Genomic DNA, 56440 nt, shown 5'->3' with positions numbered 1-56440 from the left:
GCTCCAGGTGGCGAGTGGCCAGCCGCGCAGCGCCGCCTCGACGCGTTCCATCGGCAGATTTGCACCCTTGACCACGCGCACCTTGATGGGAGCGCCGCCGCGGGCACGCCGAGCGGCAGCCCATTTTTCGAGCCGGATCAACGCGGCGAGCGCATCGGGAAGATAAGCCTGGACGACGATGCCGGCCTCGAGGTGCAGGAACTCGGGCAGGTCCAGCAGTCTCGTGAACACCGCGATGGTCGGTTCGAGGTCGCGGTATTCCTCCATGTCGAGATTGACGAACTTCGGTGTGTCCGACTGTGCGGCGAGCCGATACAACGGCGTGAGCCTCTCCACGATGTCGGTGACGGCCTCGTCGAAGGCCCACGCGGCGTGCGGGGCGATGGTGGCGGAGACCTTGATCGACACGTAGTCCACATCGTCGCGCGCAAGCAGCGTCCGTGTGCCCTCGAAGCGGCGGACCGCTTCCTTGTTGCCGAGCACCGCTTCCCCGAGCAAATTGAGGTTCAACCGCACGTGACGGCGCCGGATCGCGGCGAGGGCACGGCCGAGCCGCCGATCGGTCGCATCGACGAGCAGGTGCCCGACCATTGCCCGCAGCGCACGACGCGCGACGGGTACGACGAGGTGGGGGAACTCGGGACCGAGAGTGCCACCGGCACGCAACGCCAGTCGCAGGTGGGCAGGAAGGAAGGAAGGTACGTCGCGGGAGAGTTCGGCCAGGTTGTGCGCTGCGACCAGCGGGTCCTCCGGACGGATCACTCCGTCGACGAAACGGACGGTGAAATCGAGGCCGTGCGGATCCTTCAGTACCCCGGCCAGTTGGCGGCCTGCCCGGTCGGGAGTCGCTGCGGCGGACTCTTCGAGCCAACGGCGGGCGAGCTCGACTGCGTCTTCGGCGATCGCCCGAGGTGGATACGGGGCGTGCGTGCTTTCCGTCATGGCTGCACTCCGATCATCGACCGTCCTCACCGATGACACGGGGCGGTCTGGCTCCGGGCGGCTAGCGCTTGCGGAGCCCGTCGAGCATCAGGGTCAATCCGCCGCCCAGCATCCAGACGTCCTTGGCGAGCGCAAGGCCGTCCTGGGTGGGGCGCGGGTCCCCTTCCTCGTGCATGCCGGGGATTTTCCAGTACATGGTGATCATGCCGCCCCCGAAGGCCGTCAACGCAGCGCCCGCCAGGAAGGACGGAACAATGGGGGCCAGTAGCGCTGCACCGATCCCGATTTCGGCGGTCGACAACGCGGTTCCGAAGGTTGTCGGGCGCCACTGCTTTACGAAGGGGAACGCCTGCGCAGCCATACCTTGCAGTGCCTCCGCGTTCTCCGCGGGAAGATTCCGTTTTCCCAGACCCGAGTTGAGGATGAATGCGCCGGTGGCAACTCGGAGAGGGATATGAGCAATTCGCACGACGAACCTCCGTGGTCGGCTTCGATGCTGCTCGCCAATCTACCGACTGCGCGCGGAATGCGTTTGATCTCCGAATGCTTCGGGCATACCGGACAGGACAACGAGCGAGGTTGATGAGCATCGGGCGGGCGAGCAGAGCCGGCCGCGCGATGCCGGAGGATGGGTGGACAAGTGACGCGGCAAATTTCGACGTCGAGTGGATCGTCGGTAACGGGGCGACTCTCGCGGAATCATTGGTTCGAGCGGCTCGCCCGTGCGGGTTACGTCGGCAGCGGGCTGGTACACCTGCTGGTGGGCTACCTCGCGATCCGCGTTGCCCTCGGTAGCAACGAGGAGGCATCACAGTCGGGTGCTCTGGCCGAAATCGCGGCCAAGCCCGGAGGCAAGTTCCTGCTGTCCGTCCTCTGCGTCGTGCTCTTCGTGTTGGCCCTGTGGCGTCTTGCTGAAGGGGTGCTCGGCACGGCGGCACACTCGTCGTCGGGTGGCCAGGACAAAAAGGACGAGACGTTCGACCGGGTCAAGGCCGTCGGTGTCGCTCTGGTGTACTTCGGTCTGGCCTTCACGGCTTTCGGGTATGCGCGCGGTAGCGGCAAGTCGAGCGGTGAACAGAGCGCCGGGATCACCGCGCGTCTCCTCGAGTCCGGAGGCGGAAAGTTCCTGCTCGTCGTTGCTGCTCTCGTGATCATCGGTGTCGGCCTCTACCACATCTACAAGGGCGCAACGAAGAAGTTCGTCGAAGACCTGAAGGGCAACACGAGTTCGTTCGTCCGCGGCCTCGGGATGGCCGGTTACATCGCCAAGGGTGTCGCTGTCACGCTGATCGGTGGTCTCGTGATCGCCGCGGTCTTCCAGGCCGATCCGGAGAAGGCTTCCGGTCTCGACGCCGCGTTGAAGACGCTGGGTGCGCAGCCGTTCGGCGTGTTCCTGCTCATCGCGGTGGGCCTGGGGCTCATCATGTACGGCGTCTACAGCTTCGTCCGGGCACGCGACGCGAAGATGTGATGCGTGCGGCGACCGTAGCCGCCACGAACAAGAACGCTCGACCGGGTCGGCCCCGGTCGAGCGTTCTTTTTATGCACGCGCCCGGATCGAAGGGCCGCGGATCCGCAGGTGTACTGGGGTCAGAGGTCGAATTCTGCCGGGTTGATGCCGACCGCATGTGCGGCGCCCCGGACCGCGGCCTTCTCGTGATCGTCGAAGAATCCGTCGGCACCGCCGATGATGATTCCGATCTGGATCACAGCACGCGCTTGATCTTGCTTTGCCTTGAGCTTCGCGATGGTGGCCGTGGCCTCCACCTTCCCGAAGTCGAAGTCGGACTCGAGCTTGCTGCAGTACCAGTCGAACTTCTCCCGGAGTTCGGCCGGCGGGAAGACCGACAGGACGTCGTTGCTCATGATGAGCGCGGCGGTCTTCTGCCGCTCGCTCGGATCGATGCTGCCGTCGGCAGCCGCGATCAGCGCGCACATGGCCATGCTCGCGTTCGCGAATTCCTTGTTCCGGAACTGATCGCTTTTGGTCTTGAGCTGACTGCTCAGTTCGGTGGTCTTGGCTTTGAGTTGATCCCAGAACGCCATCGTTGCCTTTCATAGATGAAACCTTCGAAGTCCACTCTGCCATCACGGCGAACGTCACTGCTTCAGCGAGCGGATGTCTACGGTGGAAAGGAGCCGGGCGTACAGCTTCGGCTCGATCCAACGGAAGGGTGCAGTAATGAGGGCGTGGCAGTTCGAAGGATCCGGTAAACCGATCGCATTGAACGAGGTGCCGGAGCCGACGCCGGGTCCCGGAGAGGTCGTCATCGACGTCAAGGCTGCGGGCTTGTGCCATAGCGACATCATGTACATGGAAATCGGGGAAGGGACGATGCCGTTCCTGCCGATGACCCAGGGGCACGAGAATGCCGGGGTCATCAGCGCCGTCGGTGACGGGGTCGAGGGCTGGAAGGCCGGTGACGTCGTGGGCGTCTGTTCGTCCGGAGTGCGCCCGCCGCTCGGAATGTTCACGCCCGGTGGATTCGCCGACAAGCTCGTCGCCGATGCCCGTGATCTTGCTCGTGTGCCGGAGGGACTCGACCTGTCGCTGGCGGCCCTTGCGACCGATGCGGGGATGACGTCCTATCACGCGATGATCAAGGTCGGCCATGCCACTACCGGGATGAAGGTCGGTGTCATCGGGTACGGGGGACTGGGCCAGATCGGTACTCGCGCTGCGGTACTCGCGGGTGCCGAGGTGCATGTCGCCGAAACGAAGGAATCCGTGTGGGATCTGGCCCGGGCGGCAGGCGTCGTCGATGTCGTGCGCGACGCATCCGAATGGGCCGGCCAGGGTTTCGATCTCGTGGTCGACTACGCGGGCTTCGACACTACGCAGAAAGCTGTCGACGCTGTCAAGCGAGGGACCGGAACGGTCGTTCAGGTCGGTCTGGGGCTCCCGACCTTCACCATCCAGTCCTCGTCGATTCTCGGCAAGACCCTCGTCGGTTCGCTGGGAGGCACGGTTCAGGACATCGAAGAGGTGTTCGGCCTGCTGCTCGATCGTGAAATCGAACCGGCCTACACGGACATCGCGTTCGAGGAGATCGGGGCGGGCCTGGAACGGCTGCGTCGGAACGAGGTTTCCGGACGCCTGGTCGCACGTTTCGGCGATTGATCTGAGCGCCTTCGTTTCCGGAGCGCCGGCGCGGGCCGTCGATCAACGTCCCTCGGGACCGAGTTCGACGATCCGACCGGCGATCCGGGCCACCGGCGTGTTGGACTCCTGCGACAAGGCGACCATCATTTCGAACGCGCGCTCGGCGTCGACGGAATAACGCTCCATGATCATGCCTTTGGCCTGGCCGATCAGATCCCTCGACGCGACCGCGGATTGCAGTTGTAGTTGCCTTCGTGCCGCCACGAGCGCGATGGCAGCATGCGCAGCCAGTACTTCTCCCAGGTGCAACGATTCGGCATCGAAGACGTGTGGCTGTCCTGCAAAGAGATTCAACGCCCCAACCTGATCGTCACCGGTGTAGAGCTGGAACGACAGCACGCTCAGTACTCCGGCCTCGACTGCCAGGGGAGAGAACTTCGGCCACCGCGACTCCGTCGATAGATCGTTGCTGCGGGTGACGATTACGTCTTCCGCCGCGTCGATGCACGGTCCCTCCCCGAGTCTCGCCTGGAGCGAATCGATCCGAGAAGGGGTGTGTGAGGTTGCCGCATGCGATTCGAATTTGTTGCGGCCGGTGACGGTGAGGATGTCGGCGCATTCAGCACCAGGGATCAGACCCACCGCGGCTGTGGTGATGTGCCTCAGCGTGCTGTCCAGGTCGGCACCCTGGGCGTCGAGCGTACGGGCGAACTGAGCCATGGCGCGGCCGAGGCTGTCGTGATCGAACTGGTCCATCTGATGCCCCTGCCCGGTCGACGGCTCGGTGTGCCGTGAGGTGCGCATCGAGACGCCGGTTGCGCCCCCGCGCAGTGCGCGTCGTCAGGTCCACACTAACCCCGCCGTTCGGCTGCGACCCTCGAGTTCCTGTATCCCTCTCTGCCGCAACATATGAACCTGCTGGGGCGTCCGGAAAAAGAGCGTGCCGAACCATTGCACCTACAACCATATGGTTGTACGTTTAGAGTCGTGAACGGAGACGACGAGGACCGGGCCGACGCCCTGTTCCACGCGCTCGCAGACCGCACCCGCCGCGACATCATGCGCCGGGTGTTGGCAGGAGAGCGCTCGGTCTCCGCACTCGCGGCGCAGTACGACATGAGTTTCGCCGCGGTCCAGAAGCACGTCGCCGTGCTGGAAAGAGCCGGTCTGCTGACCAAGCGTCGCAGCGGCCGGGAGCAGCTTGCCCGAGGCGACGTGGAAGCGGTGCGGTCGGTGGCGTCGATGCTCACCGAGCTGGAACAGATCTGGCGTGGCCGTATCGCGCGCATCGACGAACTGATCGCGTCCGACTCGACCCAGGAGGAATGAGTCATGCCTGTGACAGACATTCGCAAGGATACCGAGAACCTGAGCCTCACGATCACCGCAGACTTCGCCGCGCCGGTGGAGCGCGTCTGGCAGATCTACGCAGATCCGCGCCAGCTGGAAAAGGTCTGGGGGCCTCCGGAATACCCCGCGACATTCGTGGACCACGACCTTTCGGCCGGGCGACACATCACCTACTTCATGTCCGGTCCGGAAGGGGAGAAGTACCCCGGATACTGGGAGGTCACCGCGGTTGACGAACCGAGGAGTTTCTCCTTTTCCGACGGTTTCGCCGACCAGGATTTCAATCCCGATCCCAACCTGCCGGTGTCGGTGAACGTATACACCTTCACCGCGCACGACGGAGGTACCCGGGCGACATACGTGAGCACTTACGAGTCGGCGGAAGCACTCGAGAAGGTTGTGGACATGGGAATCGTCGAAGGCTCCTCGTCGGCGATCGGCCAGATCGACGATCTGATCGCTGCCTGAACCACCGAGAGACCGTGTGCCCCCGCCCGAACCGGATCCGGTTCGAGCGGGCCGCTGTCGGTCCTGAGCGCCCACGACCCCCGGCGTCGCGCCGAATACGCCGTGTCGGCTCCGTCGAGCGCTCGCTCTTCATCCGAAACCGCGGAGTGGGGGATTCATCGGGCATACGGTCGTAGGGGCGCCCGATGTTGCGACGAATCGAGAGACACTCATGACGACCCTGCAATCCGCCGCTTCCTCTGCGGCACCCGGCGTGCAGCGTGTGGGACTCCGTCTGTACCTGCTTGCGATGATCCTGGTCGAGATCTCGGCGTATCGGACGGGTAGGGGCACAGTTCTGATCATCGCCCTCGCTGCGGCGATCGCGTTCGTCGCACGCGGGGTCTGGCTGCGCCGACCCGTGACCCGTATGCACGCGGCAGCGGCCTTGCTGTGTCTGCTGGTGGCCGGTCTCGCCTATGCCTGGGGGCAAAGTCATGTCGCGTTCGTCGCTATCGCGGTGTCGGGGCCCGTGCTGGTGCTCCCCGTAGCGAGCAGGCCGGAACCGGAGGAGGAGGGCCGGATCGCCTCGCTCGTGCGGGAGTCCAGCGGCGACCCTTTGGCGCCGTTCGCGCTGAATTCGACCAAGTCGTACTTCTACAATTCCGGTCGCACCGCCGCGATCGGGTATCGCACCCGCGCCGGAATCGCGGTGGTGTCGGGAGACCCGGTGGGCCACTCGCCGGCGTTCGACGACCTGCTGTCGGATTTCTCGCGCTTCGCTGCCGACCGAGGGTGGCGGGTGGCTGTTCTCGGAGCCAGTGAGAACACCACTCGGTTGTGGCGGTCGGGCGGTCGGGGTCGCCCACGCTTGAGGTCGGTGTGTATCGGGTGCGACGTCGTCGTCGATGTCGGGGACTTCTCTCTCGTCGGCCGACGTTTCCGCAATTTGCGCCAGGCGGTACACCGCAGCCAGAACGCGGGAGTCACCACCGAGATCGTCGCGGAGAGAGACCTCTCCCCGGAAGTGCGCAGTCAACTGCTCGAGATCGTGTCCCACGCTCGCTCCGGCCACCAGCGCCGGGGCTTTTCCATGATCCTCGACCATCTTCTCGACGGGACGTACCCGGACATGATGATCGTCATCGCACGCGACCGGGACATGATTCCCGTCGGGTTCCAGCGATACGGTCTTGCGCATCACGGTGAGGAATGGAGCCTGGATGTACCGTGGCGCAGCCCCCGGGCACCGAACGGCACAGACGAGCGGATGGCCGTCGAGGTCATCAACCACGTCCGCAGCGCCGGCGGAACGTCGGTGTCGCTGGCATTTGCCCCGTTCCCGGATCTGCTCGGCCCGAACGGCACGGGCCGGTGGCGGGCCGCAGTGCGCATGGTGCTCCGCCTCGGAGACTCGGTCATCGCACTCGAGTCGCTGTATCGGTATCTGGACAAGTTCCACGCCGGAGCGGACCGGCGGTTCGTCCTGTTCAAACTGCGGTACCTCCTGCCGGCAGCATTCGCGATGCTGACCTTCGAATTCGTTCCTCACCGCGAATACAGCGCCCCCGCGACACCCGGCCGTAGTCCCGGCCTACCGCGCTAGCAGACACGCACGGGCGCACGGGCTCACGCTGTGCCGGACACCCGTGCGAGGAAAACGTAACGCCGCGTTTCTCCGATCGGCACCATGCCGGACACACACTGCCGACACGCTGGCCCGGCACTGTCCGACCAGGAGGTTGATGTGTCCTACGTTCCCCCCGCCGAACTCGCTCGCTCGATGGTCGACGCCGGCCAGAGCAAGGTCCTCATGTCCACTCGGGACACGCTCATCCGTTCCTACATGGGCGGTGCGATTCTCGCGCTCGCGGCCGCCTTCGCTGTCACGGTCACCGTGCAGACCGGCAACGCACTGCTCGGCGCGGTTCTCTTCCCGGTCGGCTTCTGCATGCTGTATCTGCTCGGATTCGACCTGCTCACCGGGGTATTCACGCTTGCTCCGGTCGCCTACATCGACAAGCGTCCCGGCGTGACGGTAGGTGCGGTCCTCCGCAACTGGGGTCTCGTATTCCTCGGTAACTTCGCGGGCGCGCTCACGGTCGCCGTGATGATCACCTACATCCTGACCTACGGGTATTCCATTCCACCGAACGACGTGGCCCAGCAACTCATGCATATCGGCGAAGCGCGCACCGTCGGTTACGCCGAGCACGGCGCCGCAGGCATGGTGACCCTGTTCCTGCGCGGCGTGCTGTGCAACTGGATGGTGTCCACCGCTGTCGTTGCCGCGCTGATGTCCAAGAGTGTTCCCGGCAAGGTCCTGGTCATGTGGATGCCGATCATGCTGTTCTTCTACATGGGCTTCGAGCACTCGGTGGTCAACATGTTCCTGTTCCCGTCCGGATTGCTGCTCGGCGGCGAATTCTCGTTGGGCGATTACCTCCTGTGGAACGAAATTCCCACGGTGATCGGAAATCTGGTCGGAGGAATCGTTTTCGTCGGCGCCGTGATCTACGTGACTCATATGCGCACCGCACCGAAGCGAGGAGCGGGAACCGACGCGGAGACGACGGAATCGGAACTCACGCCGGCGTGAGCAGGCGTCCGTCCCCACGCAGCGAACGAGTGTTCGCTGCCCGACAACGACATCGACAGGGATTATCCATGAACCCCATTCTTCCGAAGGCCGACGCCGCCGCAATTGTCGACGCGGCCAGAATCCGCCGGGGACTCACGTGGGCGGACCTCGCCGACCATCTCGGCACCCCGCTGGTGTGGACGACTGCCGCCCTCCTCGGACAGCACCCGCTCAGTGCAGACCAGGCGAACAGCGTATGTGAGCGACTCGGACTGGGCGAGGAGGTCGCTGAAAGCCTTGCACTGCAACCTCACCGCGGTTCTTCACCCGAGGTCATGCGCGACCCGACGATCTACCGTTTCTCCGAAGCGCTCTCGGTGTACGGCCCGGCGCTCAAAGCGCTCATCCACGAAGAGTTCGGTGACGGCATCATGAGCGCGATCAACTTCACCGTCGATATCACCCGGCGACCGGATCCGGACGGGGACCGGGTGGTTGTCACCTTCGACGGAAAGTTCCTGGACTACCGCTGGTAGCTGCGAACCGTGGCCTGCCTGCCCGTGGGTCGGTTCCTGGCGGGTGGGCCGCGACAGGTGCGTCGAGAGAGTTCTTTGATGACGCGCGCATATTGCATGGAATGCGAATGTGCTTGAGCTATTTGCCGGTTCGGTCCGGTTCGGCATCTCAGAATCGTCGCTTTCATGATTCCTGCTTTCGGACTGCGATACGCTTTGCGTGCCGCAGTAAAGCGCCGGGCGACAGTGTTGTTGCACCGATACCTAGTGAATAAGGAACGGGTATGGCTGCTCCGAAGGCTCCGCCGAAGACACTGACCCTCTTCGGGTTCTTTGCGATCACTGCTTCGATGGTCATGACCGTCTACGAGTATCCGACGTTCGCGACTTCCGGTCTGAGCCTGGTCTTCTTCCTTGTTCTCGGCGGCTTCTGCTGGTTCATCCCGGTGGCTCTGTGTGCTGCCGAAATGGCAACGGTCAAGGGATGGGAAGAGGGCGGCATCTTCAAATGGGTCGGGTCGACTCTGGGCGAACGATTCGGGTTCGCGGCCATCTTCTTCCAATGGCTGCAGATAACCGTCGGATTCGTCACGATGATCTATTTCATCCTCGGTGCCCTGGGCTACGTCTTCAACTGGGATCAACTCGACGAGGTTCCGTGGATGAAGTTCGCCGGGGTGCTGGTGATCTTCTGGCTACTCACGTTCAGTCAACTCGGTGGCACCAAATACACCGCCCGTATTGCGAAAACAGGTTTTGTGGGCGGCGTGATCATCCCCGGAATAGTCCTGATCGTCTTGGCGATCGCGTATCTCGCCACCGGTGGACAGTCGAATGTCGAGATCAGTGCCGCCGCGCTGGTGCCCGACTTCAGTGAACTCTCCACGTTGGTCGTGTTCGTGTCGTTCATCCTGGCGTACATGGGTGTCGAGGCCAGCGCCAGTCATGCCAACGAAATGGTGAATCCCAAACGGGATTACCCGTTGGCCATGCTGATGCTCGTGATCGCGGCAGTAGTCCTCAACACCGTGGGCGGCCTGTCGGTGGCGGCAGTCGTCCCGGAGAGTGAACTCTCGCTCAGCGCCGGCGTGGTCCAGACGTTCGCCGGGCTACTCGAGCATTTCAGTCATAGTCTTGTCTGGCTGGCGAAGGTGCTTGCGGTGATGCTCGCGGTCGGCGTCATGGCCGAAGTGAGCGCCTGGGTCGTCGGCCCGGCCCGGGGTATGTATGTGACTGCCCAGAAAGGGATCCTGCCCAGGTCCATGCGCAAAGTGAACCGTGCAGACGTCCCGGTCAATTTCATCGTCGTGCAGGGTGTGATCGTCACGGGTTGGGCCGCTCTGCTCACCTTCGGCGGCGGTGCAGGCAACGTCAGCTTCTTCACCGCCATCGCCCTGACCACGGTGATCTATCTCGTCGGCTATCTCCTGTTCTTCATCGCGTACATGGTCCTGGTGTTGAGGAAGAAGAATCTGGAACGCGCGTACGAGATTCCGGGCGGAACTGTGGTCAAACTGTTCGTCGCAGTGGTCGGGTTCATCGTGTCGGGATTTGCGCTGGCGATCAGCTTTGTGACGCCCTCGACCTTGGCGAAGAGATACGATACGGAATACACGGGAATCTTGGTCTGCGCATTCATCGTCGCGGTCCTCATTCCGTTCATCATCTACGCGCTCCACGACAAGAGGTCCCACCCGCGCCTTGTCGAACCGATTCGGCAACGGTACGGCGAGGTGAACAAGTTCGTCCCGCCGATTGCACGCGGCGAGCACGTAATGCTCACCGCAGGTGAAGATGTGGCTGATCAGACGGACTACACCAAGGAGGGCCCGGACGGTCCTCGCCCCACCGGCTCGGGGACCGGCAATGCGAGCAGATCATGACGCATACGTCGAATCCGCCGTCTACACACGACTATGGTCCGATTCGCTTTCCGAGGGAGAATAATGTCTGAACCGATCGATCCCACCGAGTTCCGTGGACGCGGTGTCGGCACCAGCGACTCGCTTTCGCTCAATCCGGTCTTCGAGCGACCGGGGGAGGCCACCGACCTCCCGAAAAACCGGATGCCGCAGTCGGAGTCGTACCCCGAGACCGCCTACCAGATTGTGCACGACGAGGCGATGCTGGACGGCAACGCGCGGCTGAATCTGGCCACATTCGTCGGCACGTGGATGGACGACTTTGCCGTTCGTCTCTATACCGAGTCCGCCGACAAGAACATGATCGACAAGGACGAGTATCCGCAAACCGCGGCTATCGAAACACGTTGCTGGACAATGCTTGCCGATTTGTGGAACGCCAACGATCCCGACAACGCCATCGGAACGTCCACGATCGGTTCCTCCGAGGCGTGCATGCTCGGCGGATTGGCACTCAAACGAAGGTGGCAGAAGCGCCGGCGCTCCGAAGGAAAGTCCACCGAGGCGCCGAACCTCGTGCTTTCGAGCGCTGTTCAGGTGTGCTGGGAGAAGTTCTGCAACTATTTCGAAGTCGAAGCACGGTATGTACCCATCACCTTGGAGCACAGAACCCTCGACGGGCACGAACTCGACAAGTATGTGGACGAGAACACCATCGGTGTCGTTGCGATCATGGGCGTGACGTATACCGGAGCGTACGAACCTGTTGCCGAGATCAGTGCGGCCCTGGACCGCATCGCCGCCGACACCGGCGTCGATGTCCCGATTCATATCGACGGCGCGTCCGGAGCGATGATCGCGCCGTTCTGTCAGCCGGACCTGGTGTGGGACTTCCGGCTCGACCGGGTGGCGTCGATCAGCACGTCGGGCCACAAGTACGGTCTCGTCTATCCGGGCGTGGGCTGGGTCGTCTGGCGGGACAAAGCGGCGCTACCGGACGAACTCGTCTTCTACGTCAGTTACCTCGGCGGCAGCATGCCGACCTTTGCGCTGAACTTCTCACGGCCGGGCGCGCAGGTGCTGTTGCAGTACTACATGTTCCTACGCCTGGGGTCCGACGGTTACAAGCGAGTCCAACAGGAGTCGCTGGAAGTCGCGCAGTATCTTGCGCGGGAAATAGCAAAGCTCCCTGCATTCGAACTGTGGAACGACGGCTCCGACATTCCGGTGTTCGCGTGGATGCTGAAAAAGGGCTACACCGACAAGTGGACCCTCTACGACCTGTCGGACAGGTTGCGGATGAAGGGATGGCTCGTACCCGCGTATCCCATGCCCGACGACCTGGCCGACGTCACGGTGCAGCGGATCGTCGTGCGCAACGGTTTGAGCCACGACCTCGCCACCGCGCTTCTGGCCGAAATCAAGACGGAGGTCGACTTCCTCGATCGGCTCGAGACTCCGATTCCGCGCGAAGGTCAGCCGGTGCTGTTCCACCACTAGTCGGCCGGCACATGGCTATGGGGATGATGCATACCGATCCGTGACCGAGAACCCTGATATCCCGGCACCTCGTGGTCGAGGATGGGGACACGACGCCGGGAGAAGGATGGACGCTCTGCGGATTCGGGGAGCATGGGGCTCTCGGTGTCGAACGGCTCGTGGACGTGCGGGCCCGCCCACAACAGGAGAATCACGATGAAAGCAGCAGTCGTCACCGACTTCACAGCACCACTCGAGATCCAAGACCTGCCCGTGCCCGACCCCGGTCCCACCGACGTGCTGGTGAAGATGGAGGTCAGCGGTCTCTGCCACACCGATATCCACGCCGCACACGGTGATTGGCCGGTCAAGCCGTCGCCGCCGTTCGTGCCGGGTCACGAGGGCATCGGTCGTATCGAGGCGGTCGGGTCGGAGGTGACCGATCGCGCGGTGGGGGACCGGGTTGCCATCGCTTGGCTGGGATATGCGTGCGGCGCCTGCCGATACTGCATCTCGGGCTGGGAGACGCTCTGCGAGAACCAGCGTAATTCCGGGTACTCCGTCAACGGCAGTTTTGGTGAGTACGCCGTTCTCCCTTCTGCATTCGCAACGCCTGTTCCCGAAGGCGTTTCCTCGGTGGACGCCGGTCCGCTGACGTGCGCCGGTGTGACGACCTACAAAGCGGTGCAGGTGGCGCAGGTGCGTCCCGCGCAGACCGTCGCGGTCTTCGGCATCGGCGGACTCGGGCATCTGGCAGTGCAGTACGCCCGAATCGCCGGTGGCTTCGTGATCGCTGTGGACGTCTCCGACGACAAGCTCGAGATGGCGCGGCGTCTCGGCGCAGACCACGTTGTGAACGCCAAGGCCGAGGACCCGGTGGAGGCGATCGCCCGACTCGGTGGAGCGGATGTTGCTCTTGCGCTGGTGGCCTCGGCCGCGTCCTTCCAGCAGGCATACGCCTCGCTGCGTCGTGGCGGGCGCCTCGTCTGCGTCGCGTTGCCGGCCGGTGATGCGTCACTGCCGGTACCGATCTTCGACACGGTGCTCGGCGGAAAGTCCGTCATCGGTTCGATTGTGGGCACGCGCAACGACCTGGCCGACGTCTTCGCGCTGCACGCTGCCGGGCGCACTCAGGTCATCTCCGAAACGCGTCCCCTGGAATCGGTGAACGAGTCGATCAGCGATGTGCTGAGCGGAACCGTGCCCGCACGTGTGGTGTTCGAGTTCTGATCCATCTTCGGGGCACTCCGAGTCGGCGACGACTGAATCCGGGAGCGAAAAGGACGAAGAGATCCAGGGGGCTAGAGATGTCGGGGCCTGGAGGTCTCCGAAAGTGCACCCAATTTGCCGTGGCTGCCCTGAACACCGCGCCGGCGGTGCAGTTACGGTTAGTCGTCTCCCGTTAGTCATGGACGCAGACCTAGATCGGATCTACTCCATAAGCTTGAGCGCGTCACCCACAAGCAAGTTGGCGCGAGATTCGATAAACAGGTCGAAGTCGTCGTTAAAGAGCGTCTTCGGGATCAGCTGTGAACTCAAGATGTCATCGACCTTGTCACCCATGAGGTTCTTGTAGTTCGAGGGCGCCTTATCTGAAATCTCTCGATTCTCCGAACGATTCAGGAACGCAAAATTTGCAATAGCTCCTACCTTGTTTTTGGGATCTTTGCGAGACTTTGCAATAAACGCCTTCGGGAAGCAGTGGTGGTATTCGCGACGATTAGGCTCCGCGAGTACATCCTCAAGCTGGATTGTGCCGCCTCCGATGAAGGATCTGGGCGAGTGTGATGCCAACTGGAGGATGAACGTCTTGGTAGCGACGGTTCGGTTATTGAAAGAGTTTTGGGTGTAGAATTCCGGACTAATTTCGTTGGGGATGTCATCTAGGTCAGAAGGCCTGCCCTCGCGCAAGGCGATCGCCTTGCGGACATCTTGTTTGATTCTGATCGATGGGTTTCCGCTGTAGCGGTGCGTGAATGCTGTTCGCCAGAACCATCGTAAGAGAATGGCCTTGTGGTCTCGGCTGACTCCGGTCGACTGGTTCCTTGAGAAGTATGCACAAAGCGGGATCAAGAGTCCCGGAAAGGGAAGGAATTTGAGGTGGCGCACTTGAAGCTCAGTCCGAAGGAAATCGACCGTGCGTTCGAGGGACTTCACGATGACTTCGAACTTGTCGCGCACTTCGGCGCCATTTATGTCGATAAGGGCGGTCGGAGAGGGATCTTCGCGGAGGACAGTAGAAGCGCACCTGAGCATCAAATCATTGTCGGTGCCGATTTCATCAAATCCAAATGCTTCGAAACGTTCCGAAAGGTCAGCGAACTTCTGCTGCAGGTCAAAATCCTCGCTCCAAGTCCAGGCAGTAAGGAGTTGGAAGGTGTCGAGTTGGACGCCTAGCCGATTCACCCGTTCGAAGACGATTGCGACGCTGGTCCTGTCCTCTTCCGTGAAAGTCTCGACTGGGATTAGAGTTCCGGCGAACTTGGACTGCACGACGACAATTTCACGCAGTCGATCATTGGTGAGACCGTGTTCGCGTTGCTTGTTGGCAAATTCCACAGGATCGAAAAAAGCTGAGAGCGGAAAGTGGCGAGAAGGGTCAACATTCTCATGTGACAGTGCCTGGAACTGTGAATCCTGAGCGTCCGACTTGGCTTCGAAGTCGTAATAGATCGGCAGCCACACCTCAGGATCTTCGGGCTCACTTGTTAGTGTTGTCTGAAAGGTTGAGAAAATTGAGGTGATCCGCTGCTGGCCGTCTAGCACGTAATCGATTGGGTAATCCACCTCCGGCTCGGGAAGTTGGAAACTGCCCAGGTTCTTCTCGGTCTTTAGTTGGGTCCGAGTTCGCCAGAGAAGGATGGATCCGAATGGGTAGCCTTTGTAGATGCTGTCCATCAGTAGTGCAGCCCTATTCGGTTCCCATACGAAGGCACGCTGAAATCCGGGCACTCGTATCTCGCCGCGAAGAACCCGATCGATCAGCCTTGTGATCTGCATTGGCTCGCTCACTCCCAGAGACTCCAATCTCGCTGTTCGTGAGACTCTGTCATACGGAGTCAACGGTGGCCAGGTTCGGTGTGCTTGTTGGGTGCGGTGACTGGTCGCTTAGGACGCCAAGGTACGCATCGTCGCGAGGTCTGCCCGCCGCGTAATCGCGGTGTCTTTGGAATGAGCAAATGCGCTCCGTGGATGGGAACGCCCTTCTGCTTCGATGCTGGAGCCGATGACGGGAATCGAACCCGCGTATTCAGCTTGGGAAGCTGATGTTCTACCATTGAACTACATCGGCACGCTGGGCTTTTGCCGGTTTCACCGGCTCCGCTCGAGCTAGGAGCAAACTTTAGCAGACTCCCCGATCGGTCGCTGCACCCCTACACGAGGGTCTGTCCCTTCCGGATCCGCCGGCGCATATCGGCGAGAAGGACGCGGTACGGCAGTTCGCGCAGCGCCACCGGCAGTCGCTTGTTCACCGCGCCGAGCGCCTTCATGAGCCGGTCGAAGCGCCGTTGATCACGGGGCGTCCACGCCATGAGCATCTCGTCACGGAACCGCTGCGGCAGGTAGCCCGCGGTGAAGAACAGGTTCAGCCGTCCGAACAGGAACGGGATCGGCTGCGGCAGGAATTCGATCCGCGCGATCGACAGCAGGTGCTCCCGCACGACGGGATCGATGCGGACGTTCTCGAGACCCTCCTTCCAGTACTGCTCGAAGGCGTCGCGGTCCTTGGGCCACTTCGACGGGGGGACCTGCAGCGTGGTCCCGAAGGCGGCGCCGCGCTGGTAGAAGTAGTCGACGGCGTCCTCGGGGATCGGCCCGTAGAGGGAACGGTGGACATCTTCGAATCCGCGGTAGATGCACGCGGCGACCCACAGTTGCAGTTCGTGGTCGAAGGCGTTGTATTGCACGGGGCTGGCGGCGGTCGACCGGACCTGTGCGTGGGCCTTGTTCACGCCGTCGCGGAAGAGTCGTTTCTCGTCGTCGGTGCCTCGTGCCGCGACCGCAAGGTAGGTGAGGGTGGTGCGCGTGCGCTTGATGGGGTGGTCGAACAACCGCCCGGATTCGACGCGGCTTTCGAAGACGCCGTAACCCACCTGGGGCCAGGAGAGTTGCATGATGATGTTCGCTGCCCCCGCGGCGAGCCCGAGGCCGTCCATGGTGTCGTCCAGACCTGCGGGTTTCTCGAGGATCGTCATCGTGCTCCTTGTCGGCCGGTTCAACTGAACACGAATGTACTCAGATATGCGCGTGGCGTAAAGAGGTCTGAGAAGATAGGCGCATGGCAACAGGACGGCTCTACGGCGGACGCGCGGGTGAGGAACGGCAGGCCGATCGCAGGGCTCAGCTCATCGAAGCCGGGCTCGACATCCTCGGTGGCGCCGACGGCGAGCCCGCTCTGTCGGTCCGCGGCGTCTGCAAGCGCGCAGCCTTGGCATCGCGGTACTTCTACGAGAATTTCGCGGACCGCGACGAGCTCACCGGCGCCGTGTACGACTACGCGGTGCAACGGATCGCGGAAAGCACCCTTGCGGCGGTCGTCGGTGCGCAGCCCGGCGACGACCGCACGATCGTCCGCGCCTGCGTCGAGAACATCGTCCGCGAGATCGGCGACGACCCGCGGCTCGGGCGGATGCTGTTCTCCGTGAGCCAAGGAAATCCCCAGCTCGCGAAGCGCCGCCTGGATTCGACGCGAATGTTCGCCGGACTCGTCACTGCCCAGGCCGAGAACATCTACTCGATCACTCACACACCCCGCCTCGACCTGGCCGCGCACTACGTCGTCGGTGGGCTCGCGCAGGCGATGACCGCGTGGCTCGACGGCACGGTTCCGCTGGACGCAGACGAAGTGGTCGAGCAATGCACCGAACTGCTGCTCACGATGTCTGCCCAACTGCGACAGGACGCGGAGAGCTGACGACGTGTTCATCGCCGAACTTCGGTGGTTGTTAACCTTTACCCCGTGCTCCTCTCCGATCGTGACATCCGCGCCCAGGTCGCATCCGGGCATCTCGGTATCGACCCCTACGATCCGGAGCTCGTGCAGCCGTCGAGCGTGGACGTCAAACTCGACAGCTTGTTCCGCGTCTTCAACAACACCCGCTACACCCACATCGACCCCGCCAAGCAGCAGGACGAGCTGACGACGCTCGTGCAGGTGCCGCAGGGAGAGTCGTTCGTGCTGCACCCCGGCGAGTTCGTGCTCGGGTCCACCATGGAACGCTGCACCCTGCCCGACGACCTCGCGGGCCGCCTCGAGGGCAAATCGTCACTCGGACGTCTCGGGTTGCTCACCCACTCCACGGCCGGTTTCATCGACCCCGGATTCGACGGTCACATCACCCTCGAACTGTCGAACGTCGCCAACCTGCCGATCACGCTCTGGCCCGGGATGAAGATCGGCCAGCTGTGCCTCTTCCGTTTGACGAGCCCCGCCGAGAATCCCTACGGCAGCGCAAAGGTCGGATCCAAGTATCAGGGGCAGCGTGGCCCGACGCCGTCGAAGGCGTATCTGAACTTCGTTCACGAACATCCCGACGCCCGTCCCAGCTGACCGCGGCGCAGAATCACCACGCCGGCGCTTCCCTATGGACGACAGAAATGCGATCCGCGAGGTGGGCTCCGCGGTCGTCTGTCGCTGCACCATGTCACGGCTGTAACGGGCAACCTCCCGATTTCGATGGCTCGATCGGGAGGGAACGGACGAAACGGAAGGTCGTGAGTGCGTGGGAGCACCGCTGAAAGCGCTGTTCGTAAACGAGAACATCGGTGGCCATGCAACTGTGCATCACTCCCTGCGCCGTGCGTTCGCCGAGCGCGACGATATCGAGGTCGAATTCCTCGACGCGGGCGGGCCGGGTCTGCTCGGCCGGATCATGCGCGCGCCGATTCCCGGCCTCGGACGGCTCGATCTCGACCTGCAGGCGTTGCGGGGACAACTCGTGCATTCGCGCGGACTGCGCCGGCGGCTACGAGAACGCCTCGCGGACGGCGAATTCGATGTACTGCACGTCTACACACAAAACTGCATGCTCGGCTCTGCCGACGTGGTGCGTGGACTCCCCACGGTGGTCACGACCGACAGCACGAACGAACTCAATGCCTACCTCCTGCCCTACCGCGCAGCGACGCGGTTCACCCGTCTCGCCGTTCGGGCGGCGGTGCGCTTCGAGCAACCCGTGCTCGACGCAGCGCTGACCGTTGTCGCGAACGGCCGTCGCACCGCGGCGTCGCTCACCGGGGCGACGTACGGCCTGTCGGACGACAAGGTGACGACGATGGCCCCGGGAATCTGGTCGCCGTTTCTCACAGGGGAGAGAGCGCTCCCCGATCGCACGGGGCGAGCGCGACCGACCATCGTCTTCATCGGCACCAGCATGGAACGTAAGGGTGGCAACAGCGTGCTGCGCCTGCACCAGAAGTACCTCGCCGACACGTGCGATCTGGTGCTCGTCACCAAGGATGCTGTGCCGGCCGGTCGCGCCGTGACCGTGATCGACGATCTCACCAGCGGTGACGACCGGTTGTGGGACATCCTCGCCGCCGCCGACCTCATGTGTTTCCCGTCGGGAATGGATCAGGCCCCCAACGTGATTCTCGAGGCGGGTGCTGCGGGGCTGCCCGTGATCGCATCGACGGTGGGGTCGATTCCGGAGATGGTCGTCGACGGCGAAACCGGTCTGCTCGTCGACCACGACGACGAGGACGCGCTCCTCGCGGCCCTGCGTCTGCTGCTGGCCGATGGAATCCGCCGTCGTGAGATGGGCGCTTCGGCCCATGCGCGCATCGCCGAGCACTTCGATATCCGGACCACGGCCCGCCGCCTGACCGAACTCTTGTACGAGGCACACGGTTCGGTCGCTGCCCGGTGACCGACCCGCTGCTTTTCGTCGCACACACCGGGCAGCGATCGGGCGCGGAGAAGGTCATGCTCGCGCTGGTCGACCACGCGCTAAGCGAAGGACGACGCGTGATCGTCGCATGTCCCGACGGGCCTCTCGCAGACGCTCTGCCCGGCGAGGTGTCACGTCTGGTGGTGCCGCCGCTCGGGATGCAGGGACAGGAAGGTGTCCGTCGCCTGCTCGGCCTGGCATCTCTTCCCGTGCGGTGGGCGAGGGCCGCAGCCCGGATCCGCCGTGCGAAATCGTCGGAAAATCCTCGAATCGTGTGTAATTCGTTGTTCGCGCTGCCGGCGGTCTCCCTGGCCGTCGCCGGAACCCGGCGCGCCGGACGCGTGGCCTGGCTCGTGCACGACACCCTGTCGTCACGACGTCAGATCCTCGTCGCCCGACTCGGCCGACCCGGCGTGGGCACCGCTGTCGCCGTGTCGTGTGCGACGGCAGGACCCGTCCGGGCACTGGGATTTCACACGGTCGTCGCTCGTAACGGTGTGCCCGTCGGTGAGCGTCTTCGCTACCCGGCGGGGTCAGGCGCATCGCGCGTGGGCATCCTCGCCTCGGTCACCGAGTGGAAGGGGCACCGGATTCTTCTGGAAGCGGTCTCACGCATTCCTGATGTCTGCCTGGATATCGCGGGAATGCCGTTTCCCGGCGACGAGGCATTCCTCGACGAGTTGCGTACCCGTGCTGCGATGCCCGATCTGTGTGGACGCGTCTCCTTCCTCGGCCATGTCGCTCCGGCGCAGGTGCTCGACACGTGGGACGTCCTGGTCTCGGCGAGCACGTCACCGGAAGCAGGGCCTCTCGGAGTGCTGGAGGCCATGGCGCACGGCGTGCCGGTCGTCGGTACCGATCACGGCGGCACGGCGGAATACCTCGCAGACGGCGCCGGTGTGCTGGTGCCGCCCGGTGATCCGGACGCTCTCGCGCAGGCGCTGGCTCGGCTCCTCGACGACCCGGTAGCGCGGCGTGACATGTCCGATATCGCCCGGCGACGGGTCCTGTCACTGCACGATATCGACCGAACGTTGCCGGAAATGGCGTCCGCTTTGTGGGCATGAGTGTGCGTCGACGCTCCGAGCGGGGAAACTCGCGCGCGGGAGTGCGCTTGCGCAGCGTGTCCTAAACGATGCAATTTCGTTGTTCGTACGGTTTTCTTCTCCCGCACACTGTTCACATGTGGATCTGGGTCATCGCCGCCCTCGCGGCATGGACGGCACTTGCGGCAGTGACCGCGGTGTTCGTGGCCCGGATCCTCGCTGTCGCGGATTTCGAGGAACAGTGGGCCGAATTGTTGCGCGACGAGCGAGACGCCGGCCATCCACCGCTGGTGCCGTGACACCCTGTTCCTGTCCTTTCCGGTGTACTCGCGAGTAGCAATCGCATCGGGTTAAAGTCTCCTCCGTCGTCCTCACATCCCCCTGCGAGGACGACTGCGCAGGCCGGTAACCCCCATCGCCGGTCTACGCAGAAGCCCCGGCCGACTCCACCAGACGGCGCCGGGGCTTCATCTATTCTTGCCGACATTTCCGGCATACCGAACGGTGAAACGAGTTCTGCCAGAACTGTTGTCACGACAGCATCGGGTCTGCTGCCGCGACAGCACGGCGCGGGCACGGTACCGTTTTCGATGTACGTGGCCGATGTGACCGTCCGGGAGAGGCGGGTCCGAGGCAGTAGCCGTTTTCGGCCCCCGGAATCGAACCACCAAAGGGGAGAAACTTCCGATGAACTCTGTCGTAAAAAGGGCTGCCGTTGCGGCAGCGGGAATCACCGCGTTGGGCCTGTCCATTCCCGGTACCGCGTCCGCTGCGGGCCCGAGCGTCTCGGCCGGAGCGGAATCCGGTGCGATCGTTGTGGACTTCGATCTGAGCGCAGCAGAGGTCGACCGCGGGGTCAGTTGCGTGACCTACGTACTCGAACCCGGAAACATCGACACCGCCGAGCCATCCGGCCGTATAGACAATCAGCCTGCCGGATCCAGTTTTTCGGTGCGAAACACCAGTACGTCCAGCGGTGTGTATGTCAAGGAGGGCGCACCCGATTTCAAGGCGGCGCGGGCAGTCACCGACGGCACGTACAAGGTGTTCTGGGGCTGCCAGGATGCGTCGGGCGCCCGATGGGAAAACATCTACGCGGCAGACGGACGGCCGTTCACCGGCGGAATCACGGTGACGGTCGGCGACAATCCTTCCTGACATCCCACCTTCTTGCCCATCGGCGGCACCCTTCAGGGGTGTCGCCGATGCGCTTGCGGGGTAGTGGACAATACCTTCATCTCGTACCGGTCGAACTCGGATGCGCCGAGAAGCAGGAGGATCACGAGTGACACCCGGCTCCATCGCAGGTACCACCGTGACGCTCGACGTCCTGCGCCGCGCCTACGGACGCAGTATGCGGCCGCTCACCTCTGCGGGGTCGTACCTGGACGGTGACGGATGGTGGGCCGGGATCACCGGAGCGCCGGATCCCGACTACAACCTCGCGCTCGTCCACAACGGCGACGTCACCGCGCACGCGCAGCATGTGTACGACGTCGTGACCGCAAGCCGCTGCCCGGCGATCGTGTTGCTGGCCGGACGCGGCCTCGCCGCCGCACAGGTTCTCGCCGACCGCGGTTGGGTGTGTGCGGGCGCTCTCGACCTGACGGTGTTCGTTCCGGTCCTCGCGCCCGAAGACGACGCGTTGCGGGTCCTGGGGCGTGAGGACATGTCCGACGCGCGCGACCTCGCTGCGGGTGCGTTCGGGGTGTCGCCCGGGACCGCGGCGATTGCGTACGCCGACACCGTTCCGGGAGAACCCGGCCTGACGGCGACAGGCATCTTCGACAACGCTCGCTTACAGTCCTGCACACTGATTTCCGACGGCGGCGAGATCGAAACCGTGTGGTCGCTGGGAACGAGGAAGGGACGGCAGCGCCGCGGATATGCGCGGCGTTTGGTGGATGCGGCGGCGGCCCGCACGTACGCTCTACGTGGTCCGGTGCCGATGTGCGGTCTCACCAGCCCGCAGGTGACCCCCCTCTATGTCTCGGCTGGTGCGCAAGTGGTCGAGAACTGGCAGATGTGGTCGCGCCCTCGCTGGCTCCTCGGTCTGTAGCCGCGCGCTCCGCAGTGAGGTAACGTTCGGCCGGATTTTCGCGACCTAAAAGCGACATTTCCCCCCCATACGGCAGTTCCGCGAAAGGGTCCGCGACGTGCTTGAAGGAAACATCCGTGACGCCGAGTTGCGCCGTGAACTCGGCGTCCCTCCGGCCGTCGATCTCCTCGGGCACGCTCGTGAACTGGCGCGCGTCGCGCTTCCGGCGGCCGTCGCAGCGGCGGTCGTGGCACTCGCGGTGTTCTTCGTCCGCGACAGTGGGCCGGGCGTCTACGAGTCGACGGTCGTGGTGGAGATTCGCAGCAGCGCCGCGGTGTCGGGTTCCGATGCGTCGCTCGGGCAGCTGATCGCTCCCTACGTCGCGCTGTCCGAGGATTCCCGCGTGGTCGCCGCCATCGCGGCGGAGGTCGGTGAGGATCCGGCTGCGTTGTCCGGCAACATCTGGGTGGACTACGGAACGTCGCCGACACTGCTCACGGTGACGGCACGTGATGGGTCCCAGGAGGAAGCGGACCGGCTCGCGCAGGTGGTCGTTGCTGCGCTCGACCAGACCCAGAGCACCCGGAACCGCACCGCACTCGAATCGCGCATCGCGGATCTCGACGGAATCGTGGCGGGCCTCCGCGCCGAGCTGGCGGCCGGTGCCGACGACAGCGTGGACGGCAGCCCGGACCCGGTGTTGCAGGCCGAACTCGATTCCCGCCTCGACCAGCTCCGTGCAGTGCGCTCCGGTGCCGGTGCCGAACACCTCCAAGTGCTGGCCGCGCCCGCCGGAAGCGGAACGAAGGTCTCCCCGAAACCGAAGGCAGAGGCTGCGGTCGCGTTTCTTCTCACGCTGATCGTGGTCGCGGAGCTGCTGGTCGTCCTCAACGGCCGGTTCGGCAGGACCGTCACGCCGGCATGGGCGCGGCGGACTTCCCGCCGGTATCGCACGGCCCTGCAGGTCGACACCTCCGGCTCTCCTCGCCTGCCGCTCGACACGGTGGTGATGCTGCACCGGCGCGCGTCGCTCGGCGAAGCGATTCTCGTTCTCGACGGTGCCGGGGTGGAGGTCGAGCCGGACGTCTTCGGCGACGCCGCCGCCGAGCGCATCATCCGGTGCGGCTTGACCGAGCAATGGTGGAAGCAACTGGGTCAGGAGAAGGTCGGGCTTGCACTGATCGTCGTCACGACGGGTAGCGAAGACCGAGCCACTGTGGAGAACAGTCTGCGTGCGCTGGCCGAGATCGAGGTGCCCACCCGGCTCGTCGTCTTGTCCGCCGACAAGCCGCCGGCACCCGAGAAGGACGAGCCGGTGGCCGCTCCCACGGCGCCCGAGCAGGGCAGTGTCCCGCTCCCCCCGAAACCTCAACCGAAACCTCAACCGCGCTCGCAAGCGCCCGTGGACCCGCGGCGCCGGCCCCCCGTGCCAACGTCAATGCCAGTGCCAGTGCCAGTGCCAGTGCCCGCCCGTGACCCGTCGTCCGGACCCGTTCCGTTCATCGATCCGGCACCGCCGACCCGGCCCATCGCGGCGCTCTCGAAGTCGCTTTTCGAGCCCCAGGAAAACGGCTCTCATCCCCGCTATCGGAGCGGCGAAGAGCAGCTCGACGTGCCGCAGGGGGGCCCGCCGCCGGCGGAGGACGCCTATGCGCCCGTGAGCGAGTCGGTCAACCGCGAGTACGCCAAGGAGATCGTCCGGAACCGAGATGACCAGGGACCCCGGACGCCGTCGAGCGACTCGGCTCCCGCACCGGACTCCACTCCCCGAGCTTCGGAGTAGGCAGAGTTGTATCCTCGCGTTCTCGCTATATAGTGATGGCGGTCACTTCGGGGGTGTGGGTGGCCTGCGTGCCGAGCATGTCGGCAACTACCGAGAAGGACTGCCTTGACTACCCGCATCGCCGGTACACCGCATCAGCACGTCGCGACACCGGGAAGTACAGAATGGATCAAAGCCCACCTTGCGCGCATGGACGATCTCTCACCTGCCGACACCCGGAGCGGCACCGAACGCAAAGAAGTGGATCATCAGCCTGTGTAGAACGTGGGGGGACGGGCATTCCACCCTTGGTGGCACCTGCCGCCGCGGGTCGGAACCTCCGCACGCTACCGAGAGGAGTGCTGCATGAGGGAAGTGTTCACGGGCGAACTGAACGAGCTGCTCGAACGGCTCGGGGAACTCGGCGCCGTGGCCGCGGAGGGCCTCTCGTCGGCGACCGAGGCGCTGTTCCGGGGTGACCTGCTGGCGGCGCAGAACACACTCGACCTCGACGTCCGTATCGACGAGCTGACCACGGACTGCGCTCATCGGGCCATGAAGATCCTCGCCTTGCAGGGGCCGGTCGCCGCCGATCTCCGACTCGTCTTCTCGGCAGTCAGGATCAGCGGCGATCTGAGCCGGATGGGGCAACTCACGCTCCATATCGCGCGGGTTGCACGACGCCGTTTCCCGGACCTGCTCGTGCGAGGTGCCCTGCACGACGACCTCGCCGTGACGGCCGACCTCGCAGCGCGGATCGCAGCCGTGCTGCGCGACGCCTTCACCCACCTCGACCTCGAGGCGATTCAGAGTGTCCGTACGCTCCAGCGCGAGTTGGATGTGGTGCACTCGCGGATCCTCGCCACCGTCGAAGGCAAGGACTGGGACGGTGACGTTCCGACGGCCGTCGACACCGTGCTCGTCGCGCGCTTCTACGGGCGGTTCGGAGATCAGGCCGCCGACGTGGCCGATCGGCTCATCTTCTTCGTCACCGGCGAAAGACCCGCGGAAGTCGCCTGAGTTCGCCGCGCGGAATCCACGGAACCGTGCCATTCTCAGCTCACTCGAACATGAGGATGAACGGCGGTAGGGCGATGAAAACCGACGAGTACCTCTACTTCGTCGATCGTGCTTTCGACGGGATGCTGTCCGCGTCGACCAAGCTCGGCGACGCCGGCGCGAACACGGCACCGCCGTTGCCCGGTGCCAACTCGGTGTGGGCGATCACCTATCACTGCTGCGCGCTCGTCGAATTCTGGGTGGGCCACATCGTCCTCGGCCGGGAGAGCAACCGCGACCGCGAGTCGGAGTTCGGCGCGTCGGGCACCGTCGCAGAGTTGACGCGGATGGTCGCCGAGCAGCGCAACCGGCTGGCCGAGGATCTCGCTGCGGTGGACCCGGCCGCCCGACTGGCGCATGCTGTACCGGAGAAGTACCGGGGTGACGTGGTGTCGGTCGACGGGGTCCTGCTCCACGTCCTCGAAGAGCTTGCGCAGCATCACGGTCAGATCGAGATCACGTGCGATCTGCTGCTCTCCGCATCCGAGGAGGCTCGATGAGCAGGATTTCTTTCCCAGGATTCGACGACCTGGACATCGCCGAGTTGTCGGCGCGCGCGGGGGCGAAGTGGGCTCGCGCTGTCGACGAAGGGCTGTTGCCCGCATGGGTTGCCGACATGGACTTTCCTGTCGCACCTGTCATCCGCAGCGCGCTACACGAACAGATCGAGACCGACCTCGGCTACCCGAATTGGGTGCACGGCACCCCGCTGCGTGAAGAATTCGCGGCACGGATGCGCGACCGATACGGATGGGAACCGGACCCGGGCTCGGTCCGCGAACAAACGGATTTGATCCAGGCCCTGCAACTGATCCTCCACTTGAGCACGCGGCGCGGTGACTCGGTCGTCGTCCAGACCCCGAACTATCCGCCGTTTCTCGCGTCCATTCGCCGGATGGGCCTGCAACAACTCGATTTCCCGTTCGTCGATCGGGGCGACGGCTGGGTGCTGGACATGGAGGCCTTCGAGCAGCGGGTCGCGCGGCACCGCCCCCGCGTGCTGGTGCTCGTCAACCCGCACAATCCCACCGGCCGTGTTCACACACGCGCCGAGCTCGAGCAGATCGCAGACATCGCCGAACGATTCGACCTGCTGGTGGTCAGCGACGAAATCCACGCCGAACTGGTCTACGAACCCCATGTGCACATTCCGTTCGCGTCGCTCGGCCCGGACGCGGCGAAACGCACCGTCACGATCACATCTGCGGGAAAGTCCTTCAACCTCGCCGGGTTACGGTGCGCGGTCGTGCACTACGGATCGGAACGGCTACTGAGACGGCGTGATGCCGAGCCGTTCGACCTGTACGGCGCGGTGTCCGTGCCCGGAGTGATCGCCACCCTCGCCGCGTGGCGGCACGGTGACGCATGGCAGCGCGACCTCATGCAGGTCCTGGAACGGAATCGCCGGCATGTCGACGCCGTGCTTCGAGAAAGGATTCCCGCTGCACGGCACCACCTTCCGGAGGGAACGTATCTCACCTGGATCGACGCCGGTCCGCTCGGATTCGACGATCCGGTCGAACGGGTGCGGGAGCGCGGCGGGATCCTCGTCGAGGGAGGGTTGCGGTTCGGTAGCGGATGCCGCAACTACGTGCGCATCAACTTCGCGACATCGGCCGAGCTTCTCGACATGATCCTCGAGGGCGTCACCTCGGCGCTCGGCAGCGGAGCCGACGTACCCGCGGCACCGTTTGCGGTGCCCCGAGCCCGGTAGACGCGCCGGCTCCGGCCGAGAGCAGGGAGGTAGCTCGGGTGCGGACGCCGTAACGGTGCGCCGTCCGCCTACGATCGTTCTCGGGGGGCGCGATACCGCGTGTTCCTCGCGGCCCGGCGTCGCGCACTTTCCGGAGAAGGAGCTGAGTACATGCGAGGCCGGCACACGGAGCACCGGCGGTCCGAGGCGGAGCGCGGACGCCGCCCCGGACAATGACCTTCGACATCGTCGAGGGCAGTGCGGTCGATGCCCTCGTTCCGGAATGGTCCGACCTCGCGCGTCACGTGGGCACACGTGTCGCAGCGCGACCGTCGTACGCGCTGAACTGGCACCGGAACCTCGGACGGGGGCAACTCGCAGTGGGTACGGCACGCCGCGGGGGCCGGCTCGTAGCGGTGGCTCCGCTCCACCGACGCAATCGACTCGGCGTACAGACCCTCCGTTTTCCGGGGCACGGGCTCGGCACGATCGGCACGTTCGCCGCGACCGACGGTGATGCTCTCGCCGAGTTGGCGGACGGTATCGCCGCAACCGGGATGTCGCTGCAACTCACCCACGTCGACGTAGCGGATCCCCTGGTGGAGGTGCTGCGCGCGTCGCCGCTGTGGAACGTCGGCGTCGAGGTGGACGATCGATGCCTCACCATCGATCTGCCGCGCGGCGCCGGTGCGACGACGCTGCGCGGCAGTCGCACGCTCAAGACACTGCGTCGCGCGGAACGAGCACTCCAGGGCGCCGGTACACCCGCACGAGTCGAGGTGATCCGCGATCCGGAACACCTCGAGCGACGCTGGCACGACATCGTCGCCGTCGCAGCGGCAGCCGACGAGCACACCGACCGCGACAACTTCTGTGGACCACCGTTCGCGGCGTTCACCAAACCTCTGCTCGAAGCCGAAGCGCGCGCGGGAACTCTGCTCGTGGTGGGCTTGGTCGTCGGAACGCGTTGGTGCGCACACGAAATCATGTTCCGTACCGGCGACGTGGCGGAGATGTGGATGTCCCGCTTCCATCCCGACATGCGCCGGTACCAACCCGGTCAGCTGTTGCAGCGATGGCTCGCCGACCACCACGACGACCTCGGCCTCTCCCGATTCGATTTCATGCTGGGCACCTCGGAATTCAAATCGCGTTGGGCGAACGGCGAATACCGGGTCGGAACCGTCGTTGCCACACCCGTCCGCCGCCGCCACGCCCGATGGATGCTCGAGCTCGCCGAACGCGGCAGCGACTGGGTGCGGCCGGTGCGCCGCGCCGCACGTGACGCGCTCCGGCCCGCAGGTGAACCCGTCTGATCAGATGCATCCGGGTGTCGTTGCCGCCGTCCGCATCACGTGCCAGGCGGGTTTCGGTGCAAGGGCATGGTCGATGACACCGAAGTTTTGTTCGCGATCAGATTCGTCGGTGCCGCGATCGACGAGGCTGTACACGAACAGCTTGTCCACGAAACCGAGCCGCCGCTGCTCGGTAATGCCGTCGCGCAGTATCTCTGCCTGCCGCTCGGCATCCACCGCATCGGTACCGGTTCCGGTAGGGGATCCGAATTCCGTTGCCCATATCGGCTTTCCGTCGTCACCGTGCCCGATCATGATGTCGTGCATGTCGCGCATCCGGTAGAAGGAGTTCCAACTCTTGGTCGAGGCGTCGGAGGGCAGGGCGGGATAGCTGTACGGATGCATGCCCACCACATCGAAGCTTTCCGCCACGCCGAGTTCGTAGAGTTCCGAGAGGAAGGTCGTCGGAGCGATATCCGTCCCGTTGTCCGTCGCCGGGGACAATCCACCGCTCACGATCACCGCGCTGGGCACCGCCGCACGGATACGACTCGAGGCGGACTCCAGTAGGGCCGCATACGCCACCGGGTCCGGCTGCGGCCCGAAGAAGACCGCGAGGTTCGGCTCGTTCCAGATCTCCCAGTGGGAGATCCGGTCCCGGTACCGCTGCGCGACATCCGCACCGAACCGCCCGAACTCGTCCGGATCGGCCGGCCGGCCGTGCGTATCGTCCGCGTCTCCGCCGCGTGCCCACTCCGGGGTATGGGTGAGCAATCCGAGGATCTGCAGTCCGTGCGCCCGCGCCGCATCGACGACCCGGTCGGTTCCGGACCAGTCGAATTCCCCCTGGCGCGGCTCGAGAATCGACCAGTCGAAGTCGAACCGGACCCACGCCGCACCACTGTCGGCCGCGGCGCCGAAGTACCGGCCGAGATCCGCATCGCCGAGAGTGTCGAGCCCCGAACCCGTGGCCACGCCGAGGCTGTCGGCCGACAGATCGGTGCGGCACCCGGCGGGCTCGGTGCTTCCGCACGCGACGGTACCGAGCACGACCAGCACCGCCACCGCGCTCAGCAGGCGTCTCCGTAGCACCGTTCTCCGTATCACTGTTTCTCCGTACTGCTGTGCCCGGCGCTGACTCACCGCGACTTCACGAGCCCGACGAGACCCAGCCCACCGGTGATGGGAAGGAAATGAACACCTGCGAACACACACAGGGGAGCAACGACGGCGGTGATCGGCCACGGCACGTCGAACTGCTCGGCGAGCAGCGACGCCCATACGGTCACTGCTACGCCCAGCATGGCGATGGCCGACGCCTGGGCGAAGGGGAACAGCCGCCCGACGGCAACCGTCCGGGCGACCACGACCCAGATCGCCACCACCATCACCGCCTCGGTGAGAACCGTCGCGAGGGCCGCGCCCTCGAACGACATGCGGGGGATCAGCACCAGGTTCATGGCGACGTTCGCGGCGAGCGCGGCGAGCGCAACCCAGGGGTAGACGCGGTGCCGGCCGGTCGCGATGAGAACCATCAGACCCAGTTCGGTGAGCATCGACAGTGCGCTGCCGGCCACGAGCATTCGGGACGCATCGGCACCTTCGGCAAATCGCTCTCCGTAGAGCAGTGCAAGCACACCGTCCGCGGTCGGCCAGAATGCGGCGGTCGCCGCCGCGCCGAGGACTGCGAGCAACATCGCCGCTTCTCGCGTCCGCTGCCGGAACTGCTCGCTCTGCGCCGGCCACGTTGCGACGAGGAGCGTGGTGACAGGCCCGACGACCGTGGAGGCGACCATCGACAACAGGTCGGCGAATTTGTACCCCACCGTGTAGAGGCCGACGGAGTCGAAGGTGTCCATCCGGCCGAGCATCAGCACGTCGACTTTCGACAGGACGGTGAGCAGCGCGAAACCGATCGTCAGCGGCACCGCCTCGATCAGCATTTCGCGCCAGCGCCACAACTGGGCACGCGCGGCCGGTAGCGGTCCGGCTTTGCCGGCGCGGACGCCACGTATCTTGAGTGCCGCAGCGACAACTTCGTTGATCACCGCGGGTGCGACGACCACCAGCAGGACCGGGTGCCACAGGACGGCCGCGATGGTGCAGACCAATTGCGCGACCTGGCCGAGCGTTTCGGCTGCGGCCACCGACGCCATGCGCAGACGGCTCTGGTACATCACCGACAATGCGTTGCTGGGAGTCGCCACCACCACGACCAGCCCTGCCACGACCGTCGCCCACACCACGTCCGGCGAATAGCCCAGCAGCACCACGTATCCGACTGCGAGGGCGTAGCCGAGGATGCCGAGCACCCCGCGCAGCGCAATGAACGCCGTCGTGACGTACGAGACCTCCCACGGATTGCATTCGACGAGTTTGGCGAGCACGACGCGGCCCACGCCCAGATCCGTCACCACCGACAGCACTCCGAGCAAACCGAACACGAACGAGAACTTGCCGAAGTCGTCGGGGGCGAGCACCCGTGCCAGGATCATCGATCCGGCCCAGCCCATCGACGCGATGGCCAGACGGCTCGCGAGCATCGCCACGGTATTGCGACGCGCTGTGCGTCCGTCCAGTTGCGGCTGTCGCGGTTCGTGCAGGGTGCCGTCGCGGTCCTCGTGGACCTTGGCGACAATCCGTTCCATCAGGACGGTTTCGGCGACGAGGTCGATGTGCAGTTGCCCCGTGTTGGTCATCGAGGGATGCGCGTAGCCCGACAGCGACGGGGAATCCCAGATTTTCGCGTGGCGACCCGAGGGAGCGAGGTCGGGGGGAATGTCGATGCTCTCGTCGTCGTCCACGTCGTCCGGGCGTGAATGCCTACCCACCGGGCGTCACCTTCACAGTCGGAGGCCGGCGGTGCGGTAGGCGCCGACGGTGAGTTCCGCCGTCCGCGTCCACGTGAGGGTCGAGGCGACCTCCGGGGCGCGCCGCCTCAGTGCCTGTGCGGTGTCGAGGTCGAGGAGCGTGGCGCGCAACGCCGCCGTCCATGCCGGCACGGTGTGCTGAGTGACGAGCAGTGCCCCGTCGTCGGCGAAATCCGGCAATGCGCCGACGGCACTCGAGACGACAGCACCGCCGCACGCCATCGCTTCGAGGGGTGGGAGACCGAAGCCCTCGTATCGCGAGGCGTACGCGACGACACTCGCGGCAGCGTAGAGGGCAGGCAGGTCCGCGGTGGCGACATAACCGAGTCCGTGGGTCCCGGACGGTGCGTCGCGTCCGGTCGAACCGGAGCCCGCGAGGACGAACGGCACCTCGAGGTTCCGGCAGGCTTCGGCCACCAGCGCGACGGACTTGCGCGGTTCGACGGTGCCGACCTGCAGTACGAAGCGGTCGGGCAGTCCGTAGCGGGCACGGACCTCGGCAACCTGGTCGGGCGCCGGGGGCGTGGCCCACGGGGCCGGCGCCAGCGGGGTGACCACGGCATCGCGGCCCGACAACGCGTGGATGCGTTCGGCGGTGAACTCGGAGACGGCCACGAGTACATCGGCCCGGCGCAGCGCGTCGCGCAGCAACCGGCGTTCTCCTGCCGCCCGGAAACGGCTGAACGCCCACGGTGCGTCGAAGACGGCCAGATCGTGAAACGTCGACACGGTCAGGCTGCGCTGCCCGAGAGGGAGATCGACGTCGAGGCTGTGGAACAGGTCTGTGGAGGGGAGGGGCACCGCGTTCCACAGGACGCGGCGCACACCGTGTGCCACGGGGCGCCGGGAGGCAGAGACCTGTGGCGGCAACTCTGCCACCGCGTCGCGTTGCACCGTCGCAGACAACTCGGCGCCGGGGAGAAGCGCGGGCAGCGCCCTCAGCAGTTCACGGGCGTAGGTCTGGACTCCGCTGCCGGCAGGCCGGAGCGCCATGGCTCCGAACCCGATTCGGTGTCCGGTCGATGAAGCTGCGAACGATGCTGTGTGAGCGCACATCCCACGATTCCTAAGAGTAACCAGAAGTAGACGTCGAGCGGGAAGATCTCCAGATAGGTCGACACGGTGGACGCGACCGCCACCGCGACCACCGACGCACTCACGCCGAGTGCGAGCGCGGCGTCCTGGCCGCGCATGATCCGTGCGGCGCGAAGGGTCGACACGGCGGCGCAGACCAGAACGAGGACGAACAACCACACTCCGACCGGCCCGAGTTCCACCGCGAGTTTGATGTAGTAGTTGTCGGGTTGGTACGGCATGAATCCGAAGGTCACCGCAGCCTGCAACGACATTTCCGAAAGCATGGGGTTGCTTCCGGAAGCAGCCTTGGCGGCGGCGGAACCGGTTGCGCCCAGTCCCTGACCGAACGGATGCACCCACAGCGAGGCAAGGGTCTCCGACCACCCGTCGCCGCGTTCCCCGAGGCTCGACGACGACAAGAGCGGCGCGAGCAACGAGCCCGGCACGACGAGGAGAGCGATCGGTGCGGCGAGGGCGGCGGCACCGAATCCCAGGAGCAGCGCGCGGTGGCGGTGGACAGCGAGCCACAGCAGTGCGACCGCAAGGCCGATATAGCTGGCACGAACGATCGTCACGCCCATGCCCAGCAGCATGATCGGTGTCGCGCAGAGAAACAACCGGTTGCGGAGCCGGGTGGGATCGGCGAGGGCGATCGCGCCGCCGACGACGAGGCTGATCATCACGAACAACCCGAATGCGAACGGGGTCGTGAAAGTGCTGAAGCTACGGAGGATCCCGCCTGTGGTGCGGAGATGGTCGTCCCAGCGGTATCCGAGCGCCGCGAGGCGCTCACCGCCGATCACCTGCTGCGCCAATCCGACGACCCCGGTGAACACACCCATGCCCATCAGGATCGTGACGAAGGTGTCGCGGTCGCGGGCGTCGAACGGTGCGCGCCACAGGATCACGGGAATGATGAGGTAGAAGAAGGTGATCTTCAGCGGGGTGACGGCTCCGGGCCCTGACACGAGTACCGCCGACACGACGCCCAGGGCCACCCACGCCGCCACTGCCGGCCACCACGGAAACGCCGGCGCGGGAGTGCGTCTGCGATAAGGGCTGACGAAGGTCGCCGCGAGGGTCAGCAGGAGGACCCCCTCTTTCCACGGGGACAGCGCCGAACCGCCGGGCACGATCACGAGCAACCCGTGCAGAGGTGTGAGCGCGGCGATGAGAAGCAGTCCACGCTGCGGCCGCCGGTAAAGAGCAAAACCCAGTGCGGCCGCGCACGGCAGCGCCAGGACCAGCAAGGTCGTCATGACACGCACGGCTCGGCAACGGGTTCGCGTGCCGGGTCGGTCCGGCCGAACGACGAGAGCACGGCCGCGGTGATCTCGGCGCGAAGGAACTCGCGCCCGTCACGCTGGTACGCGCCGTGGTCCCCGGTCGCGCCGGAGCGGATCCGTCCCGTGAATCCTCGCCGCTCGACTCGCCGCAGTCCTTCATCGCCCCGCTGGTAGCGGAACGACTCGTAGTCCTGTGCGGAGAGCACGACGGTGACGTCGACACCCGCGCGGCGCAGGGCTTCGAGGATCACCTCGGGGACCTGGGTGACTCCGAGTCGGCCCAGCAATCGCCATGCGGGGTAAGGCAAATGCTTTTGTGCGAACGGTTTGATGCGCGCGCGCAACGGAACCGAGGCGGGTCCCGGCTCACGATCCGCGCTCCCGGGTGCAGCGGGCACCGGTGGGCGAAGTTGTTCGCGCAGAGACTTACGCCGGTGGGTGGACCACAGGATCATGTTCACCAGGACCACTGCGCGGGTGCGTAACCGGAGAGCGACGTACGAGGAGTACCACGCACCCGAGCACAGTCCCGTCACGATCAGGTCGCCCGGGTCGGTCCCCAGCGCAGTGGCGGCGTCGACCGCGTCGCGGTCGGACACCTCGGAGTAGAGCGACACCGGCTGTCCGGCGTCCACGGTTCCGGTGTCACCGACCCCTGTGCGGTCGAAACGAACGGAGGAGACGCCGTGCGCGGCGAGGCTGCGGGCGAGTTCCACCCAGAGCCGGCTCGGGCCGATGCGGTGCTCGTAGGCGGTCCCGAAGAACAGCACGGTGGGTCGGTGATCGTCGCTGCCCGCCGATTCGACCGCATGGGTCCGCACCGCGAACAGCGCATTCGGTCCGAGCGATTCCACCGATTCGTAGACGGGAGATCCGTCGGTCGTGGTGGCCACCGCCGCGCGATGCCGGAGCGACAGCACCACCTCGTGGGTGTCGGTGGAGGACCCTGCGGCGATCCAGTCGGCGATCTCGCGGATACAGCCGAACGGGATGTCGGCGTACAGAGCTGAGGGGGCGGTGAACGCCTCGTGCTCGACGAGGGTCAGTTCGTCGCACACCAGCGCGTCGGCGAGCGCGGACAGTGCCGGGGTGTCGCGCGCCGCGGGGCGCGTCGCGAGCATGGTCCTGATGCCCGCGAACACACTCGCGTCGATGCGGAGCGTGCCCAGTGCGTGTGCGGCGTCGGGGGAGAGCGCCCCGCCGATGATCGAGATGCGGGGATCTGCCGGATCGTCGGTGCCCTGGGTTACCCGGTACAGGGCGCGTTGTTCGCGGAGGGCACTGCGGCCGGAAAGGATGGGATCCCACAGCACCACCGCGTCGACGGGTCCGCAGTCGGGAAGCGCGGTGGCGGCGAGAAGTGCTCCGGCGCGCAGACCGACCACGGTGATGTGCTGTCCTCCGCACGCGCGCGCGAGTTCGGTCGCCGCAACGACGCTGCGCTGCCAGGCCTGTACCGCGTCGGGGGAATCCTGGTCTCCCGACGAGTCCCCGACCCCGGAATAGTCGAACCGCACCGACGTCAGACCGCGATCCGCGAGCTGCTCGGCAAGTGCTTTCATGCCGCGGTAGGTGTCGAGGTGTTCCTTGCCCAGCGGTGGACAGAGCACCACGGCGCCGCGGGACCGGCCGTCGTCGGGAACGTGGATGTGCGCGAGGAGTGGTGCGTCGGCGGGCCCGAACCACGACGAGTGCTGCACGCCCACGTTCGAACCTCCAGATCATGCGGGTGATCCAAGGCGACGGGCGGCGCACCAGGCGCCACCTCTTGAATCGGGTTGTTGCTACGACACATTCGAATCGGGCGGTCGACACCCGGCGTTACCGGTGCGCAACCTGTGCCATAAACTACCGTGCCCTACTGCTCGGGCGTTCGGAGGGATGGTCATGCCGGGAGTGCTCGTGCACGAGTGGATCGCACGTGACGGCGGTTCGGAGAAGGTGCTCGACGAGTTCGTGCGGTGCTTTCCCGATGCCGACGTCCTCTGTTTGTGGGACGACGCGGAGCGCTACCCGACGCAGACGGTGCGCGAGAGCGGACTCGCGCGCACCCCCCTGCGTCGTCACAAGGCACTCGCGCTCGCTGCGATGCCCTACGTGTGGCGCCGGAGAACCGGAGACTACGACTTTGCGCTGGTCAGTTCCCATTGCTTCGCCCACCACGTGTCGTTCCGCGGTGCTGCCCACGATTTCCGCAAGTTCGTCTACGTGCACACCCCGGCCCGCTACCTGTGGAACCCCGAACTCGACGATCGAGGTGCGTCGGCGGCGGTCAAACTGGCATCGCCGCCGCTCCGGCGTCTCGATCGCCGGCGGGCGGCAGAAGGCGCACAGTTCGCTGCGAACAGCGACTTCGTTCGCCGACGGGTGGAGCGGGCCTGGGGCGTGGAGGCCCGCGTGATCTTTCCTCCGGTCGATACGACACGGATCTCGTCGGTGCCGGATTGGAGCACGGAACTCTCGGAGCCGGAATCGTCGCTCCTCGAAAGCCTTCCGGACAGGTTCGTCCTCGGGGCGTCGAGGTTCGTTCCGTACAAGCGCCTGGACTGGGTCATTCGTGCCGCCGATCTCGCGGGTCTGCCCGTCGTCGTCGCGGGTTCGGGACCGGAGGAAACGCGGCTGCGAAAGCTGGCCGACGAGGCCCGTGTGCCCGTGCGTGTGCTGTCACGTCCGTCGGACGAGATGCTGTACGCGCTGTATCAGCGCGCGCATGTCTACGTCTTTCCGGCGATCGAGGACTTCGGGATCATGCCGGTCGAAGCGCGCGCTGCCGGCGCGCGAGTGATCGTCAACGAACTCGGCGGAGCTTCGGAGACCGTGGTGGAGGGGGTGGACGGCTTGCACTTTCGGGACGATTCCGTGGAGTCGCTCGCGGAGTGCATCGCGGCCGTCGACACGGTGCCCCGACGGGGCCGGGGTTCGGTGGCGGAGTTGTCGTCGGAGAGATTCCGTGCGGACATCCGGAACTGGGTCTCCTCATGAGCCGGAAAGGGTGACGTACGACGGTACCCGCCCTCGTTGATTCGATCTTGTTTCGCTTCCTGCCCTGAGGTAGGTTCCACGCGGGTCGCGGGCCTGTTCGATGGGGACAAGCGGGGGTTCGGCATGCACGGTGGTACGACGGTTGGCCTTCTTGTGGACCCGCTCCGGGTGTTCGCGTCGCCCGAATCCTCTGCGCCCCCCGCACCGGATCGGCTGTAGGCCCGCCGGCGGTTCTCCGGACGGAACCGGGTGTGTCGTGCCGTCACGCAGGCCGAAACACGGTGCACGCGTGCAATTCAACGGATCGCACCCGTCCGGATGGTGTCACCCCGGGGGTCGGACATTCTCGCGCAGACAGGCTCCCGTCCTGGTGTGATCTAGAGCACTGAAACACTTCTCGGCGGGAAAACGGTAATAGCGGCATAGCGGTTATCGCCGTCAAGCAGGGCGAAGCGGTCGGACCGACCGGGCAGTCACACAGTCGGGGGCGGGGGGTAAGCCGAAGCATGGGGCGTATATGAGCATCGAAGCCGGGCGAACGCGAAGGCTGCGCGCCCTACCCGCCCCGAGCTTGGAAACGACGCGGGATTCGACCGAGAGGCACGGCACCCGCAGGCAATGGCAGACGATCCATACCCGGCTGTTGTGCCTGACCGACGCCGCGGTCGTGTGTGCGGTTCTTGCACTCGCACAGTGGGTTCGGTTCGCCTTCGGTGAAGTTCCGGAGGCCGGTGTTCCAGGCTCGATCCTGTTGGTGGTCGTCGTCGCCGGCTGCTGGCTCACTGCGTTGTCGCTGGCCCGCACCCGCAAACCCACGGTGATCGGCAGGGGCGAAGAGGAATACCGTCTCGTCACCAGGGCGACGCTCCAGTGTTTCGGATTCATCGCGATCCTGTCGTTCCTGATCGAATCGTTCGTGATCGACCTCGACGCGGTCCGCATCTACCTCGGAGTCGCGCTGCCCCTCGGGCTCGCCGGCCTTCTCCTCGGACGGCTTTGGTGGCGCCGGGAAATCGGCCGCAGGCGTGAACGCGGCGAGTTCCGCACCTCGGTACTCGTGATCGGCGGCGACCAGGCGGTCAAGGCGATGGTCGAATCCTTCACGCGCGACGCCGATGCCGGTTACCGGGTGGTCGGAGTCTGCACGCCGGGATACACCGGTGAGCAGATCCGGACGCTCACCGCGGGCGGGCTCGACATTCCGGTCCTCGGCGGCGAGAAGGATGTGCTGCACGCCGTCAAACTCACGGGCGCGGACACCGTGGCGGTGGCCACGAATGCGCAGTGGGGCAATTCCGACCTCGCAGACCTCGCGTGGGACCTCGAGCCGTACCGGGTGGACCTCGTGGTCGCACCGGGTGTCACCGACATCGCTTCCCCCCGGTTGTCGATGTATCCGGTGGGCGGTCTTCCCCTCGTCCACGTCGAGGAGCCCCAGTACCGGGGGTCCAACCGGATGGCCAAGACCGTCTTCGATCTCGTGAGCGCGACTCTCGCTCTGCTCGCCTTCGCGCCCGTCATGCTTTGCGTCGCGGCTCTGATCAAAGTTCAGGATCGGGGACCGGTCTTCTATCGCCAGGAACGCGTCGGGCTGAACGGAGCGACCTTCCGCATGTGGAAGTTCCGGTCCATGGTGACGGACGCGGACACGATGATCGATGCGATGCGGCGCGAAACCGACAGCAGTCGCTCGGTGTTCTACAAGTCGTCGTCCGACCCGCGGATCACCCCGGTCGGACGGTTCATTCGCCGAACCAGCATCGACGAACTGCCGCAGTTGTTCAACGTTCTGACGCGGGATATGAGTCTGGTCGGACCGCGCCCCCTCACGGTGGGGGAAGGCCGGGAGATTCCGCGCTTCGTCGACCGCCGAATGCTGGTGCGCCCGGGCATGACCGGGCTGTGGCAGGTGTCGGGACGGTCGAATCTCTCGGAGGCCGACCGTGTACGCCTCGACCTGTTCTATGTGGCGAACTGGTCGATGGTGCAGGACCTGGTGATCGTCGCAAAGACGGTGCGCGCTGTGCTGGCGAGCGACGGCGCCTACTGACCTGCATTTCGGGCTTGTCGGCTCAGGCTCCTCGCGCCGCGTGTGCGAACGCCGTCATCAACTCCGGACTCTTGATGCCGCGACCGGACTCGATGCCGCTCGAGACGTCGACGCCCCAGGCTCCCGACGTGGCGACCGCTTGCGCCACATTGTCCGGGGTCAAGCCGCCCGCGAGGATCCATCGCCCCTGGGGGACAGCGCTGCGATCCTGCCAGTCCCACGTCACCCCGGCACCCGCAACCGCGCCGTCGACGAGCAGCAGATCGGCGCCCAGGTGCTCGGAAACCGACTCGGCGCCGCCGTTGTTCACGGCACGGATGACGGTCAGTCCCGCCTCGTGGAGCACTCGGACATCGTCCGCCGAACGCAAGTCGTGCACCTGTACGTGGTCGATGTCCGCCGCACGGGCCGTCGCGACGATCTCGTCGAGAGGCATCTTCACGTAGACCCCCACCGCGAGTGTTCCGTCGGGTACCCGCGACCGCAGTCGCGTCGCCTCTTCGGCAGACACCCGGCGCGGACTGTCGGCGAAAACGAAACCCACCGCGTCGACACCCAGGCCGACGGCCAGGTCGACCGTCGCCTCGTCTCGAAGCCCGCACATCTTGATGAACGTCATCGCCTGCCTTCCGTCCTCGTTCCCTACGAGGATATGGGTACGGCAGTGACGGTTCGGGACCCGCTATGCGGCGAGGGAGAGGGCGACGCTGGCGCAACCGGGGCACAGTGCGGTGGGGTCCACGAGCCAGCCGTTGGCGCGGGCTGCCAGTGCGGCGACGGTGTAGGTGTGCGCGACAGTCCGGTAGGAGTGGTCACATCGTTCGCATCGGAACGACCAGCGCTGGGTTCCGAAGTGCTCGGTGTCCTGCGTTGCGATTCCCTGCGTTGCGATGCCCTGCGTCGGGGTGACCATCCGAAGATCTGCCTTCTGGCGCACAGGTCTGCACCTTTCTCCTTCTGCGCGTCTCGCGCGGTGCGGACGCAACTTCCCACCGTCAGGTACCCGTTTCGGTGCCGGAAAACGTGAGATCTGCATCACATAGTCGGCGTGTCCTCGGGTGGGGAGAGCATTCCCGCACGTGGGGCGGGGTCGGAAGCTGCGCCCGGAAGATGCTCGTGATTGTCGCCGGACGCTGTGCCCTGACGCGACTGTGCGAGCCAGATCAGGAAGCCGAAGCCGATGATCACGTACGCGCCGCCCACCAGGTGTTGTGGCAACGCCCACTCGAGTTCGCGTCCGTCGCCCGCCGGCAGCAGGTGGTGCGGCCCGATGAGGAAGACCGCACCGATGCCGACAGCCACGGCCACGCGGCGCCGACCGGGCGCACGCAGCACCTCGAGTGTCAGCACCATCAGTGCCGGAGCGACCCACACCCAGTGGTGCGACCACGAGACCGGCGAGGCGAGCAGCACCGCCGTCGCGGTGGCGAGCAGCGCGGTCACGAGGTCTCCGCGGGAAAGGGCGAGGCGGATCGCGACGACCGCGACGACCAGCATGACGGCGACGGCACCGAGCCACAGCGCCGACTCGAGCGGGTCGTGCGGAGCGAACCGCGAGACGACAGCTTTGAACGATTCGTTGGCCGCGTAGTACGCCGAACCGATTCGCCCGGTGTCCGGAAGTGTGTGCAACCAGTACCGCGTGGACGCCTCGGGCAGGAGGACGAACGCCGCCGCAGAGAAACCGAGCGCGGAGACAACGATGCGGGCGCTGGTCCGCCAATCGCGCGCAAGCAGGAACAACAGCAGGAAACCCGCAGGTGTCAGCTTGATGGCGGCGGCAAGACCGATCAGCACACCGCGGGGCCATTTGGGCTTGGGCGCGAGTACGTCGACGGCCACCAAGGCCATGAGCACCAGGTTGATCTGGCCGAAGCTGATGGTTTCGCGGACGGGTTCGAATTGCAGTGCCACGGCGACGGCGACCGCTGTGACGACCCAGGATGCGCGGTTCTCCAGGTCGGGACGTACACGTCCGAGCACCACTCGCAGGGTCACCACGAGTGCTGCGACGGACACCGCGGTGAACACGAACTTGGAGAGTGTGACGGGGATCAGCGCGAGCGGTACGAAGAGGATCGCGGAGAGCGGCGGGTAGGTGAACGGAAGTCCGAAGTCGTCGACGACCGGAGGAATCGCACCGTAGAGGTCTCCGCCGTCGAGCAGCACGTGTGCCCCCATGCGGTAGACCAGCAGGTCGATGTAGTCGTTACCGACGAGAAAGGCGATCGTCGCGACGATCGAGAGGCCGAGGATCACCGCGATCGAGGTGGTGTGTGCGCGGAGGTAGAGGGAGAGTTCGGTCGATGGACGGTCGTCGTCTCGCTTCAGCCATAAATGTCGCACTCGATGACTTTACTGACCTTTCGTCGATCTTCGGGCCACCTCAGCTGTCGATCTGGATTCCGAGGTGCGCGGCGAACATGCCTGCAAGTGCGACGGCCTGATGGCCGCTGATGGTCGCTCCTCTCAATCCGTCCAGATTCCTGATCGCTCCGATCTCCGCGCCGCGCAAATCGACGTGCGCGAGAGTGGCGCGGTTCACATCGAGGTCGCCTATTCGGCTGTCTTCGAACGCCACCCGCGTGAGGCTCGCTTCGGCCAGGTCGAGTTCGTCGATGATGCACCCCCGGAACAGCACGTCGCGCAGGTTCCCTGCACGCAGGTTGATCAGGCTGATCTTCGAGTCGGTCACCACCACCGAACGCAGTCCGGAGTCGTACAGGTCGAGAGCGCCGATCCGGCTGTCGACGATCCGCACGTTGTGCATGGTGCTGCGGGAAGCGGAGAACCTCGGCGCGTGCACCCGCTCGATGCGGGTGTCGACCATTCGTGCGCTCGTGAAGTCCGTGCCGTCGATGGACACCCCGGTGAGCTCACACTCGGACAGCGTCACACCCGCGAGATCGCGTCCGGACAGGTCGACGTCCGAGTACCGCATGCGCTCGACGGTGGTGTGAGCCGACAGGTCGTCGGCGTCCCCATCGTCGAGTTCGACCGGTCGACGTCCGTCGATCTTCGGGGGCTTGGTGGTGGTCCGGGAGGCGCGAGTGGTCATGCGACCAGTGTCGCCCGCACGGGTGGCGCGCAGATCCGGACCCTCTGCGCGACCGCGCGTCGGCGGTCTGATCTTTTGCGCGCCGGAGGGGTCGAGCGGATCACGTATTCGAACATATGATCGAACGGTGAAGCTGTATCGAATCCCGTCCGGCTGGGCCGAACCTGCTCCCGCACGCTGTCCCAACGGGCACCGGCTGGGACCGAACCGGACGCTGGTGGGATCGCAGGTATGCGACTGCGGCGTGATGCACCGGACGCATGCGTGCCGCCTGTGCGACGCCGTGGTCTACAGCCCGCCGCTCGGGGACCGCTGTCGTGCGCGAGCATTCGACGAGCGGTGATCAGTGAATCCTGACACAAGCGTGGACAAACAGATTTATCGTGGGCGCGGGAGGAAGTGAAGAAGGCACTTGTAGCGCGAGGGGTAACCGCAACCGCGGGAGCGGGTGCGGGTGCGGTATTGCTGCCGGTCGCGCCGGACGCCGTCGCTGCGGAGCCCGGCGGGGCGGGACGAGTGCCGTCGGAGTAGCTGTGAGCCCAGAGGTGATGTGAGCCCAGAATTGACGTGAGCAGGAAAGCCCCGCCAGCGAATGAGGGGAGGAGCCGGCGGGGCCTGCGCTGTATCTCCATGTGTGTCGGGGAGGACTTCTGGAGACACGGCCACCTGAAGGTGGCCGTCGGGGAGTTTAGGTCAGGTGCGCGCACCCGGTCCAGCATCGAGACGAAACCGATACCCAAATCGGTTGCGGGGATGTGGATCGCAGGTTCGGCCGCCTCGCCTAGCCCTGATTCCGCAGTCCGCGCGCGGGCACGCTCACGTCGTGCTGCGCGGGCAGGATCCGCTGGGGCATCGCGCGTGTCTCGTCGACGTGGAGGCTGCGGGGCGCCGGACGCGCCCGGCGCGCGCGTCTGCGCCGGTTGCGGGCGGTCGTCCGGAAACCCCAGGCCGAAATGCAGAGTGCCACCGCGGAAAGCAGATCCGCTTCGGTGAGCCCATGGTCGGGAGTGACGGAGTACAGCACCCGTCCTTCCAGCATTCCGTTCATGAGGAACCAGAGTGCAGCGGCTACGGCAGCGGCAAGACTCGAGAGGGTGTGCGGCCTCGCCAGGCACCACGTCGATGCCGCGAACAACGAGCACATGGCGACGAGCGAGTAGAACAGGGCGTGCTGCATGGGCTTCTCTCTCGTTGCCGACGGCGGTGCCCCACTGTACTGGGGAGGGCCGATGGCGCGCGGGGCGCGCCGTGGTCCGTGGGTCCGACCCCGGCGGGGCCCAGCTGTCGCAGCTGCGGGCCTTGCACGACCCTCGGAAACTTGATCATCCTGCTGCGCAAGCTATTTGCCGACACTGAACCGGCCGCCGCTCGGTCGTTGTCGCTATTCCAACGTCTCGACGCGCGACTCGGCGGGCCAATTGGGCCTGATGAAGATGCCCTTCGCTTCGACGCAGATCCCGTGCGGCCCGGCTATGTGTCCGGTGACGAATCCCTTGCGCCCCTCGATCCGGTCGAGTTTTGCTTCCCCGTGCAGATCGCCGAGAGGGGTTGGCCTGAGGTAGCGCAGAGTGAGCGTGCCCGTCATTCCGGGTGAGCCACCCACCCGGGCCGCGTCACCGAGCAGCTGGTCCAGGACGAGCGCGGAGACTCCGCCGTGCGTATGCCCGGCGGGCCCTTCGAAACCGACATGCAGGTGGAAGTCGGCCCACACTCGACCGTCGGGATCCTGGTTGATGCGGGGCAGTGGGGCGATCGCGTTGCGAAGTCCCATGGCGGCGTTGCCCCACACACGGAAGTTGCCGGCGTCGTTGAACCGGGTACCGAAAGGCTGATCCTCCTTCCGGCGCCCGAGCAACTCCCTCGCGGCTGCCAGGTGTTCCCGGGCCTGTCGCACGTCGTCGTCATCGGCTCGGCTCTGCACGGCAAGCGGGATCAGTGCGCGGACATCGTCGGCCAGCGGACCGTACAACGCGGCCTGACGAGCGATTTCGTCGTCGGAAAGCCCGTCGTTGACGAAAAGGCGGGCGGCAGCGTCGAGAGCATTGGTCATCGCGGGGTCTCCGGGTTCGTGTGAGGGGCCATCGGTAGTCGACCGTGTCCGTGCCCGCAGGTCAAACGCCGGTGCCGACGTACGGGACGCAGGTGCCGGCCCGACGTGCCAGGAGAGGCGGGGACCCCGTCGGCGAATTCGAGGGGAGGGGCCGACGGGGCCGGCCGCAGCACCAAAGGGGAGGAGGTGCGTGCAGCGTGTTGCGATAAGCAACTCCGAAACACGCTATACGTCTGTTCGGCCCGCTGTGGGCGAATGCAGGATGAGCCAGGGGGTGAATTGGGGACTCGGCGACGGAAAAACGGCGTTTGCGGCTCTCGACGGTCGGTTGAGTGCCGAAAGAGGACGGCACCCCGTGCCGAGGACGAGCGTCGTCCCCCGAGACAGACCCACCGTCGAGGGTGCAGGATGTACCGATACGCATCCGCCGATCTCTTGGAGTAGGCATGTCGGCGACACCGCCCACCGAGTTCCGCGATCGCAACGGACTGGGAAACACTGCGCTGATCGCCGGCATCGTCGCCGCGCTGACTGCGTTCGTTCCTATCGTCGGCGACTTCGTGTCCATCCCTGCCGGCCTTCTTGCGGTGGTGTGCGGTTGGATCGGACTCCTGAGGATCGAGAAGGGACTCGCGACGAACTACGTCGAGACCGTCGTGGGCACGGTGCTCGGAACGGGTGCGCTGTTCGTGGTGTTCATCGTCTTCGCGGCCACTCACAGTTCGGGCTGACCCGACTCGGCCCTCGTCGGCGGACGCTGCAGGGTCACCGTGGTCAGGGCGAGCAGTTGGTCGTCTGCGCCGGCATCGACGAGACGGATGCTGATCACCGAATGGTCGTCCCCGTCGCGGACAACCGTGCCGTACGACCGTGCCGGACCGACGCGCACCTGGGACAAGAAGTGCATCTGAATGTCGGTCGCCACCAGATCGGGCCGCATCGCGTGTGCTGCCGACTCTGCGAGGAGCGCTTGAGCACCGCCCTGAATGGTGCCGATCATGTTGGCCACGAAGGGCGTTCGGTCGAGTTCGAGAACCCCTTCGTCCGGGTCGACGATGCGCATGCCGAGTCGGGAGTAGATGGTCCCGTCGACCGGCACGACGGGGTACTCGCGGTCGACACCGACCCATTCGCCGGGCGTATATTCGTCCGCCCTCGGCGCGGCGACGCGCGGCAAGCGCGCGAACGTGACCAGCGCGCGGGCCGCGAGCACCGGACCGTCCTCGCCGCCCGCGTCGAGTGCGGTGATGAGTTCGTCGAGATCGGTGGTGCCGCGTGCGTCGTACACGTCTGCCGACACGTGGATCATCTTCTTGCCGATGCGCACGAGCCGTGCGTCGATGACGACGGGACCTTCTGTCAGCGGGCCGGTCGCATGGAGGGTGAGGTCTTGGGTGGCGACCCAGTCCTGCCCACAGGCGGCGAGGGCCGGACTCGAGGTGACGATGTCGACGAGCGTCGTCAGCACCCCGAGCGACGCCGAGCCCGCATCGGAGCGCAGTTTGTCGGTCAGCACCGAACGCATCACCGCACGTTCTTTCGTGACTAGCCGTGAGAGCAGGCCGAAGTCGGACGAGAAGGTGTGCTGACTCATCACCAGCAGCGACGAACCGTCACTAGAAATTCCATTCTCATTCATGAGAATCATATTGCCATCATCTGCCGGTCGAGCGCTATTGCGTCGTCCGTGGACGGGCGTACTCTGCAATTCTGCATCCCCGCGCGAGAGACATGACGGGAGCCGGAGTGGCCGGAAGCCTGCGTGCTCGGCCGAGCCGTTCGGGAGGAACACCCGAACGACCGGCGTTCACATTGGTCGGTACCGTGCGCGTACCCCACGTCTTCGTGAGCCCGACGTGGGAGATCGCGCGCCGGATCGCCTACGCGATCGTGGTGCTGACGGTGGCGGTCGTGGTGGTGTACATCGGGCGGAGCGGTTTTCGTGATACTCAGGGCAATCCCCTGTCGTTGATGGACTGCATCTACTACGCGAGTGTGTCGCTGTCGACCACCGGTTACGGCGACATCTCGCCTGTCACCCCCGGTGCGCGCGCGCTCAACGCACTGGTGATCACACCCTTGCGCATCCTCTTCCTCATCATCCTGGTCGGCACCACGCTGGCGGCCCTGACGGAGAACTCCCGTCAAGTCCTTCGCATCCAGCGGTGGCGACGCCGCGTGCGCAACCACTACGTCGTGATCGGCTACGGGACCAAGGGGCGCACGGCCGTCGACGCGATGATCAGCGACGGCATCGCGTTGTCGGAAATCGTGGTGGTGGACGTCGCCCGCTCCGAGATCGATGCTGCCGGCCGGCGGGGCCTGGTGACGGTTCAGGGCACGGCGAGTCGCTCGGATGTGCTGCGTCTGGCCGGAGTCCAGCGAGCCTCGGCGGTGGTCATCGCGACCGACCGCGACGACACCGCCGTCCTGATCACCCTCACAGCCCGGCAACTGTCCGGCACCGCGCGGATCGTCGTGGCGGCCCGAGAGGTGGAGAACACCCACCTTCTGCGGCAGTCGGGTGCCGATACCGTGGTCGTCTCGGCCGAAACCGCCGGGCGGTTGCTCGGCGTCGCGCGAACCACCCCCAACGTGGTGGAAATGATCGACGATCTGCTCACACCCGAAGAGGGATTCGCCATGGCCGAACGGAACATCACGCCCGAGGAAGCAGGAGTGTCGCCTCGCAGCCTGAGCGACCTCGTCGTCGGCATCGAACGCGACGGGCGGCTGCTGCGGGTCGGCACGGCCGACGTCGACGTCCTTCGGGGCGGCGACCGTCTGTTGTATCTGCGCCATGTCTCCGGCTGACCACGCGCGGAGCGTCGCGGGCCTCCACGCCGCGCCCTCCGGCACCGCGAAGCGGGTGCTCCTGGGCCGGCCGTTGCGCAGCGACACCCTCGGTCACACGTTGCTGCCCAAACGTATTGCGTTGCCGGTCTTCGCCTCCGACGCGTTGTCCTCGGTGGCGTACGCGCCGGAGGAGATCTTCCTCGTCCTGTCCATCGCCGGGTTGTCGGCCTACGCGTTCTCGTCGTGGATCGGCATCGCGGTTGCGGTCGTGATGGCCGTGGTGGTCACCAGTTACCGGCAGAACGTGCACGCCTATCCGTCCGGGGGCGGCGACTACGAGGTTGCCACGAAGAACCTGGGGGTCGGGGCGGGTCTGACGGTGGGAAGCGCGCTGATCGTCGACTACGTGCTCACCGTTGCGGTGTCGATCTCGTCCGCCGCACAGAACATCGGTTCGGCCGTTCCCTTCATCGACCACCACAAGGTGCTGTTCGCGACGGCCGCCATCGTGATCCTCACCGCCGTCAACCTGCGAGGACTGCGGGAAGCCGGTGTGGCGTTCGCGATTCCTGCCTACGCGTTCATCGTGTGTCTCGGCGCGATGGTGCTGTGGGGCCTGATCCGTATCTTCGTCCTCCACACCGACCTGCGCGCGCCGTCGTCGAACTTCGAATTGCATGCGGAACAGTCGCACCTCACCGGTCTCGCCTTCGTGTTCCTGATCGCGCGGGCGTTCTCGTCCGGGTGTGCCGCACTGACGGGTGTGGAGGCGATCAGCAACGGGGTCCCCGCGTTCCGGAAACCGAAGTCCCGCAACGCCGCGACGACATTGCTGTTGCTGGGCGCGATCGCGATCACGCTGTTCATGGGCATCATCGTGCTCGCGGAGCGGCTGGGCGTGGTGATCGCGGAGGACCCCGCGACCCAGCTCACCGGAGCACCGGAAGGCTACCGGCAGAAGACGATGGTCGCCCAGATCGCCGAGACAGTATTCGCGGGGTTCCCGATCGGTTTCTACCTCGTCACCGGGGTGACGGCACTGATTCTGGTGCTCGCCGCCAACACCGCGTTCAACGGGTTCCCCGTGCTGGCGTCGGTGCTCGCGCAGGACCGCCACCTTCCGAGTCAGCTGCGCACCCGCGGGGACCGGCTCGCGTTCAGTAACGGCATCGTCCTGCTCGCCGCCGCGGCCATAGCCTTGGTGTGGGCCTTCGACGCCGAGGTCACCAAGCTCGTCCAGCTCTACATCGTCGGAGTATTCGTCTCGTTCACGCTCAGTCAGATGGGCATGATCAAGCACTGGACCCGGCATCTGGCCACCGAGACCGATCCGCAGGAACGACGCCACATGCACCGTTCCAGGATCGTGAACTCGGTGGGTCTCGCGATGACCGCGACCGTGCTCGTCATCGTGTTGGTCACCAAGTTCGTGGCCGGCGCATGGATCGCCATCGTCGCGATGGTGGCCGTGTTCGTGGTGATGCGTGCGATCCACCGCCACTACGCGCGGGTCGCGGTGGAACTCGAGCGCAGTCAGTGGGACGGCGTGCTTCCCAGCCGGACCCATTCGATCGTGCTGGTGTCGAAACTTCATCGGCCCACCCTCCGCGCGCTCGCCTACGCCCGCGCGACGAACCCCGACACGCTCGAAGCGGTCACCGTCAACGTCGACGACGAGGAAACCCGCCGGCTCGTCCGCGCCTGGGAGGAGAGCGACATCGATGTGCCGCTGAAGGTCATCGACTCCCCGTACCGGGAGATCACCCGGCCCGTACTCGACTACGTCAAGCGACGGAGAGGCGATTCGCCGCGGGAAGTGGTCACCGTCTTCGTTCCCGAGTATGTCATGGGGTACTGGTGGGAACAGTTGCTGCACAACCAGAGTGCGCTGCGGCTCAAGAGCCGGTTGCTGTTCCAGCCCGGTGTCATGGTCACCAGCGTGCCGTGGCAGTTGCGGTCGTCGTCCCGCCTCTCCGACGACCACAACTGACGGATGCGCTACACCCGAGCAGGTTGCAGTACTTCTCTCAGCACGGCGGCGAAACCCTCGGGTTCACCGGGCATTCCGTACTCGTCGCCGAGGAACCCACCGTGGTTTCCGGGGAACCACGTCACATCCGTTCCGAGTCGTGCCGCGAGGGCTGCCCCACCCCGCCCCGCCATCTCCTCCGCGGATTCGCGCCCGGCTGCGGGGACGATCCGGGTGGATGCGCCGGAAAGGACATCGAAATCCGGTTCGTAGCCCGTGCACGACAGGATGTTCTGACCTACCAGCGGGTGGTCACGCGTGCCGTCGTCCTCGGTGGGGAGACCGAAGGCGGACGGATCGGGTGCGGGTGCGTCGAAGTAGGCGTCGGACAGTTCGCCTTTCCACCCGACCAGGGTGATGAACTTCGCCATCGCCGGGCCCATCCCGCTGCGCAGGTAGGTGTCGTGGATGTCGGCGCATGCCGCCAGCATTCGGTCGCGGTCGGGAAGAATGCCCGCAATGGGGGGTTCGTGTGCCACGAGGGTGCGCACGAGGTCGGGATTGCCCGAGACCAGTTCCAGCGCGTTCACCGCGCCGCCGCTGGTTGCGAACAGGTCGACCGGTCCGGTTCCCAGCGCGTCGATCAGCGCAACCAGATCGTCGGCGTGCAGTCGCGGCGTCGATTCGATGGTGGTGTCGGTGCGCACTCCACGCCCGGTGCCGCGCGGATCGTAGGTCACCACCGTCCGGTCGGTGAAGTACGAGGCCAGGGTGCCGAACGCACCGGCATCCATCGGCGATGCGGCGAGGATCAGGGTGGGATACCGCTGCTCGCCGGACGCGGGTCGCACGTCGTAGACGAGCGATGCTCCGGGAACGCCGAGCGTGCGGGTGTCGGGCTGGGTCATGGGCGCTCCTTCGATCCGGATGTACCCGTATCGACCCGGTGACGCCCGGAAACTCATCGACGCGCCCGGTTTCTCTGTCCTGCGTGCTCGCCTGCTGGGGAAGTCGCTGCTGCGGCGAGGACATGCGCGAGATCGCCGGGGCGGCTCCACATGGGCCAATGCCCGGTCGGGAGGTCGACGAAGTCGACATGGTCGAGTTTCGACACCTCGGCGAACATGGGATGACCCGCGTCGGCCAATTCCATTATCTGCGCGCTCGGGATCGAACAGCACACCAGAGTGGTCGGGACCGCCCGACGCGCATCGTTGGTGAGCGTCACTTGCCCGCGTAACACGGGTCCGGGCTCCGGAACGGCCCTGGCTCGAAAGCGTTCGAGAGCCTCGGCGCTCAGGCCCTCGAGGCTGGCCTGCTCCCCGAGCGCGTCGAAGGGAGGCAGGGGAAATTCGTCCAGATCCTCGGGCGCATCCGGGGCGAAAACACTGCCGGACGCGACGGGCCCACTGTCGACCCACACCACTCGGCGGACAAGCTCAGGATGCTGATCGAGCACAAGGCTTACCGGCGCGTTGGCTCCGCTGTGCGCCACGATGACTACCGGCTGGGCCTCGGAAGCCTCCGCCCGGGTCATGGTCTGCTCGATCGCCGTCGCCTGGTCGTCGAGCGTCCTGGACGCCCTCTCGGCGTCGTGCTCATCGAGGCCGGGAAGCGTCATCGGGATGGTTCGCCGACCGTCAGCGCTCAAGTGTTCCAGCACCTCGTCCCAGGCCCAGGCCCCCAGCCAATGGCCGGCGATCAGGATCATGGTCGGGCTACTCGCATTGTTCGTCACACCACGATGCTCTCGTGCCTCCAGGACAACGGTGTGTCACCATTTCCGGCATGATTTTTTTGCGGGGCGGGACATGAAGAGGGTGGAGCGACTCCACGCCCTGTCCGAGATGCTGCGACGCAGCGGACCGCGTGGATGCACTGCTGAGCGACTGGCACGGGAGTTCGGCGTGTCCGTACGGACGGTCAAGAGGGACCTCACCGCACTCGAGAACAGTGGCGCGCCGATCTGGTCGCGCCCGGGCCCCGGCGGCGGCTACGGGCTGGTCGCCGGAGGCACCCTGCCCCCGGTCAGCCTCACCCCTGTGCAGGCAGTGGCGCTGCTCGCGGCAGTCTCTGCCGCACCCGACGCCCCCTACGCCGATCTCGCCTCGGCGGGCGTTCGGAAGATCATGGACGTACTCGATCCGCAGACCCGGAAGAAGGCCGATGAGCTGGCCGGTCGCGTCTGGGTCAACGCACCTCCACCTCCTCCTCGCGCGATCAAGTCAGCGCTCGAGGAAGCGATGGCCGAGCAACGGGTGGTGCGTATCCGCTACACCTCGGGTGACGGCAACACGACCACCCGGGACGTCGAGCCGGTGATGTTCGCTTCCACGAACGGCCATTGGTACCTGATCGGGTGGTGCAGGCTCCGCAGCGATATGCGGTGGTTCCTCGTGTCCCGTATCGAACACGCCAGTCCAACCCAGATCGCCTGCAGCGGCCATCACATCGACGAGATCGGCGTCCCCCCAGCGACAGCCAGGCCCGTGAACGGCCGAGGTGAGTGAGGCCCGATCAACGTCTCCGGTCGGTTCAGCTAGGGAGCGTTCTGCGCGCGCCCACGTCCGATGACACCGTCGCGACGCGCGGCGACACGTTCCGGCGTGAAGTTCTCCATCCACTGCCGCGACGTCTCGTTCTCCACCTGCAGTGCGGGAGCGACGACATGCTCCTCCGCACGGCGGTACGACGCGAGCAAGGTCCGCACGCCCGCCCGGTCGTTGCCGGCGATGGTCGCGGCGAGGTCCAGCGCCGTGCCGAGAAGCCGGTCGTGCTCCACCACCTCGGTCACCAGTCCGACCCGGAGGGCTGTCTCCGCGTCGACGAAGTCGCCCGAGAGGCTCATGCGGCGTGCGAACGCGCCGCCCACAGCGTCGGGAAGCCGGGAGGTCAGTCCCCAGCCGGGAAGCACGCCGACGCGGGCATGAGTGTCGGCGAACCGCGCGCGTTCGGAGGCAATGAGGAAATCGCAGGCCAGTGCCATCTCGAGCCCGCCGGTGATCGCGGCTCCGTTGATCGCGCCGATCACGGGTTTCGACAGTGGTCGCCACGGATGGCCGACTGGGATTCCGTCGTCCGAAAGCCTGCCCAGGTTGCCGCCGGAGCCGCCGAGCTCGCGCAGATCCAGTCCCGCACAGAACGCGGGGTCGGTGCCGGTGAGGACGACGACGTCGGTCTGCTCGTCGTCGTCCGCCGCCGCGAGTTCCGTGCGCAGGGCCTCGATCAGGGCGGAGCTCAGTGCGTTGCGTTGCTGCGGGCGGTGGAACGTGAGCACACGGGTGGATCCGTGTTGTGCGGTGAGCAGTATCGGCTCGGTCATGGTCGTTCCTTCGCAGAGACGAGTTCGGCTGGCCTGCGGAGCGTAACGATCCCCGGGTCTCCACGTCACCGATGACGTTTTCTCTCGGCATCGCGTTCCACTGGGCTGAATCGATGTGGCCGCCGCCACAGCAGCCTTCCTACTCTCGCGGTATCCGAGGAAGGGAAACGCCTTGATGCAGTCGCTCGACTGTCGCGCCTGTGCGGCCCGCGTGCACGTCGCGAAATACAGCCCCGCTCATACGAGCATCCAGTGGACCGACTCCGCCCGCGCGGCCTGCCACGAGATCGCGGCAGCACGTGATCTCGATCCTGCCGCGTACGTCATGCGGTGTGCAGCATTGGATAGCACGGTCGACGAGGCGGTATCGGAGGGAAAGCTCCGCGCGACCACGAGGGTCGAACCGTCCGTCCGGCCCCTCGCTTCCGAGGACACCGTCACCGCAGCCCGGTGACCACCGTGTCTGTCAGATTCCGCTCGCTCCGCCCGTAAACCTCTTGGAGACCAGTATGACCGTCCAGCAGGATCGCATCGAGATCCGAAACATCGACACCGGCACCAACCCCACCCGATTTGCGCGAGGATGGCACTGTATCGGCCTCGCCAAGTCGTTCCGTGACGGAAAGCCGCACCAGGTCAAGGTGTTCGGCACCGACCTGGTGGTCTTCGCCGACACCTCCGGAACCCTTCACGTGCTCGATTCGTACTGCCGGCACATGGGCGGCAATCTCGCACGCGGCGAGATCAAGGGCGACACCATCGCCTGCCCGTTCCACGACTGGCGCTGGAACGGTGAAGGCCGCTGTGAGGCAGTGCCTTACGCGCGTCGCACACCGAAGGTGGCGCGCACCAAGAAGTGGACGACGATGGAGCGCAACGGCGTGCTCTTCGTGTGGAACTGCCCGCAGGGCACCGAGCCGACGCCGGAACTCGCGATCCCCGAGATCGAGGGCTACGAGGACGGCCAGTGGTCGGACTGGACCTGGACGACGATCCTCGTCGAGGGCTCGCACTGCCGTGAGATCGTCGACAACGTGGTCGACATGGCGCACTTCTTCTACGTGCACTTCCAGATGCCCGAATACTTCAAGAACGTCTTCGACGGCCATATCGCAGGCCAGCACATGCGTTCGTACGGGCGCGACGACATCAAGACCGGCGTCCAGATGGATCTTCCCGAGGCGCAGACGATCTCGGACGCGTTCTACTACGGTCCGTCCTTCATGCTCGACACGATCTACACCGTGTCAGAAGGCAAGACCATCGAGTCCAAGCTCATCAACTGCCACTACCCGGTGACGTCGAACTCCTTCGTCCTGCAGTTCGGCACGATCGTCAAGAAGATCGACGGCATGACGGACGAGCAGATGTCGGAGATGGCGACGCTGTTCACCGACGGTCTCGAAGAGCAGTTCAAGCAGGACATCGAGATCTGGAAGCACAAGACGCGCATCGAGAACCCGCTCCTGACCGAGGAAGACGGCCCGGTGTATCAGCTGCGGCGCTGGTACAGCCAGTTCTACGTCGATGTCGAGGAGGTCACTCCGGAGATGACCCAGCGCTTCGAGTTCGAGGTCGACACCAGTCGGGCCCTCGAGTCGTGGCACAAGGAGGTCGAGGAGAACCTGTCCGCAACCGGAGAGTGACGGCCGGAGGCGTCCCGCCCGCCGGGTGGGACGGCTCAGTCGTGTCGGCGTCGTAGGCCGTCGACGAATATCGAGATCACGGTGCGGGCCAGATCGGCTGTCGTCCCCTCGGGGCCGGGCCGGAACCAACGCGACGCGTGCCAGACGGCGTCGTAGAGCAGTTCCCGGAACACCTCCGGGTCGATATCCGAGCGGAACGTGCCGTCGGCGATGCCCTCGGCGATAGCTTCGCGCCACGCGACCTGCATGGCGTCGGCCGTTTCGACCATGTCGGCTTCGACGACGCGTTCGCGCATGTACTCGCCTTCGCGTCGCCAGATCGACGTCGCTCCGTGGTACTGCTCGCTGGTCGCCAGCGCGATCTCGGCGAGTGCTTCGAGTCGTTCGACGGGCGGCAGGTTGCGTTCCGTCACCTCGGCGCAGCGCGCCGTGAGATCTTCCAGGTACTCACGGATGAGTTCGGTGACGATCGCTTCCTTCGACGGGAAGTAGTGGTAGAGCGCCCCGGAGTACACCCCGACGGCGTCGCCGATCTCGCGAATCGTGGTCGCCGAGACGCCTTTCCGGGAGAAGATCTCGGCCGACCGGTCGAGGATCTGCCTTTTGCGTTCGTGTGGATCCACTTCGAGCCTCCTGCCGTCGGGCACCGGCGTACCTCGGCAGGCCATTGTGCCAGACCCTATTGATCGCTTGATCAATCGGGTCCCATCCCTCACGCTCACCAGGAGTATGTATGACAACGTCGCAGATGGTCGCACCGGTCCCGAACACGGTTCTGGCGGGCGAAGTCGCCCTCGTCACGGGTGCCGGGCAAGGCATCGGCCGCGGCATCGCGCTCGCCCTGGCCGCTGCCGGTGCGCAGGTCGCTGTGGTCGGGCGCACGGCACGAACACTCGAATCGGTCGCCGATGACATCACCCGCCGGGGCGGTGTCGCGCAGTCTTACGTGTGCGACGTGACCGATGCCGAGGCGGTAGCACGGCTCGTTCCGGCTGTCGCCGAGCGGTTCGGCGGAATCACCGTGCTGGTCAACAACGCCCAGACCCCGGCGCCCGGGCCACTGCTCGACCTGGACGAAGCCACATACCGGGAGTGCATGGAGTCGGGTCCTACGGCCACGTGGCGGATGATGCGCACGTGTCACCCCTACCTGCGGGGGCACGGAGCCGTCGTCAACCTCGGTTCGGCGGCCGGAATCCGGTGGAACCCTTCGGGTACCGGCGGATACGCTGCTGCCAAGGAAGCTGTCCGGGTATTGACCCGCACCGCAGCATGCGAATGGGCCGCCGACGGTATCCGCGTCAATGCGATTCTGCCGCTGGCGAACTCGCAGCCGATGGAAGAGTGGGCCCGCGCTGATCCCGACGCCGCCGCGGGATATCTCGACACCGTGCCCCTCGGCCGGCTCGGCGACCCGGAAACCGACATCGGTCCGGCGGTGGTGTTCCTGTGCAGCGACGCCGCACGGTACATCACCGGGCACTCGCTGCCTGTCGACGGAGGGCAAGCGCTGGTGCGATAACGGCGCGGTACGCACTCCGTTCACCCCACGCGGCGTTGTGGGGTGGTGGTGCGGGAGAGGCTGCGCCAGATCGTGCGGGCAGCCACTCGAACCGGCGTCGTGAGGTGGACCGCGTCCACCTTGTCGGTGGCACCGGTGACGGACACGGCACCGATGTACGTGCGGCCGTCGCCGATCGGTGCTGCGACGCAGGCGATCCCGGGGATCGATTCGCCGCGCTCGTGCGCCACGTGCCGCTCCCGGATCCACGCGATTTCGTTGCGTAGCCGCGCTGCGTCGATACCCACAGGCGGAGCGAGTTGCTCCGCGGTGGGAGTCCCGGCGGGGTCGAACCGGGTGTGCGCGATGAGTGCCTTACCCAGAGCGGTACGGAAGGCCGGTTGACGTCCTCCGATGCGCGACGGGACGGGCACGGATTCCCGGCCGACCTTGTCCAGGTAGCGCACCTCGCTGCCGTCGAGGACCGCGAGGTGGACCACCAGTCCCGTCACGGCGTGCAGTTCGTGGAGAACCGGATGCGCGGCGCGGTGCAGTCCGTCGTGGTGCTGCGCGAGTGCGCCCCATTCGAAGATGGTGCGGCCGAGTGCGTAGGAGTGGCCGTCTCGGCGGACCCAGCCGAACTCCATCAACTGTGTGAGGAGCCGATGCGTCGACGACCTCGGTAGCCCTGTCCGAGAAGATAATTCGGACAACGTCAGCTTGTTGCTGCTCTGGAACGCATCGAGCAGGCCGGCGACACGGTCGACGACAGCCGCGGGGAAGCCGTCACAGTTCCTCACGAAACCTCCATATCGATAGGGCACACCGGCCCGCAGGGATTGATCGATCGATCAATCAACTGAGGATGACAGTAGCAGGGCGGCATGTTCTCGTGAAGAGGTTTCTTCAGGTCAGGAGCGCCGACACCGCGTCTGCGGCATGGCGAACGAGCCCACTCGCACCCTCGGGAAGGCGCCCCTGCGGGCCGGCCAGCGACAACGCGGCGATCTCCCCGCAACCGGCATCGAAGGCCGCGGCCACGCAGCGGACCGGATTCCCGCCGCGAACCACACCCCCGGAGTAGAGGAAGGCTTCGGAGTGGGCGTGGTCCGCGGGGTCGCCGTCCCGGTGGCGTAGCAAGGCGATGCCCGCTGCCGTCTCGTGTGCCGGTCGGCGTTGGCCGACATGGGTGGGTATTTCGGTTGCCCAGCGCCCGCCGATCTTCTCCAGGTAGAGCAGGCTTTCGCCGTCCAGGACGGCCAAGTGGACCGCCAGGCCGGTCTGCGTCTGCAGGTCGTACATCGCGGGTAGGGCGGCTTTGTAGATCCGGTCGCGTTCGCGGGCCTGGGCGCCGAGTTCGATCATCTTGGGGCCGAGGCGGTAGGTGGTACCGGTGCGGCTGATCCAGCCGACCTTCACCAGTTGCAGCAGCATCCGGTGGGTCGTCGAGCGCGGAAACCCCGTGCGCTGGGCCAACTCGGTGAGGGTCAGGCCCTCGGCGGTGCGGAACGGTTCGAGCAGAAGAGTGACTCGTCCCAGGACGGACTGGGGACTATCGGATACGTCGGGCACAACGCCCTCCTCGGAACGGGATGCGGAGCGTGTTGATCGTTTGATCAATGGATGGGTACGACTGTAACGCGGAGATAATCGGATGCAAGAAGCGGGGGGGGGGGTGTAGCGGGGCGGGGTGGTTGGTGGGTTGGGGGGTGGTGGTGCCCCGTGGTACAGGGGGCGGGGGGGTGGGCGTAAAAGGCGCGGTAGGCGACGG

At 65.6% G+C, this 56440-nt stretch carries 56 protein-coding genes and 1 tRNA gene (1 of these 57 cut by a window edge); 32 read left to right on the top strand and 25 right to left on the bottom strand.

Going from position 1 to position 56440, the window contains the following annotated elements:
- Both ACFWU2_RS11975 and ACFWU2_RS11970 read right to left on the bottom strand, forming a co-directional pair.
- Window positions 1-942, bottom strand: the 5' end (the start) of a protein-coding gene (locus ACFWU2_RS11975) for a proline dehydrogenase family protein (protein ID WP_378605814.1). The gene continues 2502 nt to the left of window position 1, outside the view; only the first 942 of its 3444 coding nucleotides appear in the window; its start codon is at window positions 940-942; the stop codon falls past the left edge of the window.
- Window positions 943-1003: 61 nt separating this feature from the next.
- On the bottom strand, window positions 1004-1411 hold the full coding sequence (locus ACFWU2_RS11970) for a hypothetical protein (protein ID WP_378605811.1): 408 nt from the start codon (window positions 1409-1411) through the stop codon (window positions 1004-1006).
- A gap of 171 nt (window positions 1412-1582) precedes the next feature.
- On the opposite strand from ACFWU2_RS11970, the gene ACFWU2_RS11965 reads away from it, so the two are divergent.
- The gene (locus tag ACFWU2_RS11965) at window positions 1583-2413 is read left to right on the top strand and encodes a DUF1206 domain-containing protein (protein ID WP_378605808.1); all 831 of its coding nucleotides are present in this window, start codon (window positions 1583-1585) and stop codon (window positions 2411-2413) included.
- A gap of 119 nt (window positions 2414-2532) precedes the next feature.
- On the opposite strand, the gene ACFWU2_RS11960 is transcribed toward ACFWU2_RS11965, so the two are convergent.
- Window positions 2533-2988: a tellurite resistance TerB family protein gene (locus ACFWU2_RS11960; protein ID WP_378605805.1), complete on the bottom strand. Its 456-nt coding sequence runs from the start codon at window positions 2986-2988 to the stop codon at window positions 2533-2535.
- A gap of 136 nt (window positions 2989-3124) precedes the next feature.
- On the opposite strand from ACFWU2_RS11960, the gene ACFWU2_RS11955 reads away from it, so the two are divergent.
- A complete protein-coding gene (locus tag ACFWU2_RS11955; RefSeq protein WP_378605802.1) occupies window positions 3125-4063 on the top strand; it encodes a zinc-binding dehydrogenase in 939 nt (312 codons plus the stop codon).
- A 42-nt stretch (window positions 4064-4105) separates the two neighbouring features.
- On the opposite strand, the gene ACFWU2_RS11950 is transcribed toward ACFWU2_RS11955, so the two are convergent.
- Window positions 4106-4801, bottom strand: coding sequence for a GAF and ANTAR domain-containing protein (locus ACFWU2_RS11950; RefSeq protein ID WP_378605799.1), 696 nt, complete (start codon window positions 4799-4801; stop codon window positions 4106-4108).
- Window positions 4802-5032: 231 nt separating this feature from the next.
- Between ACFWU2_RS11950 and ACFWU2_RS11945 the strand changes: the two genes are divergently transcribed.
- From ACFWU2_RS11945 to ACFWU2_RS11910, 8 genes are all read left to right on the top strand, one after another.
- A complete protein-coding gene (locus tag ACFWU2_RS11945) occupies window positions 5033-5374 on the top strand; it encodes an ArsR/SmtB family transcription factor (protein WP_378605796.1) in 342 nt (113 codons plus the stop codon).
- A gap of 3 nt (window positions 5375-5377) precedes the next feature.
- Window positions 5378-5863: an SRPBCC domain-containing protein gene (locus ACFWU2_RS11940; RefSeq protein WP_378605793.1), complete on the top strand. Its 486-nt coding sequence runs from the start codon at window positions 5378-5380 to the stop codon at window positions 5861-5863.
- 211 nt (window positions 5864-6074) lie between these two features.
- Window positions 6075-7448 carry a bifunctional lysylphosphatidylglycerol flippase/synthetase MprF gene (locus tag ACFWU2_RS11935; protein WP_378605790.1) on the top strand — a complete coding sequence of 458 codons (1374 nt, stop codon included), beginning with the start codon at window positions 6075-6077 and terminating at the stop codon, window positions 7446-7448.
- Window positions 7449-7589: 141 nt separating this feature from the next.
- Window positions 7590-8441 carry a formate/nitrite transporter family protein gene (locus ACFWU2_RS11930; protein WP_378605787.1) on the top strand — a complete coding sequence of 284 codons (852 nt, stop codon included), beginning with the start codon at window positions 7590-7592 and terminating at the stop codon, window positions 8439-8441.
- 68 nt (window positions 8442-8509) lie between these two features.
- Window positions 8510-8959, top strand: coding sequence for a cyanase (cynS, locus tag ACFWU2_RS11925; RefSeq protein WP_378605784.1), 450 nt, complete (start codon window positions 8510-8512; stop codon window positions 8957-8959).
- Window positions 8960-9222: 263 nt separating this feature from the next.
- The gene (gadC, locus tag ACFWU2_RS11920) at window positions 9223-10821 is read left to right on the top strand and encodes a glutamate:gamma-aminobutyrate antiporter (RefSeq protein ID WP_378605781.1); all 1599 of its coding nucleotides are present in this window, start codon (window positions 9223-9225) and stop codon (window positions 10819-10821) included.
- Window positions 10822-10884: 63 nt separating this feature from the next.
- Window positions 10885-12300: a glutamate decarboxylase gene (locus ACFWU2_RS11915; protein WP_378605778.1), complete on the top strand. Its 1416-nt coding sequence runs from the start codon at window positions 10885-10887 to the stop codon at window positions 12298-12300.
- A 195-nt stretch (window positions 12301-12495) separates the two neighbouring features.
- Window positions 12496-13509 carry a zinc-dependent alcohol dehydrogenase gene (locus ACFWU2_RS11910; RefSeq protein ID WP_378605775.1) on the top strand — a complete coding sequence of 338 codons (1014 nt, stop codon included), beginning with the start codon at window positions 12496-12498 and terminating at the stop codon, window positions 13507-13509.
- A 201-nt stretch (window positions 13510-13710) separates the two neighbouring features.
- Here the strand turns inward: ACFWU2_RS11910 and ACFWU2_RS11905 are convergent, their stop codons facing one another.
- The 3 genes from ACFWU2_RS11905 to ACFWU2_RS11895 form a co-directional block, all read right to left on the bottom strand.
- The gene (locus tag ACFWU2_RS11905; RefSeq protein ID WP_378605772.1) at window positions 13711-15291 is read right to left on the bottom strand and encodes a DUF262 domain-containing protein; all 1581 of its coding nucleotides are present in this window, start codon (window positions 15289-15291) and stop codon (window positions 13711-13713) included.
- A 206-nt stretch (window positions 15292-15497) separates the two neighbouring features.
- Window positions 15498-15571 (bottom strand) — tRNA-Gly (locus ACFWU2_RS11900).
- Between the two features lie 82 nt (window positions 15572-15653).
- Complete coding sequence (locus ACFWU2_RS11895) at window positions 15654-16475, bottom strand: oxygenase MpaB family protein (protein ID WP_378605769.1); 822 nt, start codon at window positions 16473-16475, stop codon at window positions 15654-15656.
- 83 nt (window positions 16476-16558) lie between these two features.
- Between ACFWU2_RS11895 and ACFWU2_RS11890 the strand changes: the two genes are divergently transcribed.
- The 12 genes from ACFWU2_RS11890 to ACFWU2_RS11835 all read left to right on the top strand — a co-directional run bounded on the left by ACFWU2_RS11890 (window position 16559) and on the right by ACFWU2_RS11835 (window position 28083).
- On the top strand, window positions 16559-17194 hold the full coding sequence (locus tag ACFWU2_RS11890; protein WP_378605766.1) for a TetR/AcrR family transcriptional regulator: 636 nt from the start codon (window positions 16559-16561) through the stop codon (window positions 17192-17194).
- A gap of 45 nt (window positions 17195-17239) precedes the next feature.
- The gene (dcd, locus tag ACFWU2_RS11885; RefSeq protein ID WP_169618873.1) at window positions 17240-17830 is read left to right on the top strand and encodes a dCTP deaminase; all 591 of its coding nucleotides are present in this window, start codon (window positions 17240-17242) and stop codon (window positions 17828-17830) included.
- 172 nt (window positions 17831-18002) lie between these two features.
- Window positions 18003-19148 (top strand): glycosyltransferase family 4 protein, encoded by a 1146-nt coding sequence (locus ACFWU2_RS11880; protein ID WP_378605763.1) that lies wholly within the window; start codon window positions 18003-18005, stop codon window positions 19146-19148.
- On the top strand, window positions 19145-20236 hold the full coding sequence (locus ACFWU2_RS11875; RefSeq protein WP_378605760.1) for a glycosyltransferase family 4 protein: 1092 nt from the start codon (window positions 19145-19147) through the stop codon (window positions 20234-20236). The genes ACFWU2_RS11880 and ACFWU2_RS11875 overlap by 4 nt, the downstream gene beginning before the upstream one ends.
- A gap of 116 nt (window positions 20237-20352) precedes the next feature.
- Window positions 20353-20514 carry a hypothetical protein gene (locus tag ACFWU2_RS11870; protein WP_378605757.1) on the top strand — a complete coding sequence of 54 codons (162 nt, stop codon included), beginning with the start codon at window positions 20353-20355 and terminating at the stop codon, window positions 20512-20514.
- Between the two features lie 388 nt (window positions 20515-20902).
- On the top strand, window positions 20903-21373 hold the full coding sequence (locus tag ACFWU2_RS11865) for a hypothetical protein (RefSeq protein WP_378605754.1): 471 nt from the start codon (window positions 20903-20905) through the stop codon (window positions 21371-21373).
- A 127-nt stretch (window positions 21374-21500) separates the two neighbouring features.
- Window positions 21501-22274, top strand: a complete 774-nt coding sequence (locus ACFWU2_RS11860; protein ID WP_378605751.1) for an N-acetyltransferase — start codon at window positions 21501-21503, stop codon at window positions 22272-22274.
- A gap of 97 nt (window positions 22275-22371) precedes the next feature.
- Window positions 22372-24036 (top strand): hypothetical protein, encoded by a 1665-nt coding sequence (locus ACFWU2_RS11855; protein WP_378605748.1) that lies wholly within the window; start codon window positions 22372-22374, stop codon window positions 24034-24036.
- 345 nt (window positions 24037-24381) lie between these two features.
- Entirely contained in the window at window positions 24382-25035 is a 654-nt protein-coding gene (locus tag ACFWU2_RS11850; RefSeq protein WP_378605745.1) for a phosphate uptake regulator PhoU, read from the top strand.
- A gap of 74 nt (window positions 25036-25109) precedes the next feature.
- The gene (locus tag ACFWU2_RS11845; RefSeq protein WP_378605742.1) at window positions 25110-25574 is read left to right on the top strand and encodes a DinB family protein; all 465 of its coding nucleotides are present in this window, start codon (window positions 25110-25112) and stop codon (window positions 25572-25574) included.
- Window positions 25571-26788: a MalY/PatB family protein gene (locus ACFWU2_RS11840; RefSeq protein WP_378605739.1), complete on the top strand. Its 1218-nt coding sequence runs from the start codon at window positions 25571-25573 to the stop codon at window positions 26786-26788. The genes ACFWU2_RS11845 and ACFWU2_RS11840 overlap by 4 nt, the downstream gene beginning before the upstream one ends.
- 212 nt (window positions 26789-27000) lie before the next feature.
- The gene (locus ACFWU2_RS11835; RefSeq protein WP_378605736.1) at window positions 27001-28083 is read left to right on the top strand and encodes a GNAT family N-acetyltransferase; all 1083 of its coding nucleotides are present in this window, start codon (window positions 27001-27003) and stop codon (window positions 28081-28083) included.
- On the opposite strand, the gene ACFWU2_RS11830 is transcribed toward ACFWU2_RS11835, so the two are convergent.
- Genes ACFWU2_RS11830 through ACFWU2_RS11810 form a run of 5 tightly spaced genes read right to left on the bottom strand, consistent with a single transcriptional unit; the run spans window position 28084 to window position 35001 of the window.
- Window positions 28084-29154 carry a cellulase family glycosylhydrolase gene (locus ACFWU2_RS11830; RefSeq protein ID WP_378605733.1) on the bottom strand — a complete coding sequence of 357 codons (1071 nt, stop codon included), beginning with the start codon at window positions 29152-29154 and terminating at the stop codon, window positions 28084-28086. It abuts the gene before it with no gap.
- Between the two features lie 47 nt (window positions 29155-29201).
- Entirely contained in the window at window positions 29202-30893 is a 1692-nt protein-coding gene (locus ACFWU2_RS11825) for an oligosaccharide flippase family protein (protein WP_378605730.1), read from the bottom strand.
- 12 nt (window positions 30894-30905) lie between these two features.
- Window positions 30906-31925 (bottom strand): glycosyltransferase, encoded by a 1020-nt coding sequence (locus ACFWU2_RS11820; RefSeq protein ID WP_378605727.1) that lies wholly within the window; start codon window positions 31923-31925, stop codon window positions 30906-30908.
- Window positions 31871-33268: an O-antigen ligase domain-containing protein gene (locus tag ACFWU2_RS11815; RefSeq protein ID WP_378605724.1), complete on the bottom strand. Its 1398-nt coding sequence runs from the start codon at window positions 33266-33268 to the stop codon at window positions 31871-31873. The genes ACFWU2_RS11820 and ACFWU2_RS11815 overlap by 55 nt, the downstream gene beginning before the upstream one ends.
- Entirely contained in the window at window positions 33265-35001 is a 1737-nt protein-coding gene (locus ACFWU2_RS11810; protein ID WP_378605721.1) for an alpha/beta fold hydrolase, read from the bottom strand. The genes ACFWU2_RS11815 and ACFWU2_RS11810 overlap by 4 nt, the downstream gene beginning before the upstream one ends.
- Before the next feature lie 181 nt (window positions 35002-35182).
- Between ACFWU2_RS11810 and ACFWU2_RS11805 the strand changes: the two genes are divergently transcribed.
- Together ACFWU2_RS11805 and ACFWU2_RS11800 are read left to right on the top strand one after the other, a co-directional pair.
- Window positions 35183-36277 (top strand): glycosyltransferase, encoded by a 1095-nt coding sequence (locus ACFWU2_RS11805; RefSeq protein WP_378605718.1) that lies wholly within the window; start codon window positions 35183-35185, stop codon window positions 36275-36277.
- A gap of 517 nt (window positions 36278-36794) precedes the next feature.
- Window positions 36795-38327, top strand: a complete 1533-nt coding sequence (locus tag ACFWU2_RS11800; RefSeq protein ID WP_378605715.1) for a sugar transferase — start codon at window positions 36795-36797, stop codon at window positions 38325-38327.
- Window positions 38328-38349: 22 nt separating this feature from the next.
- Here the strand turns inward: ACFWU2_RS11800 and ACFWU2_RS11795 are convergent, their stop codons facing one another.
- The 4 genes from ACFWU2_RS11795 to ACFWU2_RS11780 all read right to left on the bottom strand — a co-directional run bounded on the left by ACFWU2_RS11795 (window position 38350) and on the right by ACFWU2_RS11780 (window position 41385).
- Window positions 38350-38946: a phosphoribosylanthranilate isomerase gene (locus ACFWU2_RS11795; RefSeq protein ID WP_378605712.1), complete on the bottom strand. Its 597-nt coding sequence runs from the start codon at window positions 38944-38946 to the stop codon at window positions 38350-38352.
- A 63-nt stretch (window positions 38947-39009) separates the two neighbouring features.
- A complete protein-coding gene (locus tag ACFWU2_RS11790; RefSeq protein ID WP_378605709.1) occupies window positions 39010-39264 on the bottom strand; it encodes a hypothetical protein in 255 nt (84 codons plus the stop codon).
- A gap of 98 nt (window positions 39265-39362) precedes the next feature.
- On the bottom strand, window positions 39363-40673 hold the full coding sequence (locus ACFWU2_RS11785) for a glycosyltransferase 87 family protein (protein WP_378605706.1): 1311 nt from the start codon (window positions 40671-40673) through the stop codon (window positions 39363-39365).
- A 40-nt stretch (window positions 40674-40713) separates the two neighbouring features.
- Complete coding sequence (locus ACFWU2_RS11780; protein WP_378605703.1) at window positions 40714-41385, bottom strand: pentapeptide repeat-containing protein; 672 nt, start codon at window positions 41383-41385, stop codon at window positions 40714-40716.
- A 127-nt stretch (window positions 41386-41512) separates the two neighbouring features.
- On the opposite strand from ACFWU2_RS11780, the gene ACFWU2_RS11775 reads away from it, so the two are divergent.
- The gene (locus ACFWU2_RS11775; protein WP_378605700.1) at window positions 41513-41728 is read left to right on the top strand and encodes a hypothetical protein; all 216 of its coding nucleotides are present in this window, start codon (window positions 41513-41515) and stop codon (window positions 41726-41728) included.
- Window positions 41729-42166: 438 nt separating this feature from the next.
- On the opposite strand, the gene ACFWU2_RS11770 is transcribed toward ACFWU2_RS11775, so the two are convergent.
- Window positions 42167-42562, bottom strand: coding sequence for a hypothetical protein (locus ACFWU2_RS11770; protein WP_378605697.1), 396 nt, complete (start codon window positions 42560-42562; stop codon window positions 42167-42169).
- Window positions 42563-42766: 204 nt separating this feature from the next.
- A complete protein-coding gene (locus ACFWU2_RS11765; RefSeq protein WP_378605694.1) occupies window positions 42767-43435 on the bottom strand; it encodes a hotdog domain-containing protein in 669 nt (222 codons plus the stop codon).
- A 446-nt stretch (window positions 43436-43881) separates the two neighbouring features.
- On the opposite strand from ACFWU2_RS11765, the gene ACFWU2_RS11760 reads away from it, so the two are divergent.
- Window positions 43882-44166, top strand: a complete 285-nt coding sequence (locus tag ACFWU2_RS11760; RefSeq protein WP_296550490.1) for a hypothetical protein — start codon at window positions 43882-43884, stop codon at window positions 44164-44166.
- Here ACFWU2_RS11760 and ACFWU2_RS11755 read toward each other — a convergent pair.
- On the bottom strand, window positions 44151-45074 hold the full coding sequence (locus ACFWU2_RS11755) for a hotdog domain-containing protein (protein ID WP_378605690.1): 924 nt from the start codon (window positions 45072-45074) through the stop codon (window positions 44151-44153). The genes ACFWU2_RS11760 and ACFWU2_RS11755 overlap by 16 nt on opposite strands.
- Before the next feature lie 107 nt (window positions 45075-45181).
- Between ACFWU2_RS11755 and ACFWU2_RS11750 the strand changes: the two genes are divergently transcribed.
- Both ACFWU2_RS11750 and ACFWU2_RS11745 read left to right on the top strand, forming a co-directional pair.
- The gene (locus ACFWU2_RS11750; protein WP_378605687.1) at window positions 45182-46249 is read left to right on the top strand and encodes a potassium channel family protein; all 1068 of its coding nucleotides are present in this window, start codon (window positions 45182-45184) and stop codon (window positions 46247-46249) included.
- Entirely contained in the window at window positions 46236-48221 is a 1986-nt protein-coding gene (locus ACFWU2_RS11745) for an APC family permease (protein WP_378605684.1), read from the top strand. The genes ACFWU2_RS11750 and ACFWU2_RS11745 overlap by 14 nt, the downstream gene beginning before the upstream one ends.
- Before the next feature lie 8 nt (window positions 48222-48229).
- On the opposite strand, the gene ACFWU2_RS11740 is transcribed toward ACFWU2_RS11745, so the two are convergent.
- Together ACFWU2_RS11740 and ACFWU2_RS11735 are read right to left on the bottom strand one after the other, a co-directional pair.
- On the bottom strand, window positions 48230-49108 hold the full coding sequence (locus tag ACFWU2_RS11740) for an alpha/beta fold hydrolase (protein ID WP_378605681.1): 879 nt from the start codon (window positions 49106-49108) through the stop codon (window positions 48230-48232).
- Window positions 49109-49161: 53 nt separating this feature from the next.
- The gene (locus ACFWU2_RS11735) at window positions 49162-49911 is read right to left on the bottom strand and encodes an alpha/beta fold hydrolase (RefSeq protein WP_378605679.1); all 750 of its coding nucleotides are present in this window, start codon (window positions 49909-49911) and stop codon (window positions 49162-49164) included.
- Window positions 49912-50011: 100 nt separating this feature from the next.
- Between ACFWU2_RS11735 and ACFWU2_RS11730 the strand changes: the two genes are divergently transcribed.
- Window positions 50012-50710, top strand: a complete 699-nt coding sequence (locus tag ACFWU2_RS11730; protein WP_378605676.1) for a helix-turn-helix transcriptional regulator — start codon at window positions 50012-50014, stop codon at window positions 50708-50710.
- Window positions 50711-50739: 29 nt separating this feature from the next.
- On the opposite strand, the gene ACFWU2_RS11725 is transcribed toward ACFWU2_RS11730, so the two are convergent.
- Complete coding sequence (locus tag ACFWU2_RS11725; protein ID WP_378605673.1) at window positions 50740-51522, bottom strand: enoyl-CoA hydratase; 783 nt, start codon at window positions 51520-51522, stop codon at window positions 50740-50742.
- A 175-nt stretch (window positions 51523-51697) separates the two neighbouring features.
- On the opposite strand from ACFWU2_RS11725, the gene ACFWU2_RS11720 reads away from it, so the two are divergent.
- Window positions 51698-51976 (top strand): hypothetical protein, encoded by a 279-nt coding sequence (locus tag ACFWU2_RS11720; protein WP_378605670.1) that lies wholly within the window; start codon window positions 51698-51700, stop codon window positions 51974-51976.
- A 55-nt stretch (window positions 51977-52031) separates the two neighbouring features.
- Window positions 52032-53168, top strand: coding sequence for a Rieske 2Fe-2S domain-containing protein (locus ACFWU2_RS11715; protein ID WP_378605667.1), 1137 nt, complete (start codon window positions 52032-52034; stop codon window positions 53166-53168).
- Window positions 53169-53203: 35 nt separating this feature from the next.
- Here the strand turns inward: ACFWU2_RS11715 and ACFWU2_RS11710 are convergent, their stop codons facing one another.
- Entirely contained in the window at window positions 53204-53791 is a 588-nt protein-coding gene (locus tag ACFWU2_RS11710) for a TetR/AcrR family transcriptional regulator (RefSeq protein WP_378605664.1), read from the bottom strand.
- Between the two features lie 110 nt (window positions 53792-53901).
- Here ACFWU2_RS11710 and ACFWU2_RS11705 point away from each other — a divergent pair, with 110 nt between their 5' ends.
- On the top strand, window positions 53902-54690 hold the full coding sequence (locus ACFWU2_RS11705; protein ID WP_378605661.1) for an SDR family NAD(P)-dependent oxidoreductase: 789 nt from the start codon (window positions 53902-53904) through the stop codon (window positions 54688-54690).
- A gap of 20 nt (window positions 54691-54710) precedes the next feature.
- Here ACFWU2_RS11705 and ACFWU2_RS11700 read toward each other — a convergent pair whose 3' ends face one another.
- Complete coding sequence (locus tag ACFWU2_RS11700) at window positions 54711-55469, bottom strand: IclR family transcriptional regulator (protein WP_378605658.1); 759 nt, start codon at window positions 55467-55469, stop codon at window positions 54711-54713.
- Window positions 55470-55575: 106 nt separating this feature from the next.
- On the bottom strand, window positions 55576-56241 hold the full coding sequence (locus ACFWU2_RS11695; RefSeq protein WP_378605655.1) for an IclR family transcriptional regulator: 666 nt from the start codon (window positions 56239-56241) through the stop codon (window positions 55576-55578).
- Window positions 56242-56440 lie beyond the last annotated feature (199 nt).

This window comes from Rhodococcus sp. NPDC058639, assembly GCF_042717545.1.
Lineage (GTDB): Bacteria > Actinomycetota > Actinomycetes > Mycobacteriales > Mycobacteriaceae > Rhodococcus.
The sequence above is the reverse complement of the archived record's forward strand: the minus strand, read 5'-3'. Positions and strand labels throughout refer to the sequence as shown.

Excerpts from the sequence above, each read along its gene's own strand:
- gadC (WP_378605781.1), top strand. The coding sequence starts at position 9,223 with ATGGCTGCTCCGAAGGCTCCGCCGAAGACACTGACCCTCTTCGGGTTC.
- ACFWU2_RS11910 (WP_378605775.1), top strand. The coding sequence starts at position 12,496 with ATGAAAGCAGCAGTCGTCACCGACTTCACAGCACCACTCGAGATCCAA.
- ACFWU2_RS11865 (WP_378605754.1), top strand. The coding sequence starts at position 20,903 with ATGAACTCTGTCGTAAAAAGGGCTGCCGTTGCGGCAGCGGGAATCACC.
- ACFWU2_RS11745 (WP_378605684.1), top strand. The coding sequence starts at position 46,236 with ATGTCTCCGGCTGACCACGCGCGGAGCGTCGCGGGCCTCCACGCCGCG.
- ACFWU2_RS11940 (WP_378605793.1), top strand. The coding sequence starts at position 5,378 with ATGCCTGTGACAGACATTCGCAAGGATACCGAGAACCTGAGCCTCACG.
- ACFWU2_RS11755 (WP_378605690.1), bottom strand. The coding sequence starts at position 45,074 with ATGAATGAGAATGGAATTTCTAGTGACGGTTCGTCGCTGCTGGTGATG.
- ACFWU2_RS11820 (WP_378605727.1), bottom strand. The coding sequence starts at position 31,925 with ATGGCGCTCCGGCCTGCCGGCAGCGGAGTCCAGACCTACGCCCGTGAA.
- ACFWU2_RS11760 (WP_296550490.1), top strand. The coding sequence starts at position 43,882 with ATGTCGGCGACACCGCCCACCGAGTTCCGCGATCGCAACGGACTGGGA.
- ACFWU2_RS11715 (WP_378605667.1), top strand. The coding sequence starts at position 52,032 with ATGACCGTCCAGCAGGATCGCATCGAGATCCGAAACATCGACACCGGC.
- ACFWU2_RS11895 (WP_378605769.1), bottom strand. The coding sequence starts at position 16,475 with ATGACGATCCTCGAGAAACCCGCAGGTCTGGACGACACCATGGACGGC.
- ACFWU2_RS11915 (WP_378605778.1), top strand. The coding sequence starts at position 10,885 with ATGTCTGAACCGATCGATCCCACCGAGTTCCGTGGACGCGGTGTCGGC.
- ACFWU2_RS11800 (WP_378605715.1), top strand. The coding sequence starts at position 36,795 with ATGAGCATCGAAGCCGGGCGAACGCGAAGGCTGCGCGCCCTACCCGCC.
- ACFWU2_RS11850 (WP_378605745.1), top strand. The coding sequence starts at position 24,382 with ATGAGGGAAGTGTTCACGGGCGAACTGAACGAGCTGCTCGAACGGCTC.
- ACFWU2_RS11805 (WP_378605718.1), top strand. The coding sequence starts at position 35,183 with ATGCCGGGAGTGCTCGTGCACGAGTGGATCGCACGTGACGGCGGTTCG.
- cynS (WP_378605784.1), top strand. The coding sequence starts at position 8,510 with ATGAACCCCATTCTTCCGAAGGCCGACGCCGCCGCAATTGTCGACGCG.
- ACFWU2_RS11720 (WP_378605670.1), top strand. The coding sequence starts at position 51,698 with ATGCAGTCGCTCGACTGTCGCGCCTGTGCGGCCCGCGTGCACGTCGCG.
- ACFWU2_RS11845 (WP_378605742.1), top strand. The coding sequence starts at position 25,110 with ATGAAAACCGACGAGTACCTCTACTTCGTCGATCGTGCTTTCGACGGG.
- ACFWU2_RS11795 (WP_378605712.1), bottom strand. The coding sequence starts at position 38,946 with ATGACGTTCATCAAGATGTGCGGGCTTCGAGACGAGGCGACGGTCGAC.
- ACFWU2_RS11725 (WP_378605673.1), bottom strand. The coding sequence starts at position 51,522 with ATGACCGAGCCGATACTGCTCACCGCACAACACGGATCCACCCGTGTG.
- ACFWU2_RS11835 (WP_378605736.1), top strand. The coding sequence starts at position 27,001 with ATGACCTTCGACATCGTCGAGGGCAGTGCGGTCGATGCCCTCGTTCCG.
- ACFWU2_RS11735 (WP_378605679.1), bottom strand. The coding sequence starts at position 49,911 with ATGATCCTGATCGCCGGCCATTGGCTGGGGGCCTGGGCCTGGGACGAG.
- ACFWU2_RS11770 (WP_378605697.1), bottom strand. The coding sequence starts at position 42,562 with ATGCAGCACGCCCTGTTCTACTCGCTCGTCGCCATGTGCTCGTTGTTC.
- ACFWU2_RS11815 (WP_378605724.1), bottom strand. The coding sequence starts at position 33,268 with ATGACGACCTTGCTGGTCCTGGCGCTGCCGTGCGCGGCCGCACTGGGT.
- ACFWU2_RS11705 (WP_378605661.1), top strand. The coding sequence starts at position 53,902 with ATGACAACGTCGCAGATGGTCGCACCGGTCCCGAACACGGTTCTGGCG.
- ACFWU2_RS11935 (WP_378605790.1), top strand. The coding sequence starts at position 6,075 with ATGACGACCCTGCAATCCGCCGCTTCCTCTGCGGCACCCGGCGTGCAG.
- ACFWU2_RS11765 (WP_378605694.1), bottom strand. The coding sequence starts at position 43,435 with ATGACCAATGCTCTCGACGCTGCCGCCCGCCTTTTCGTCAACGACGGG.
- ACFWU2_RS11870 (WP_378605757.1), top strand. The coding sequence starts at position 20,353 with ATGTGGATCTGGGTCATCGCCGCCCTCGCGGCATGGACGGCACTTGCG.
- ACFWU2_RS11730 (WP_378605676.1), top strand. The coding sequence starts at position 50,012 with ATGAAGAGGGTGGAGCGACTCCACGCCCTGTCCGAGATGCTGCGACGC.
- ACFWU2_RS11950 (WP_378605799.1), bottom strand. The coding sequence starts at position 4,801 with ATGGACCAGTTCGATCACGACAGCCTCGGCCGCGCCATGGCTCAGTTC.
- ACFWU2_RS11780 (WP_378605703.1), bottom strand. The coding sequence starts at position 41,385 with ATGACCACTCGCGCCTCCCGGACCACCACCAAGCCCCCGAAGATCGAC.
- ACFWU2_RS11960 (WP_378605805.1), bottom strand. The coding sequence starts at position 2,988 with ATGGCGTTCTGGGATCAACTCAAAGCCAAGACCACCGAACTGAGCAGT.
- ACFWU2_RS11840 (WP_378605739.1), top strand. The coding sequence starts at position 25,571 with ATGAGCAGGATTTCTTTCCCAGGATTCGACGACCTGGACATCGCCGAG.
- ACFWU2_RS11955 (WP_378605802.1), top strand. The coding sequence starts at position 3,125 with ATGAGGGCGTGGCAGTTCGAAGGATCCGGTAAACCGATCGCATTGAAC.
- ACFWU2_RS11890 (WP_378605766.1), top strand. The coding sequence starts at position 16,559 with ATGGCAACAGGACGGCTCTACGGCGGACGCGCGGGTGAGGAACGGCAG.
- ACFWU2_RS11740 (WP_378605681.1), bottom strand. The coding sequence starts at position 49,108 with ATGACCCAGCCCGACACCCGCACGCTCGGCGTTCCCGGAGCATCGCTC.